The 54431-nt window shown below is 63.2% G+C and carries 45 protein-coding genes; 23 read left to right on the plus strand and 22 right to left on the minus strand.

Annotated features, from left to right (window positions below):
- Nucleotides 1–686: 686 nt before the first annotated feature.
- The 5 genes from J6500_RS26945 (at nucleotide 687) to J6500_RS26965 (ending at nucleotide 6618) form a co-directional block, all read left to right on the plus strand.
- On the plus strand, nucleotides 687–1940 hold the full coding sequence (locus J6500_RS26945) for an ABC transporter substrate-binding protein (protein WP_225715730.1): 1254 nt from the start codon (nucleotides 687–689) through the stop codon (nucleotides 1938–1940).
- A gap of 113 nt (nucleotides 1941–2053) precedes the next feature.
- On the plus strand, nucleotides 2054–2929 hold the full coding sequence (locus J6500_RS26950) for a branched-chain amino acid ABC transporter permease (RefSeq protein WP_225715731.1): 876 nt from the start codon (nucleotides 2054–2056) through the stop codon (nucleotides 2927–2929).
- Between the two features lies 1 nt (nucleotide 2930).
- Nucleotides 2931–3857, plus strand: coding sequence for a branched-chain amino acid ABC transporter permease (locus tag J6500_RS26955; protein ID WP_225715732.1), 927 nt, complete (start codon nucleotides 2931–2933; stop codon nucleotides 3855–3857).
- On the plus strand, nucleotides 3857–5335 hold the full coding sequence (locus J6500_RS26960) for an ATP-binding cassette domain-containing protein (RefSeq protein WP_225715733.1): 1479 nt from the start codon (nucleotides 3857–3859) through the stop codon (nucleotides 5333–5335). Before J6500_RS26955 ends, J6500_RS26960 begins: the two co-directional genes overlap by 1 nt.
- A gap of 38 nt (nucleotides 5336–5373) precedes the next feature.
- Nucleotides 5374–6618, plus strand: a complete 1245-nt coding sequence (locus J6500_RS26965) for an ABC transporter substrate-binding protein (protein ID WP_225715734.1) — start codon at nucleotides 5374–5376, stop codon at nucleotides 6616–6618.
- 156 nt (nucleotides 6619–6774) lie between these two features.
- Here J6500_RS26965 and J6500_RS26970 read toward each other — a convergent pair whose 3' ends face one another.
- Nucleotides 6775–7989 carry an NAD(P)/FAD-dependent oxidoreductase gene (locus J6500_RS26970; RefSeq protein WP_225715735.1) on the minus strand — a complete coding sequence of 405 codons (1215 nt, stop codon included), beginning with the start codon at nucleotides 7987–7989 and terminating at the stop codon, nucleotides 6775–6777.
- A gap of 276 nt (nucleotides 7990–8265) precedes the next feature.
- Nucleotides 8266–9900, minus strand: a complete 1635-nt coding sequence (locus tag J6500_RS26975) for a thiamine pyrophosphate-requiring protein (protein ID WP_225715736.1) — start codon at nucleotides 9898–9900, stop codon at nucleotides 8266–8268.
- Between the two features lie 319 nt (nucleotides 9901–10219).
- Here J6500_RS26975 and J6500_RS26980 point away from each other — a divergent pair, with 319 nt between their 5' ends.
- Nucleotides 10220–10384 carry a Flp family type IVb pilin gene (locus tag J6500_RS26980; protein WP_211981083.1) on the plus strand — a complete coding sequence of 55 codons (165 nt, stop codon included), beginning with the start codon at nucleotides 10220–10222 and terminating at the stop codon, nucleotides 10382–10384.
- Nucleotides 10385–10387: 3 nt separating this feature from the next.
- On the opposite strand, the gene J6500_RS26985 is transcribed toward J6500_RS26980, so the two are convergent.
- Nucleotides 10388–10612 (minus strand): hypothetical protein, encoded by a 225-nt coding sequence (locus tag J6500_RS26985; protein WP_225715737.1) that lies wholly within the window; start codon nucleotides 10610–10612, stop codon nucleotides 10388–10390.
- A 35-nt stretch (nucleotides 10613–10647) separates the two neighbouring features.
- The gene (ku, locus tag J6500_RS26990; RefSeq protein ID WP_225715738.1) at nucleotides 10648–11625 is read right to left on the minus strand and encodes a non-homologous end joining protein Ku; all 978 of its coding nucleotides are present in this window, start codon (nucleotides 11623–11625) and stop codon (nucleotides 10648–10650) included.
- 1098 nt (nucleotides 11626–12723) lie between these two features.
- On the opposite strand from ku, the gene J6500_RS26995 reads away from it, so the two are divergent.
- Nucleotides 12724–13629, plus strand: a complete 906-nt coding sequence (locus J6500_RS26995) for a right-handed parallel beta-helix repeat-containing protein (protein WP_225715739.1) — start codon at nucleotides 12724–12726, stop codon at nucleotides 13627–13629.
- Nucleotides 13630–13826: 197 nt separating this feature from the next.
- Here the strand turns inward: J6500_RS26995 and rfbB are convergent, their stop codons facing one another.
- Together rfbB and rfbA are read right to left on the minus strand one after the other, a co-directional pair.
- On the minus strand, nucleotides 13827–14918 hold the full coding sequence (rfbB, locus tag J6500_RS27000) for a dTDP-glucose 4,6-dehydratase (RefSeq protein WP_225715740.1): 1092 nt from the start codon (nucleotides 14916–14918) through the stop codon (nucleotides 13827–13829).
- A gap of 5 nt (nucleotides 14919–14923) precedes the next feature.
- Nucleotides 14924–15808, minus strand: coding sequence for a glucose-1-phosphate thymidylyltransferase RfbA (rfbA, locus tag J6500_RS27005; RefSeq protein ID WP_225715741.1), 885 nt, complete (start codon nucleotides 15806–15808; stop codon nucleotides 14924–14926).
- A gap of 231 nt (nucleotides 15809–16039) precedes the next feature.
- Between rfbA and J6500_RS27010 the strand changes: the two genes are divergently transcribed.
- From J6500_RS27010 to J6500_RS27025, 4 genes are all read left to right on the plus strand, one after another.
- Nucleotides 16040–16444 (plus strand): hypothetical protein, encoded by a 405-nt coding sequence (locus J6500_RS27010; RefSeq protein WP_225715742.1) that lies wholly within the window; start codon nucleotides 16040–16042, stop codon nucleotides 16442–16444.
- A 420-nt stretch (nucleotides 16445–16864) separates the two neighbouring features.
- Entirely contained in the window at nucleotides 16865–17137 is a 273-nt protein-coding gene (locus J6500_RS27015; protein WP_225715743.1) for a hypothetical protein, read from the plus strand.
- Nucleotides 17138–17195: 58 nt separating this feature from the next.
- Nucleotides 17196–17597 (plus strand): hypothetical protein, encoded by a 402-nt coding sequence (locus J6500_RS27020; protein WP_225715744.1) that lies wholly within the window; start codon nucleotides 17196–17198, stop codon nucleotides 17595–17597.
- 31 nt (nucleotides 17598–17628) lie between these two features.
- Nucleotides 17629–18648, plus strand: a complete 1020-nt coding sequence (locus J6500_RS27025) for an NAD-dependent epimerase (RefSeq protein WP_249781681.1) — start codon at nucleotides 17629–17631, stop codon at nucleotides 18646–18648.
- Nucleotides 18649–18698: 50 nt separating this feature from the next.
- Here J6500_RS27025 and J6500_RS27030 read toward each other — a convergent pair whose 3' ends face one another.
- Nucleotides 18699–18950 carry a hypothetical protein gene (locus tag J6500_RS27030; protein WP_225715745.1) on the minus strand — a complete coding sequence of 84 codons (252 nt, stop codon included), beginning with the start codon at nucleotides 18948–18950 and terminating at the stop codon, nucleotides 18699–18701.
- 153 nt (nucleotides 18951–19103) lie between these two features.
- Here J6500_RS27030 and J6500_RS27035 point away from each other — a divergent pair, with 153 nt between their 5' ends.
- Nucleotides 19104–19337, plus strand: coding sequence for a hypothetical protein (locus J6500_RS27035; protein ID WP_225715746.1), 234 nt, complete (start codon nucleotides 19104–19106; stop codon nucleotides 19335–19337).
- A 551-nt stretch (nucleotides 19338–19888) separates the two neighbouring features.
- Here the strand turns inward: J6500_RS27035 and J6500_RS27040 are convergent.
- Nucleotides 19889–20623 (minus strand): metallophosphoesterase family protein, encoded by a 735-nt coding sequence (locus tag J6500_RS27040; RefSeq protein ID WP_225715747.1) that lies wholly within the window; start codon nucleotides 20621–20623, stop codon nucleotides 19889–19891.
- 93 nt (nucleotides 20624–20716) lie between these two features.
- Between J6500_RS27040 and J6500_RS27045 the strand changes: the two genes are divergently transcribed.
- The 4 genes from J6500_RS27045 (at nucleotide 20717) to J6500_RS27060 (ending at nucleotide 23209) form a co-directional block, all read left to right on the plus strand.
- Nucleotides 20717–20869, plus strand: a complete 153-nt coding sequence (locus tag J6500_RS27045) for a hypothetical protein (RefSeq protein ID WP_225715748.1) — start codon at nucleotides 20717–20719, stop codon at nucleotides 20867–20869.
- A gap of 220 nt (nucleotides 20870–21089) precedes the next feature.
- Nucleotides 21090–22289: a polysaccharide biosynthesis/export family protein gene (locus J6500_RS27050; RefSeq protein WP_225715749.1), complete on the plus strand. Its 1200-nt coding sequence runs from the start codon at nucleotides 21090–21092 to the stop codon at nucleotides 22287–22289.
- A gap of 53 nt (nucleotides 22290–22342) precedes the next feature.
- On the plus strand, nucleotides 22343–22621 hold the full coding sequence (locus J6500_RS27055) for a hypothetical protein (RefSeq protein WP_225715750.1): 279 nt from the start codon (nucleotides 22343–22345) through the stop codon (nucleotides 22619–22621).
- Nucleotides 22622–22897: 276 nt separating this feature from the next.
- The gene (locus J6500_RS27060; protein ID WP_225715751.1) at nucleotides 22898–23209 is read left to right on the plus strand and encodes a hypothetical protein; all 312 of its coding nucleotides are present in this window, start codon (nucleotides 22898–22900) and stop codon (nucleotides 23207–23209) included.
- Between the two features lie 44 nt (nucleotides 23210–23253).
- Here J6500_RS27060 and J6500_RS27065 read toward each other — a convergent pair whose 3' ends face one another.
- Complete coding sequence (locus J6500_RS27065) at nucleotides 23254–23568, minus strand: hypothetical protein (protein WP_225715752.1); 315 nt, start codon at nucleotides 23566–23568, stop codon at nucleotides 23254–23256.
- 969 nt (nucleotides 23569–24537) lie between these two features.
- Here J6500_RS27065 and J6500_RS27070 point away from each other — a divergent pair.
- A complete protein-coding gene (locus tag J6500_RS27070) occupies nucleotides 24538–25971 on the plus strand; it encodes an undecaprenyl-phosphate glucose phosphotransferase (RefSeq protein WP_225715753.1) in 1434 nt (477 codons plus the stop codon).
- Between the two features lie 586 nt (nucleotides 25972–26557).
- On the opposite strand, the gene J6500_RS27075 is transcribed toward J6500_RS27070, so the two are convergent.
- The 3 genes from J6500_RS27075 to J6500_RS27085 are packed head-to-tail and all read right to left on the minus strand — an operon-like array spanning nucleotide 26558 to nucleotide 30028.
- Complete coding sequence (locus J6500_RS27075) at nucleotides 26558–28819, minus strand: GNVR domain-containing protein (protein ID WP_225715754.1); 2262 nt, start codon at nucleotides 28817–28819, stop codon at nucleotides 26558–26560.
- Nucleotides 28820–28847: 28 nt separating this feature from the next.
- Nucleotides 28848–29636: a hypothetical protein gene (locus tag J6500_RS27080; RefSeq protein ID WP_225715755.1), complete on the minus strand. Its 789-nt coding sequence runs from the start codon at nucleotides 29634–29636 to the stop codon at nucleotides 28848–28850.
- Complete coding sequence (locus tag J6500_RS27085) at nucleotides 29636–30028, minus strand: hypothetical protein (RefSeq protein ID WP_225715756.1); 393 nt, start codon at nucleotides 30026–30028, stop codon at nucleotides 29636–29638. Before J6500_RS27085 ends, J6500_RS27080 begins: the two co-directional genes overlap by 1 nt.
- A gap of 108 nt (nucleotides 30029–30136) precedes the next feature.
- Between J6500_RS27085 and J6500_RS27090 the strand changes: the two genes are divergently transcribed.
- From J6500_RS27090 to J6500_RS27105, 4 genes are read left to right on the plus strand one after another with little or no spacing between them, the layout of a single operon-like run.
- On the plus strand, nucleotides 30137–31363 hold the full coding sequence (locus J6500_RS27090) for an acyltransferase family protein (RefSeq protein ID WP_225715757.1): 1227 nt from the start codon (nucleotides 30137–30139) through the stop codon (nucleotides 31361–31363).
- On the plus strand, nucleotides 31360–32706 hold the full coding sequence (locus J6500_RS27095; protein WP_225715758.1) for a hypothetical protein: 1347 nt from the start codon (nucleotides 31360–31362) through the stop codon (nucleotides 32704–32706). Before J6500_RS27090 ends, J6500_RS27095 begins: the two co-directional genes overlap by 4 nt.
- 24 nt (nucleotides 32707–32730) lie before the next feature.
- Entirely contained in the window at nucleotides 32731–33837 is a 1107-nt protein-coding gene (locus tag J6500_RS27100; RefSeq protein WP_225715759.1) for an acyltransferase family protein, read from the plus strand.
- Nucleotides 33834–34928 (plus strand): acyltransferase family protein, encoded by a 1095-nt coding sequence (locus J6500_RS27105; protein WP_225715760.1) that lies wholly within the window; start codon nucleotides 33834–33836, stop codon nucleotides 34926–34928. The genes J6500_RS27100 and J6500_RS27105 overlap by 4 nt, the downstream gene beginning before the upstream one ends.
- Nucleotides 34929–34946: 18 nt before the next feature.
- On the opposite strand, the gene J6500_RS27110 is transcribed toward J6500_RS27105, so the two are convergent.
- The 3 genes from J6500_RS27110 to J6500_RS27120 all read right to left on the minus strand — a co-directional run bounded on the left by J6500_RS27110 (nucleotide 34947) and on the right by J6500_RS27120 (nucleotide 38904).
- Entirely contained in the window at nucleotides 34947–36083 is a 1137-nt protein-coding gene (locus J6500_RS27110; protein ID WP_225715761.1) for a glycosyltransferase family 4 protein, read from the minus strand.
- A gap of 84 nt (nucleotides 36084–36167) precedes the next feature.
- Nucleotides 36168–37643 carry a lipopolysaccharide biosynthesis protein gene (locus tag J6500_RS27115; RefSeq protein WP_225715762.1) on the minus strand — a complete coding sequence of 492 codons (1476 nt, stop codon included), beginning with the start codon at nucleotides 37641–37643 and terminating at the stop codon, nucleotides 36168–36170.
- A gap of 310 nt (nucleotides 37644–37953) precedes the next feature.
- On the minus strand, nucleotides 37954–38904 hold the full coding sequence (locus J6500_RS27120; protein ID WP_225715772.1) for a polysaccharide pyruvyl transferase family protein: 951 nt from the start codon (nucleotides 38902–38904) through the stop codon (nucleotides 37954–37956).
- A gap of 17 nt (nucleotides 38905–38921) precedes the next feature.
- Between J6500_RS27120 and J6500_RS27125 the strand changes: the two genes are divergently transcribed.
- Complete coding sequence (locus J6500_RS27125; RefSeq protein WP_225715763.1) at nucleotides 38922–40394, plus strand: lipopolysaccharide biosynthesis protein; 1473 nt, start codon at nucleotides 38922–38924, stop codon at nucleotides 40392–40394.
- On the opposite strand, the gene J6500_RS27130 is transcribed toward J6500_RS27125, so the two are convergent.
- The 7 genes from J6500_RS27130 to J6500_RS27160 form a co-directional block, all read right to left on the minus strand.
- Nucleotides 40391–41533: an acyltransferase family protein gene (locus J6500_RS27130; protein WP_225715764.1), complete on the minus strand. Its 1143-nt coding sequence runs from the start codon at nucleotides 41531–41533 to the stop codon at nucleotides 40391–40393. The two genes, J6500_RS27125 and J6500_RS27130, sit on opposite strands and share 4 nt — an antisense overlap.
- 282 nt (nucleotides 41534–41815) lie before the next feature.
- Entirely contained in the window at nucleotides 41816–46228 is a 4413-nt protein-coding gene (locus J6500_RS27135; protein ID WP_225715765.1) for an RHS repeat domain-containing protein, read from the minus strand.
- Between the two features lie 600 nt (nucleotides 46229–46828).
- Nucleotides 46829–48226: a polysaccharide biosynthesis protein gene (locus J6500_RS27140; protein ID WP_225715766.1), complete on the minus strand. Its 1398-nt coding sequence runs from the start codon at nucleotides 48224–48226 to the stop codon at nucleotides 46829–46831.
- Nucleotides 48227–48277: 51 nt separating this feature from the next.
- Nucleotides 48278–49516, minus strand: coding sequence for a glycosyltransferase family 4 protein (locus tag J6500_RS27145; protein ID WP_225715767.1), 1239 nt, complete (start codon nucleotides 49514–49516; stop codon nucleotides 48278–48280).
- An 87-nt stretch (nucleotides 49517–49603) separates the two neighbouring features.
- Nucleotides 49604–50953: a hypothetical protein gene (locus J6500_RS27150; RefSeq protein ID WP_225715768.1), complete on the minus strand. Its 1350-nt coding sequence runs from the start codon at nucleotides 50951–50953 to the stop codon at nucleotides 49604–49606.
- A gap of 107 nt (nucleotides 50954–51060) precedes the next feature.
- Nucleotides 51061–52227 carry a glycosyltransferase gene (locus tag J6500_RS27155; protein WP_225715769.1) on the minus strand — a complete coding sequence of 389 codons (1167 nt, stop codon included), beginning with the start codon at nucleotides 52225–52227 and terminating at the stop codon, nucleotides 51061–51063.
- A 321-nt stretch (nucleotides 52228–52548) separates the two neighbouring features.
- Entirely contained in the window at nucleotides 52549–53664 is a 1116-nt protein-coding gene (locus J6500_RS27160; protein ID WP_225715770.1) for a glycosyltransferase family 4 protein, read from the minus strand.
- Between the two features lie 482 nt (nucleotides 53665–54146).
- On the opposite strand from J6500_RS27160, the gene J6500_RS27165 reads away from it, so the two are divergent.
- A partial coding sequence (locus J6500_RS27165) for a sugar phosphate nucleotidyltransferase (protein WP_249781398.1) occupies nucleotides 54147–54431 on the plus strand: 285 nt, incomplete at its 3' end.

The following is a 54431-nucleotide window of genomic DNA, read 5'->3' on the forward strand; positions in this document are numbered from 1 at the left end:
CGAACAGAGGGCGCAGGGAAAGCCGGGTGCCGATCGCACCCATGGGCCCCGAGCAATGGGTAGAAAGCTCGGGGGTAGGACCACAGGTGTAACCGGAAACAACCCGGCTTTCCCTGCGCGATGGGTTACGGCTTATACGTGCTTACCCCGGCGAGACTGGGCTTTGTTGTCACCGCCCTCGCAAGACGCAATTGCATCGAGCGAGAGGACACCTGCCACCAGGGCGTCCGGCCTGCACGATTTCGCCGTCCGCCTCGCGTGCTGTCGTCACTGACACGCGCGGCGTCCACCGCATCTCGACCCGACGCTAATGACGATGCGCAGCGCCCCTCGATCGGGTGAGACGGGCAAACCATACACCGAGTTGCTGTTCCGAAAAAGCGAAATATTTTTGCATCGGGGTATTGACCGGTTTGGGTGAGTTGCCCGTCGGGCAGTCACACAGACATCACTCGCGTCATTCCGGGGCGTGCCAAGGGGGCCGCGCGATATGTCCGGTGCTGCCTACTCCTTGATCAATCCGTGAGCGCCGACCCACTACTTTAGTTGTCATCAACGCATGGCGATCTGCGCGCAGTTTCACTTGCTGCGCATGTTGTCGCAGCTATAGTCGCGCCCCAACAGAGGCCCCAATGGGCCCAAGGAGAGAGCCCGAAGCGGCCGAAGAAAAAGAGGAGCGAAACAGAATGAGAAAAACATCCCGACGAACGTTTCATGCGTTGCAACAACTGGCGGGAGTAGCCGCACTGGGCCTCGTGGCCGCAGCTCCGAGTGGTGCGCTGGCCGCGGATACACTCAAGATCGGCGTCATCGCCGAAGCGCAGGCGATCGCCGGCGCGTCGATCCCGCAGGCGGCGCAGCTTGCGGCCGACGAGATCAACGCCAAGGGCGGCATCGACGGCCGCAAGATCGAGATCGTCACCTACGACAACCACTCCTCCTCGGCGGACTCGGTGCGCGCGTTCCAGCGCGCGGTGAATGAGGACAAGGTCAACGCCGTCATCTCGAGCTACATCAGCGAGGTGGTGCTGGCGTTGGAGCCGTGGGCCTCGCGGCTGAAGACGCCGTTCGTGACGCCGGGCGCCGCCTCCAACGAGATCAGCAAGAGCGTTCACGCCGACTACGAGAAGAACAAGTACACCTTCCACGGCTACCTGACCTCGGCTGCGCTGGCGCTGTCGGTGTGCGATTCCGCCAAGGATCTCCTGGTCGATCAGAAGCACATGAAGACTGCGGTCATCATGAGCGAGGACGCCGCCTGGACCAAGCCGCTCGACGTCGGCTACGAGGAATGCCTGCCGAAGATTGGGCTCAAGGTCGTCGACCACATCCGCTTCTCGCCCGACACCACCGATTTCACGCCGATCTTCAACAAGATCGAGACGGCCAAGCCCGACGTCATCATCACCGGCATCTCGCATGTCGGCGTGCAACCGACGGTGCAGTGGAAGAACCAGCAGGTGCCGATCCCGATGTTCGGCATCTCCTCGCAGGCCACCAACGAGACCTTCGGCAAGGATACCAACGACGCCGCCGAGGGCGTGCTGTATCAGGGCGTGTCGGGGCCGAACGTCGCGGTGACGCCGAAGTCGGTGCCGTTCGCGGAGGCCTTCAAGAAGCGCTTCGGCAACTATCCGTCCTATGCCGGTTACACCGCCTATGACGAGGTCTACTACATCGCCGACGCGGTGAAGCGGGCCGGCTCGGTCGAGGCCGACAAGATGGTCGCGGCGCTGGAGCAGACCGATTGGGAAGGCACCATCGGGCGCGTCCAGTTCTACGGCAAGGACGATCCGTTCACCCACTCGATCAAGTACGGCAAGGGTCTGATCACCGGGCTGATGCTGCAGTGGCAGGGCGGCAAGCAGGTCGCGGTCTGGCCCAAGGAGGTCGCCAGGAGCGAGCTCAAGTTCCCGAGCTTCGTCAAGGCGACGAACTGATCGGTGACCAACGTGCTCCCGGTATTCGCCGGGAGCATTCGTCTGCAGCCCCGCGTGCGCCACAACCACGCGTTCTCCAAAAACAGGCAGCCCTGCTGCCGCGGCAATCCGAGATGCTTGCGTTACAAATCCTGATCGATGGCTTCGCCATCAGTGCCCTCTATGCCCTCGGCGCCACCGGCTTCACCTTGATCTTCGGTGTCTCCGGCGTGCTCAATCTCTCCCACGGTGCCATCATGGTGGCGGCGGCGGTCGCGGCCTGGGCCGCGGCCAGCGTGCTGCACCTCGACACCTATACCGGCGCGCTGGTGGGCGTCGGCGTCGCGCTGGTGGTGGCGTTCGCGACCTATTTCGCGGTGGTCAAGCCGATCCAGAATTCCCGGCGCATCCCCAATGAGGAGAAGGAGATCTTCGTCCTTACCGGCACGCTGTTGTGGGGGATCATGATCCAGGAGCTGATCGCCTATTTCTTCACCAACAACGCCAAGACGGTGCTGCCGATCATCGAGGGCGTGGTCACGATTTTCGGCGTGCGCACGCCGCGCAACGAGATCTTCACCGCCATCGTCTGCTGCCTCGTGATCGGCCTGCTGTGGCTGCTGGTGAACCGCACCCGGACCGGCAAGGCGGTGCTGGCAGCTTCGATGAACCCGCGCGGCGTCACGCTGCTCGGGCTCGAGCTCACCCAGATCTACATCGTGGTGTGGGCGATCTACGGCATCCTGGCCGGCATCGCCGGCGTGCTGCTCGGCATGTTCCTCGGCGTCAGCTCCTACAGCGTCGGGCCGCTGACTGCGAGCGCGTTCTCGATCGTGGTGCTCGGGGGCCTCGGCAGCGTGTCCGGCTCGCTGATCGCAGCGTTCGTCGTCGGCTATCTCGAGACGCTGACGGCCTATCTGATCTCGCCGGCCTACCGCACCATTCCGGCGCTGCTGCTGCTTGTGTTCGTGATGTACATCCGGCCCCAGGGCCTCTTGGGGAGGCGCTGAGATGGCCAATTTCTTTACCTCGCGCCTGTTCTTTATCTCGGCGGCATGCGTCGTGATCGCCGCGACGCTGCCGCTCTACGTCTCCGGCTACGTGCTCGGGCTGCTCACCGTCGCGTTCTATTTCGGCGTGTTCGCGATGGCCTGGGACCTGCTGTTCGGCTTTGCCGGCGAGGTCAATTTCGGGCCGACCTTCCTGATCGGCACCGGTGCCTACACGGCCGGCATCCTCAACAACCAATTCGGCTGGTCGGTCTATCTGTGCATCCTGCTCGGCGCGCTGGCCTCGGTGGTCGCCGGCTTCGTGCTGGCGCTGCCGGCGCTGCGGGTGAGGGGACCTTATTTCGGCCTGACCACCTTGGTCGCGGTGCTGATGCTGCAGAACTTCATCGTGGTGTTCGCCGATCTCACCGGCGGCGAGATCGGGCTGACCATTCCCGACGTCATCACCATCAATGCCGGCGCCAACTACTGGATCGCGCTCGGATTCATGACAACAAGCGCGGCGATCCTCTATGGCCTGTCGCAATCGCCGGTCGGCCTGGTGCTGCAGGCGAGCGGGCAGGACCCGGTGCAGGCCGGCGCGCTCGGCTTCAATATCGTCAAGCACAAGCTCGCCGCCTTCATCGTCAGCGCGTTCTTCTCCGGGCTGTCGGGCGCGCTGCTGGTGTTCTACTTCGGCACCGCCTCGGTCGGCACCGTCGTCGACGTCGCGGTCGGGGTCAACGTGATCGTCTCCGCGGTGCTCGGCGGAAGGCGCACCGTGCTGGGAGCTGCGCTGGGCGCGATCTTCCTGATCGTCGCCGGCGAGTTCCTGCGGCCGACCGGCGAGCTTGCCACCTTCATCGTCTCGGCGGTGGCGCTGCTCGTCGTCCTGTTCTTCCCCGGCGGTTTCCTCGGAGCGGCCCTGTCACGCGAGGCGCGCTCCTGATGGATCAGACTGTGACCACTGCAACCCTCAGCGTCCGCGGACTCACCAAGAGATTTGGCGGCCTCACGGCCGTGAAGAATCTCTCCTTCGAGCTGCATCCCGGCGAGATCCTCGGCCTGATCGGGCCGAACGGCTCCGGCAAGTCGACCGCGATGAAGAGCGTGATGGGCATCGAGCGCCCGACCGCGGGCGAGGTGCTGTTCGAGGGCGAGAACGTCGCCGGCCTGCCCGCGCACAAGATCGCGCGCAAGGGCTTTGGCATGGTGTTCCAGCACTCGCGGCCGCTGAACCGGCAGACCGTGCTGGAGAACATCATGGTCGCGCTCCTGCCCGACAGCCTGTTCATGCTGTTCCCCGACAAGGCGCTGACCGAGCGCGCCAAATGGATCGCCGAGCGCGTCGGCCTCGGCGCCGTCATGGATCGCCGCCCGCCGACATTGCCGTTCGCCGATCTGCGCCGGCTCGAACTGGCGAAGGCGATCGCGCGCGATCCAAAGGTGGTGCTGGTCGACGAGCCCTTCGCCGGCCTGACCAGCGCCGAGGTCGGCACGTTCTCCGCATTGATCCGCAGTTTTCGCGACGAGGGGCGCGCGGTGATGCTGGTCGATCACAACGTCAAGAGCGTCGCGGCGCTGGTCGACCGCGTGCTCGCGATGTATCTCGGCGAGGAGATCACGACCGGGCGCGCCGAGGACGTGATGAAGAACGAGACGGTGCGGCGGGTCTATCTCGGCGGCGCGATCGAGACCCATGCGCGGCCCGAGACCTCGTTCAAGGACAAGGTGCCGCTGCTGCAGGTCGAGAATGTCAGCGTGCACTACGGCAAGGCGCAGGCGCTGGAGAACGTCTCGATCCACGTCCATGAGGGCGAGTTCGTCTCCATCGTCGGGCTGAACGGCGCCGGCAAGACCACGCTGTTCAACACCATCTCGGGCTTCCTGCCGTACACCGGCGAGATCATCCGCGGCGGCGAGAAGCTGCGCGGCACGGGTCCGGCGAAGATCGCGCGCTCTGGCCTCGTGCAGTGCCCGGAATCCCGCGAGCTGTTCGGCGAGATGACGGTGCGCGAAAATCTCGACCTCGGCGGCCAGCATCTCGATGACGGCGCCCGGGCAAAACAGCTCGCCTGGCTGTTCGAGCTGTTCCCGATCCTGAAGGAGCGGCAAGGCCAGATGGCGCAGACGCTGTCCGGCGGCGAGCAGCAGATGCTGGCGATCGGCCGCGCGCTGATGATGCAGCCGCAGATCCTGATCCTCGACGAGCCGACGCTGGGACTTGCGCCTGTCATCCTCGAGCTGCTGTCGAAGGCGCTGGAGAAGCTGCGCCAGACCACCAGGATCACGGTGCTGCTCGGCGAGCAGAATGTGACCTTCGCGCTGCCGCATGCCGACCGCGTCTACGTGCTGGAGCATGCCAGGATCGTCTGGGAGGGCGATCCCGGCCGGTTCGCCGCGGAGGCCGGCAAGGACTTTCTCTGACGTTGGAAGATCAACAACAAAGCAAAACAAGGGAGATCATGATGTCACGCTATGCAACCGCCACCCGCGCGAGCCTTTTGGCTTCGGCGCTCGCACTGTGCCTCGCGGCGCCGGCCTATGCGCAGTCGAAGGATCCGATCAAGATCGGCGTGATCGCCGAGGTGCAGTCGATCGCCGGCGCGGCGACGCCGGGCGGCGCGCAGATCGCGGCCGACGAGATCAACGCCAAGGGCGGCGTGATGGGCCGCAAGATCGAGATCGTCACCTACGACAACAAGTCGTCGTCGGCGGACTCGGTGCGCGCGTTCCAGCGCGCGGTCAGCGAGGACAAGGTCTCTGCTGTGATCGCGAGCTATATCAGCGAGGTGGTGCTGGCGCTGGAGCCGTGGGCCTCGCGGCTGAAGATGCCCTTGATCACGCCGGGCGCCGCGTCGAACGAGATCACCAAGGCGGTGCACAACGACTATGAGAAGAACAAGTACACGTTCCACGGCTATCTGACCTCGGCCGCACAGGCGCAGCTGGTTTGCGATGCCGCCAAGGAGCTGCTTGCCGACAAGCTGAAGTTCAAGTCGGCGGCGATCATGAGCGAGGATGCGGCCTGGACCAAGCCGCTCGATGTCGGCTACGAGGCCTGCTTGCCGAAAGCCGGGCTGAAGGTGGTCGAGCACATCCGCTTCTCGCCTGATACGACCGACTTCACGCCGATCTTCAACAAGATCGAGGCCGCCAAGCCCGACGTGATCGTCACCGGGATCTCGCATGTCGGCGTGCAGCCGACCGTGCAGTGGAAGAACCAGCAGGTGCCGATCCCGATGTTTGGCATCAGCGCGCAGGCGCTGAGCCCGTCGTTCTGGGGCGACACCAACGGCGCGGCCGAAGGCGTGCCCTCGCTTGCGGTGGCGACCCCCGATGTCGCGGTGACCTCCAAGACAAAACCGTTCGCGGCCGCCTTCAAGGCCAAGTTCGGCACCCCGCCGGCCTATACCGGCTACACCGCCTATGACGAGGTCTACATCATCGCGGAGGCGATCCAGCGCGCCGGCTCGACCGAGCCGGACAAGATGGTGGCCGAGCTCGAGAAGACCGACTTCGAGGGCACCATCGGCAAGATCCAGTTCTACGGCAAGAACGACGAGTTCACCCACGGCATCAAGTCCGGCCCGGGCGCGGTGACCGGCCTCGTGTTCCAGTGGCAGAACGGCAAGCAGATCACGGTCTGGCCGAAGGCGATCGCCGAGGGTGACATGAAGTTTCCGAACTTCGTGAAGCTGTCGCAGTAAGGCAAGACCCTCACCACCGTCATTGCGAGGAGCGAAGCGACGAAGCAATCTATCTTTGCCCGAGTCGAGAGATGGATTGCTTCGCTTCGCTCGCAATGACGGCTGAGGGATTGCGCGACCACTGACTGCGCGATTGTCGGATGCTGCGAGGAATTATTACTTCTTCGTCGGTGGCGCCGCCTGGATCGTCGGGGCTGCCGCCGCGAGCAGCGCGGCGCGGTCGCCGTCGCGCGGCGGATAGATGCGCTGCCGGTTGATGATCTGCTTGGTCGCCTTCGCCGCCGCTCCGGTGGTGTGCACCTCGCGGTCCCAGCCGGTGGTGTAGAGAGCGCCCCAGGGGCCGAGATCGAGCACCGTGACGTACCAGTCGATGTCGAGCGGCAGCATTGCTGCGCCGTGGAGGTCCGCCATGACATTGTGGCCGGCGAAGCGCCCCATTGGCCGCGCGAACTGGCAGGACATCACGGTCGGATGGGTGCCGTCGATCAGGCAGGCCGCGACATCGCCTGCGGCGAACATGTCGACGAGCCCCTCGGCGCGCATGAAGTGATCGACCGCGAGACGGCCGAGCTTGTCGCGCTGAACCGGCAGGGCCGCGGCGAGGGGACTGGCGCGCATCCCGGCGCACCAGACCACGGTCTTGGTCGGAATGATATCGCCCGTATCGAGCGTGATGCTGCTGGCATCGACGGCGCTTACCCTGACGCCGAGCCGGGTCTCGACGCCGAGCGCCGAGAGCGCCTCGTTGATGACGGGACGTCCGTGCGCGCCGAAGGTGGCGCCGACGACAGGATTGTGATCGATCAGGATGACGCGGCGGTCACCGGTGATGCCGGCGCGCGCGAGCTTGTCCGGCATCTCGGTCGCGACCTCGATGCCGGTGAAGCCGGCGCCGACCACGACCACTGTCGTGCGCGCCGGCGATGGCGGCTGCTTGCCGAGCGCCGCGAGATGCCTGTCGAGCTCGATCGCGGCCGCATAGGTATCGACATCGAAGCCATGGATGGCAAGGCCCGGAATGGCCGGACGGACCAGCTCGCTGCCGGTCGTCAGCACCAGGCGGTCGTAGGCGAGTGCTTGCTTGCCGGCGCCGGTGCTCACCGTGACCTGTCGCGCGGCCGTATCGACTGCCTCGATCTCGGCCGCCATGTGTTTCACGCCGACGGGATCGAGCAGGCCGGCCAGCGGCAGCGCGACGTCGCTGAGATCGGTCTCGTAATTGCGCACCCGGATGTTGTGATAGGCGTTGCGATCGACCACGAGGATCTCGGTGTCCGCGGCGCGGACGCCGACCTCCTCGCGCTTGCGCGCGGCGGCGAGGGCGGCCCACAGCCCAGCAAAGCCGGCCCCCAGCACCAGTACGCGCGGCATCGCTCCCTCCGAGGTTCGATCAGAGGGAGATTGCCTGCGCAGGTGTGGTCAAATCAAGCGGCGTGAACAAGCCGGGCTACGGGAGCCTTCTTACCTCGCCCCGCTTTCGGGGAAAGGTCGGATGGCATCGTAAGATGCGATCGGGGTGAGGGGGACTCACCGCGAGTCCGTCGCTCACCATTATCGCGGAGACAGCCCCTCACCCCAACCCCTAAGAGCGAGCTTCGCTCGTCTCGGCCCCGCAAGAGCGGGGCGAGGGGGCGGTCCCGATGAACCTCACGTCCCCGGCCTGGAAACCTCGGTCTCCTTGCTGGTGATGAACTCCAGCAGCACGGGTACGCCTTCCTTGGTCTTCTGGATGCCGCGTTTGATGGCGGGGATGATGTCCTCCGGCTTGGTCACCCGCTCGCCGTAGCCGCCGAAGGCACGGGCCATCGCGGCGTAGTCGCCGGAGATGTCGGTGGAGCGGTATTTCTCCGTCGAGATCGGCATCACCTTCAATTCGATCGCCATCGAGAAATTGTTGAGCAGGATCGACATGATCGGAATGCGCTCGCGCACCGCGGTCTCGAAATCCATGCCGGTGAAGCCGATCGCGGCGTCGCCCCAGACATTGATGCAGAGCTTGTCAGGCTTTGCCAGCTTGGCACCCATCGCAAGCCCGAGGCCATAGCCGAGCTGCGTGGTCTTGCCCCAGCCGATATAGGATAGCGGCTCGACCGATTTCCAGAACGGCGAGAGCTGATCGCGCGGACTGCCGGCGTCGTGGGTGATGATGGTGTTGTGGATGTCGACGGTGTGCTGCAGGTCCCACAGCACGCGGTAGGGATTGAGCGGCGCGTCATTGTGCGTCAGCTTCGGCATCCATTTCGCCAGCCACTCCTTGTGCGAGGCCGCGATCTCCTCGGCGACTGCGGCCGCATTGCGGTCAGAGGTCACGGTCTTGCCGATCTCCTCGAGCAGGGCGTCGAGGACGAGGCCGGCGTCGCCGACCAGGCCGATCTTGGCCTCGACATCCTTGTTGATGTGGTTCGGGTCGAGCGTCGAATGGATGATGGTCTTGCCCTTCGGCATCGCGATGCCGAACGAGGTCTCGGTGAAGGAGCAGCCGATGCCGAAGATCACGTCGGCTTCGCCGAGGAACTTCGGCACCGCGCGCGGCACCGCGAGGCCGCCGGAGCCGAGCGACAGCGGATGGGTCTCGGGAAATGACGACTTGCCGCCGAGGCTTGTGGTGACGGGAATCGCGAGCCGCTCGGCCAGGCGCTTGAGCTGCGGCCAGGCCTTTGCGTAGTGCACACCCTGGCCGGCATAGATCACCGGGCGCTTTGCATTGACGAGGAGCGCAGCGGCTTCCTTGATGTGGACGGGATCGGCGCCGTAGCGGGTGCGCAGCACCGGCGTATAGTTCAGCGGCTCCGGCACCTCCTCGTTCCACATGTCGGCGGGGATCTCGACGATCACGGGCCCGCCGCGGCCGTTCTTCAGTTTGGTGAACGCCCGGCGGAAGATGTTGCCGACTTCGGCGGCGATGTTAATCGGCTCGGATGACTTCGAAAACGCCTTCATCGCCTGGCTGGAATTGAAGTTCGGGTCGATGTTGGCGAGCCGGCGCGCATAGCCCATCGGCAGCACCAGGACAGGCACGGACTCTCCGTAGCACTGAGCGACGCCGCCCATCGCGTTCTCGGCGCCGGGGCCGTGCTGCATGCAGAACGCGCCGATCTTCTCGCCCGAGGTGACGCGAGAGATCGCGTCCGCCATGTGCACTCCGATGCGCTCCTGGCGCACCATGACCGGACGGATGTCGGCGGCGGCGGCATATTCGATCAGGTGATTGACCGGATAGCCCGTGAGGATCTCGATGCCCTCGCGCTTCATGATTTCCGCGATTGCGGTGCCGAGCTTCATGGGTCACTCCCTTCGAATGTGGCCGGTTCATTCCGGCCTCTTGTGGTGCCTGTCCGATAAAGGAACAGGATTTTGCGCAGCCGGTAAAGCGGGCCCCCGGGCCGGATCGCGTAGTCCTGATATGCGTTTACGGGGAATGTTGCCCGGTACCCTTGCCGGGTGGGCAACGACGCAGGCAGAACTAGCAGTGAAATTCCATACAACCCTTAAGCGATCGTTCATCCTCCCTATCAATGCAGCGTCAACCAATGTAACGTAGTTTTGCTGGCATATTTCTACGGCGCGGGAGAATATCCGCGGGCGTCGACAGGAGCTTTCTATGCGATCCTTGCTGGCAAGATTTTTCTCCGATGAAGCCGGGGCGACCGCCATCGAATACGCCATTATCGGAGCCGGAATCAGCATCGTCATCGTCGCCGCCGCCAACGGCATCGGCACCAGCCTGAGCACGCGCTTCGCAGCGGTCTCTACGTCGCTGAAGTAAGCCTCAGGTCTCCCCGTTCAGCGCGCGGAGCATTGCGATCCGCGCGAATATCAGCCAGCCACCGCCGCGTTCCGCGGCATTGAGGAGATGCTCGACGGCGGTCTGCCAGCGCGTCTCCTGCTGGGCATCCTCCGGCAGTTTCATGATGTAGTCGGCGGCCTGTTGCAGCGTCACCAGGCTGCCGCGGCCGAGCGCAATCGGATCATCGAAGGGCGTCGACCAGGGCATCGATCGCGATCATCCGGCAGCGGCGATCGTCCGGATCAGCCTGCCTTCTTTCGCGCGGCTGCGCCTTGCGCGCGCGCCGGCCTTTCGGCCTTCTTCGGCTCGGGCTTAGCGGCTTCCTTGGGCTCGCGCTTGCCGCTGCCCGAGATCGGCAGCAGCATCTCGCGCTGGCCGTCGACGCGCTTCTTCGGTTTCTTGCCTTTCGCCGCCTTGGCTTCGGCTTTGGCCGGCGCGGCCTGCTTCTCGCTGGCGAGGCTCTTCTTCAGCGCGTCCATCAGGTTGATGACGTTGCCGCTGGTTTTCGCGGCGGGCTTGGCCACCTTGATGCCGTTGCGCTTCTGGTTGATCAGGTCGATCAGCGCCTGCTCGTAGCGATCCTCGAAATCCTCCGGCTCGAACTCGGCCGACTTCTGCTCGACGATATGCTTGGCGAGATCCAGCATGTCCTTGGTGATCTTCACATCCTGGATGTCCTCGAAATATTCCTTCTCGTTGCGCACCTCATAGGGATAGCGCAGCAACGTGCCCATCAGCCCGTTGTCGAGCGGCTCGAGCGCGATGATGTGCTCGCGGTTGGTCAGCACCACGCGGCCGATCGCGACCTTGTTCATGCTGCGGATGGTCTCGCGGATGACAGCGAAGGCGTCATGGCCGACCTTGCCGTCGGGCACGAGATAATAGGGACGGATCAGATAGCGGCTGTCGATTTCCGACCGCGGCACGAATTCGTCGATCTCGATGGTGCGGGTGGATTCCAGCGCAATGTCGTCGAGTTCTTCCTTGGTGACCTCGATATAGGTGTCGGTGTCGACCTTGTAGCCCTTCATGATGTCGTCGGACGACACCTCCTCGCCGGTCTCGGCGTCGACCTTGGCGTATTTGATGCGGTGGCCGGTCTTGCGGTTGATCTGGTTGAACGAGACCTTCTCAGTGTCCGAGGTCGCCGGGTACAGGGCGACGGGGCAGGTCACGAGCGAAAGGCGCAAGAAGCCTTTCCAGTTGGCGCGGGGGGCCATGGGAAACTCCGATTACGCAACCGACGGAATGGTCAAGGATAACACCGGGAACCCCGGTTTGAAACAACACGGCCCGCTGAATCTGGCAACGGCGTTAACCGTGGCTTCGGCCTGCGCCGGTTCGACGCGCCAAGGTTATCCCCCAAGGCCGCGGGAGATGCCGGAACATCGCTCAGGATCGTGCGTTGGCTGATTGAGGGGAGCGGGCAATCGCCCGGGATTACAGGCACTTAAGCAGAGAGGGTCCTCATGGCAACGGAACGACACGGCCAGATTACCGAAACGCCGACCGAAGCCCGCCAGGCCGAGCCAGGGCCCTCGGTCCTCGCACTTCTGACGGCCTCGACGAGCCTCGCCGTCCTGATCCTTGGAGTGGTCTGGTTCGCATTTTTCAGGGTGTAGATTTGCGATGCAAGACCGGGTCTCAATGACTGGACGCGATCTGTAAGGCCGTAATATCAAGGACGCAGGTCTGCCTGAGCGCGGACGTTATCGCCGTGGCGTGAATTGACGTCCTGCGCGAAGTCGCCGACGACACCGATCAGCATCCCGTCGATCGTTGCCGATTCAGGCTGGCGCGCGCGCCCAGTTCGATGATCGGGCGCATGGCGATGTTAGTTTCGCGATTGACATAAGCGACAGCGGTTGACATTTTTGTTGGCGATTAGCCACGCGAATTGAGTGATCACGACGTCACACTCTTCAATCGCCCACCTGAATTGCCGCGCTAGCCTCACGACACGATAGCCCGTTCATACGCACAATTAGTGTGCTCGATGTGCAAGTGGAACTTGCCCCGCCTGGCTTCGCCTTTGCCGCGCCTGCCATTCCAGCAGGGCGCGCGGCAATCAGGGCGTCAGAGAAAACCTCGACGAGCAGGCTCGACGGCGTGCGTCACCCTGGGTTCCGCGATTCCGATCCGCGCAGTTGGGCTTCCATGGCGGCGGAAGTTCCTCTCAGCCTCCTGCGCGCCGTCGGCACGCTTCGCTACGTGCACCACGCCCATGATTGTCAGCGACGATCGGCGGCCGGCGCCAGATCGCCGATCGCCGGACACTTACGATTTTCTCTCCGAGTTTTTTGACAGGAGTCCAAACCATGGATCGTTTACTTAACCTGATTGCGATTGTTCTCGCCGCAATGCTGCTGACAGTTCAATGGGCGCCGGAAGCAAACGCGCAGTCCCTCTATACATATGTGTCGAGCTCGGGCAACGACGCCAACACCTGCTACACCCCGAGCACGGCTTGCGCGACCCTGCCGAGAGCCATAGCCCAGAACTTTGGTGGCGGCGTCGTACAGTGTGTGGACGCGGCAAATTTCAACATCATCGCCAATCATGTCAACGTCGTCATCGATAGGTCGATCACGATCAACTGCGTGGCGGGAGGTGCCATCAGCGCAGCTTCCTTCATCATCAATGCGCCATCCCAAATCGTAAGGCTTCGCAACATCGGTATCACCGGCTTTTCCGGCTATACTTTCGGCAGCACGATCGAAATAGTTGCCGCGAGTCAGGTCTATCTTGAAAACATCACAAGTGCCGGGAACCCTTCCGGTCAACCTGGGATCTACGACCATCGCGCCGGTCCGGCTCTCCTGCATGTCCGCAATAGCAGTATCGTCCACAGTGAGGGCGCCGGCATAGTCGTGGCGCCGGCCAGTGGATCGATCGGGGTTGTGCTCGACAACGTCGCGTCGTCCTACAACAAGTACGGCCTTGCGGTCGGTCGCGGAGGGCGCGTCATGATCACGAACTCGACGTTCACCGGCAACACCGTGGGCGGCATCCAAACCGACCCCGGCGCGATCGTCGACATCGACACGTCCGTGGTTTCGTTCAACCCGACGGGCGTCCTGGCGGGCGGATCGGTCACCTTGTCCAATTCCGGAATCAACTCCAACACCACCGCAATCTCGGGCGCCACGAAAAGCTTCGGCAACAACCGGCTGGTCGCGAATTCGGTCATCGGTACCGCGCCGACAATCGTCAGCGGTCAATGAGAAGGGACTGGCTTTGGCCGGCAGTGCGCGCCGCCAAAGCCAAAGCCTTTCCTGACGCCTTGCTGGTGGATCGGAACCTGGCGGCCGGCCAGCTTTCAGCCGGCTTTAAAGCGCGATGAGATCAGGCTGATCGTCATCGCGCTTTAGCTTTTGTTTGAGCATGATCTTTTCGGAAAACCGCTTCGCACCTTTCCGGATCATGCTTTGGGAGCACGCCCCAGTCCAAGCCGTTCTGCTTCATAACCGGCGGTTCGGATCGATTGCCACCACGGCGCATTGGCGAGATACCAGCGGACGGTCTTCTCCAGCCCGCTGTCGAAATTCTCCATCGCGGTCCAGCCAAGCTCGCGTTCGAGCTTGGAGGCGTCGATTGCATAGCGGCGATCGTGGCCGGGGCGGTCGGTCACGAACGAGATCAACCGCCGCCGGCCGCCGCGATTGGACGGTTGCAGGCGGTCAAGCAGCGCGCAGAGGGTCTCGACCACGTCGAGATTGGTGCGCTCGTTGCGGCCGCCGACGTTATAGGTCTGGCCGATCCGCCCCTGGGTCAGAATCATGTACAGCGCACGCGCATGGTCTTCGACATAGAGCCAGTCGCGAATGTTCTGGCCGTCGCCATAGACCGGCAGCGGCTCCTCGGCCAGCGCCTTGATGATCATGTGCGGAATCAGCTTCTCGGGAAACTGATAGGGGCCGTAATTGTTGGAGCAGTTCGAGATCAGGCAGGGCAGTTCATAGGTTTCGCACCAGGCGCGAACCAGATGATCCGATGCCGCCTTGCTGGCGGAATAGGGCGAGTTCGGCGCGTAGGGGCTGGTTTCCGTGAACGCGCCGTCCGGGCCGAGCGAGCCGAACACCTCGTCGGTCGAGACATGCAGCAGGCGGAACGCGCTCCGTTCCGCGGCGGACAGCGTGCGCCAGTGGCGCAGCGCCTCCTGCAGCAGCATGAAGGTGCCGTTGATGTTGGTGCTGATGAAGTCCTGGGGGCCGTCGATCGAGCGGTCGACATGGCTTTCGGCGGCAAGGTGAATCACACCCTGCGGCCGGTATTGCGCGAACAGCGCGCGCAGCGCCTCGCCGTCGCAGATATCCGTCTTGCTCAGCCTGTAGCGTTCCGATTGTGCCGCTGCTTGCGGAATCGAATGCAGGTTAGACGCGTAGGTCAGCTTGTCGATGTTGACGATCGAGACGTCGGTCGTGTCGAGCAAGTGCCGGATGACGGCGGACCCGATGAAACCGGCGCCTCCCGTTACGAAGATCGTTGATCGGCTCTGGCTGATGCCCAGCATGGTGGCTAGCGCTGCGACTTCGCGAAACTGTGATAGACCGAGAGCAGGTATTCACCGTAGCTGCTCTTTGCCGTGCGCTGCGCCAGCGCGTGGAACTGGTCGAGGCCGATGTAGCCCATCCGCAGCGCGATTTCCTCGATGCAGGCGATCCGCAGGCCCTGCCGCTGCTCCAGGATTTGGACGAAGTGGCTGGCCTCGACCAGCGACGAATGCGTGCCGGTATCGAGCCAGGCGAAGCCGCGGTGGAGCATCTCGACCGAGAGCTCGCCGCGCTCCAGGTAGATGCGGTTGATGTCGGTGATCTCGAGTTCGCCGCGGGCGGAAGGCCTGATCGAGGCCGCGATGTCGAGGATCGTGTTGTCGTAGAAATAGAGCCCGGTCACCGCGACGTCGGATTTCGGCTCCGCCGGCTTTTCCTCGATGGAGACCGGCCGGCCCCGTGCATCGAGCTCGACCACGCCATAGCTCTGCGGCGAGGAGACCGTGTAGCCGAAGATCGTCGCGCCCTTGGCGCGGTCGCCGGCCTTCTTCAGCTTGTCGCCCAGTCCGTGGCCGTAGAAGATATTGTCGCCGAGGATCAGCGAGACGCTGTCATCGCCAACGAAATCGCGCCCGACGATGAAGGCGTCGGCGAGGCCGCGCGGCTGCGCCTGCACCGCGTAGGAGAAGTTGAGGCCGAACTCGCTGCCTTCGCCGAGCAACCGGCGGAACAGATGCTGATCGTCCGGCGTGGTGATGATCAGGATGTCCTTGATGCCCGCGAGCATCAGCGTCGACAGGGGATAATAGATCATCGGCTTGTCGAAGACCGGCAGCAGCTGCTTCGAGACCACCGTCGTCACGGGATAGAGCCGTGACCCGGTTCCGCCTGCCAGAATTATCCCCTTCATTGCACCTCTCGCCCGCGAAATTGGGGGTTGCCCCGGCTAGCTGTAGCACAGATTTGCGCCGTGGAATGCGGGCCGCAGCCGGATTTACCCGTCCTTGCATGGACTTGCCGGAGGCGTTCGAGCGGGCCAAGCGACGGTCGGCGCCCTCTGTCCGCGGCGCCCGCGGTGCTGTTCTGTGATGGTCGCCCGGTCTGCGCCGGGCATTCTCGTCGATGCAAAGCATTCTGGCGTGTGGACGCGCTGCCGTCTCCGCGAGATGGTCGCCGCCTCCTGCCGCGCAAGCCCGAACGCTGTGTCCTCAGCGCGATGATCAGTCCCGGAAAATTTGTAGGTCTCGCAAGCGAGTTTCGCGGCGACAGAGCGGAGATCGATTCACAAATGCGGGATGCAATCGACGACGGCCAGGTTCGGCGCAATTGCGTCACGAGACCATCGAATTTGGTTGGTACGGAATCCGAATCCATTCAGTCGAGCATGGAAATGGAAACTCAGCCGGAAAAGATGTCGCTGCTCCTGCGCTTCAAGGAACGCAGCGTATCCGGCGTGTTCGTCGCGCTGACCGTGGCTGCGATGATAGGATGGATCTATCTCCTGAGCTCGATGTTCGTGCGATTCATTCTCTGGTATTTCTCGTAGAACGCGCATGGTTCGCATTGATCACTTTTGCAGCGTTCGGTTGCACAAAAAATTCAGGCGATGACCATTCTTTCGGCGCGCTGAATCATGATGTGGTCACAAGTTCGAATTCTAACTTCGTCAGATGCGATTGCCGAACTTTCACCACTGCCTGGATGACTGCAATGGCTACTGCTCTCTTGATTCTTGTGGCGATGTTTGCCGCGGGCTACCTCGCCGGATATGCAACGCGGGCCTGGCGCTCGCAGAGGCGCCGCGCGCAACACCTCTCGCATTGGCCGTATCATTCGCCGGATGCCTCGAAGGGGGTACCCAAGAGTGCCTTTGGCCATCCGCGCCGCGCGTTCTAGACTGGCGTGCAACCTCGTTGCATGCTCGAAGTTCAGGCCGCCTTGTGGATCGCCCGAGAGTTGTGACGCTATGACTGATCCGACCAATAATTCACCCCGGCGCTACGTCGTAGACGGCAATGGTCGCCGGGTTCTGTTCGGCCTGACGGCGGAGGAGACCTCCGAGTTCGAGCGGCTCGAAGCCAGTCTGGCGCTTTACGGCGAGGGCGCCGGCGCCGACCTGCCGGTCTCCGGCCCCGAACGGCGGTGGCTCGAACTGTACGGCAAGCATGATGTCGCATGGCTGAGGTGGGTGGCCGATCGTCGGGCCGGCCGGGAGATGAATTTACCAGTCTTTAACTAAGACCGGGCGACTTTGGGATGTCTGCGACTGACGAAGACCGGGATCGGATTCGCCCAAGATGTTTCAGCTGTTCTTGCAGTCCCGCGCGCAAAACCTCGTCAAGTCCAGGCTTGGCGGCGAGGGGTTCAAGGCACGCTCCCCGGAACGCGACGCCGAGACCGACCGCCAGCGGGTCGCCTCGATCGTGGCCGCGATCGACGGTGCCCTAGAGGCGGCGGAAAGCGAGCAGGCCGGCCTCAGCCGCCGGGTCGAGGACGTGCTGGCCCGCGCGGCGGTGACGTTGGGCAACGGCACCGACGAATATCTCGAGCGTGAGGCGCTCGACAACTATCACCAGGACCTCTTCGACAAGGAGATCCTGAACGGCCAGCGCCGCCTCAAGGAACTGGCGAACGAAATCGCCCATTTCAAGTTCATGAAGGCCGCGGTCCTGAGCCGGTTTCCCGATTTCAAGCCTTGAACCGGCGCCGGCGCCCGACTACCACACGTGTATGGCGATACAGGGCAATCTGCTGGTCACAGGATGTGCCGGCTTCATCGGCTATCACCTGGCCGAGCATCTGCTGCGGGTAGGACAGGCCGTCGTCGGCATCGACAACCTCAATGACTATTATGACCCGGCGCTCAAGCGCGCGCGGCTCGACCGCCTGACGCGGAATCCTGCCTTCAACTTCCAAAAGGTCGACCTCGCCGACCGGGCCGGGATGGAGCAACTGTTCGAGCGCCACTGCTTTGAGATCGTGGTCCACCTCGCCGCGCAGGCCGGCGTGCGCTACTCGCTGCACAATCCGCGCGCCTACGCCGATTCCAACCTGGAAGGCTTCCTCAACGTGCTCGAAGGCTGCCGGCACACCGCGTGCAAGCACCTATTGTTCGCGTCTTCGTCGTCGGTCTACGGCGCCAACACCAAGATGCCGTTCTCGGTGCACGACAACGTCGATCATCCGGTCAGCCTCTACGCGGCGACCAAGAAGGCCAACGAGCTGCTGGCGCATTCCTACAGCCATCTCTACCGGCTGCCGGCCACCGGGGTCCGCCTCTTCACGGTGTACGGGCCGTGGTACCGGCCGGACATGGCGCTGTATCTGTTCGCCGATGCCATCAGCAAGGGCCAACCGATCAGCCTGTTCAACAACGGCAACATGCGGCGCGACTTCACCTATGTCGACGACGTGGTCGAGGCGATCGTCCGGCTGATCGGCCATGTGCCGCAGGGCGATCCCGCCTGGTCCGGCGACCATCCGGATCCCGGCTCGAGCAGGGCGCCGTGGCGCATCTACAATGTCGGCAACAACAAGCCGGAAGAGCTGATGCACGTGGTCGAGCTGCTCGAGCAGGGACTCGGCCGGAAGGCCGAGAAGACGTTGCTGCCCATGCAGCCCGGCGACGTGCTCGAAACGTTCGCTGACGTCACCGACCTCGCGCGCGAGATCGGCTTCAGGCCGCAGACCCGGATCGAGGACGGCATCGCGAAGTTCGTCGCGTGGTACCGCGACTATCACAAAGTTTAGAGCGCGATGATCTTTCGGAAAACCGCTTCGCACATTTCCGGACCATCGCTCTAGCGCTGCTTCTTGATCCCGACCTCGCGCTGCAGCTGGGGCGTCATGCCCATCGCACCTTCGCGGCTCCGGCTGGTGCCCGTCGATGTTCCCGATGTCGCCGGCGTCGCACGCCCCGCCGAGGTGGTGCCTGACCCGCTGCCCGCCGTCGCGCCGCTGCGCGTGACAGGCGATGTGCCCTGGGCCTGCGCACCGACCGGCGCCAGCAGCAGCAGAGCAATCGTCGCGGCAACAATTCGTTGTTTGGTCATGCGCATATCCACCTGAGAGATCCCTGTGAGAGCTGTCGTTTCGAATTTGCCAATCGCATATGTCCTTGGCACGACGTCGGTGGGGTATAGTGATGTCCGACGGTGAGAAGTGGGAGAGCCGTGATGATGGCAAAATTCGGGTTGAGCTGTGCGATGGCCGCTCTGCTTTGGTGTTCCGCGGGCACGGCGGCGCATGCCGTGACGGCCGAGGTCGCGCGCGCATGCAATGCGCAGGTCGCGAAGGCGTTTCCGCCGCGCCAGGTCGGAAATCCCGCCGCCGGGAGCGCCAAGGGAAACGCCAAGGCGCAGCGCGAGTTCTTTGCACAATGTGTCGCCAGGGACGGCAAGATGGATGGCGATCCTGCTCCAGGCGACGAAAAGAAGTAGCCTGCTGCGCACCGGTGCGACATCAGGAAAAAATTTCGCCGGGAACCGGCAGGCCTTCGGGACGTTCTCCGTCGCGGAGACGTATGACCTATGACGAGACGGCTGGCCTTGATCGTGTTTGTCTTGTTGAGTGCATCGGGTGCACACGCGCAAGGCGTCAACGATCCCTCGACTCCGAACCGCCCCGCAGTGACTTCGAACCCGTCGCAACCGGCGCGCCCCAACGCGACACGGAACGTGCCGCAGCGGTTCGATCCCTCGCCATCGCGGCCCTTTCGCGCCACGCCCTATCATGGAAATAGAACCCGCGGCAGCGGCAGTCCGGCCCGGCGGTACTGACACCCGTTCTCAAGACGAGTGAGATGGTCTTGCTTCGCGGGACGCGAGCGTTGCTCGCACTTGTGCAAACAGGGAACGCGTCGGGCGCGAAAGCATGATCCGGAAAAGTGCGAAGCGGTTTTCCCTCGCGACAAACGCGAAGCGTTTGCGCGGAGATCATGCTCAAATAAAGAGCTCAAGCGCGATGACGATTCAACAAACCTCATCGCGCTTTAGATCGCCAGCATGCTGGCGCCCTGGATGGTCAGCAAGGTCAGATTGCCCGTCGCGTAGGCACCGGTGTCGATGTTGATGCGGTTCGGCCGGATATCCGGTGCCTTGACCGGCGTATGGCCATGCACGATGTATTTGCCGAACCGTTCGTTCGACTCCAGGAATTCATCCCTGATCCAGAGCAGATCCTGCTCGCGTTGCTGGTCGAGCGGAACGCCGGGACGCACGCCCGCGTGGACAAAGAAGAAGTCGCCGCATGTGAATGACGACGGCAGGTTCTCCATGAAGGTCAGGTGCTCCTCCGGCACGGAGTCTTTCAGCTTTTCGGTCAATTCGACCTGTTCCTCGGCGGTCGGCGTCAGCGTCGGCGTCACGCCATAGGATGCCATCGTCAGCAAGCCACCATATTTGCCCCAGTCGTTGAGCTTTGCCGGATCCTTGAGGACGTCGAGCATGAAGACCTCATGGTTGCCCTTGAGGCAGACCGTCTCATGCGTCCACATCCGGTGGATCAAGAGCTCCAGCACCGCGCGCGAATCCGGGCCGCGATCGACATAGTCACCCAGGAAGACGTGGATGGCGCGCCGCGGCCGCGAGCGGCGCAGATCGGCATCGATCACGGTCAGGAGGGACTGAAGCAGATCGGCGCGGCCATGGACATCTCCAATGGCGTAAATCCGGACACCGTCGGGAAGGCGGGGTTTGACGTGATGAGAGCGCTTGGTGAGCCCCATTCAGATTCGATCAGTGGCCGCTTGGCAGGTGAGGGAATCCAAGACGTATGCCTCAATTGCGCCGACGAGCGCAAGCTGCATTGGAACTCGTGGTTGTCAGTCATTCAACGAAACGTGGTGCTGATCGCGCAAGCAACCTGCTGCCGAATTCACCAGTCAATGCTGCAATCACGACAGCTGGAAGACAATTTCGGCAGCATTGCGATGATGCTGATCACGGTCCGCATGATGATCGCACTGCCTTGAAAGCATAGCGCAACGATGCGCGCAGATGAGCCGCGCACATTCGCCATCAACGCGCCATCGAATAGTCAGAATAGGTTGCTCGCAAAGGTATTGTCGTTGCGTCAGCGCAACACCGGCGCACTTTAAGCCGTGTTCCATGTCCCCAAGCGGAGCGGATGTCTTGTCGCAGTCTCCGCGAGTCCGTACGAGTTGCGCACTGGGTTAGCGTAGGGTTTGCTGCATGCGTCACTTTGCAAGCAAGGAAGTTGTAAAGTCGGCGTTGTTGCTCGCCGCGTTGGCTCTGGGTGGATGTTCCACCAATCCAGGCTCCGGTCCGCTCACCGATGACGTGCTGAGCAAGCAGACCGGGAACGGGCCGCAATACGAGTTGATCCCGATCAACGCAGCGACCGTGAACATTCTGCATACGCATGAGCCCAAGGGGCTCGCGGGCGTATTCACCGACGCGCGGCCGCCGGCCAACATCGTGTTCGGCGTCGGCGACGTCGTCAGTGTCACGATCTTCGAAGCGGCCGCGGGCGGCCTGTTCATTCCGGCGGAAGCCGGCGTTCGCCCCGGCAACTTTGTCACCATTCCTGACCAGACCGTCGACAATGACGGCAACATCTCGGTGCCGTATGCCGGCCAGATCAAGGCGGCGGGACGGACGGCGGTCCAGATCCAGCGTGCGATCACCGACAAGATCAAGAACCGCGCCATCGAACCGCAGGCCGTGGTCGCAATGTCGTCACAGCGCACGCAGCTGATCAGCGTGCTTGGCGAGGTCAATTCGCCGACGCGTTATCCGGCGAGCTTCGCCGGCGCCAAGGACAGGGTGCTTGACGCGATCACGCGCGCCGGCGGCATCAAGGGTCAGGGCTTCGAGAGCTGGGTCATGCTGGAGCGCGGCGGCAAGCGCGCGACCGTGCCGTTCGAGAATCTCGTGATGGCGCCAGAGAACAACATCTATGTGCGGCCTGACGACAGCATCTACGTCTACCGCGAGCAGCAGAAGTTCATGGCGTTCGGTGCCAGCGGCGCGAGCGGCGAGTTCAACTTCGACGCCTGGCGCATCAATCTGAGCGAGGCGGTCGGCAAGGCCGGCGGTCTGCTCGACCAGCAGGCCGATCCGGGCGCGATCTTCCTCTATCGCCGCGAGCCGCGCGATGTCGCCAGCCAGCTCGGCATCGACGTCAGCAAATACACGACCGAGACGATTCCGGTGATCTTCGCGGTGAACTTGCGCGATCCGGGCGGCTTCTTCCTGGCCACCAAGGTCATGATGAAGAACCAGGACATCCTCTATGTCTCGAACTCGCGCAACTACGAGATCCAGAAGTTCCTGACCTATCTGCGGGTGGTCATGGCGACCGGCAGCGACGCGGTGAACCTCGCGAATGACGCGCTGATCTTCCGCAACAATGTTAAGCTGGCGCCATAGCATTGGGCCGAACCGCGAATGAAGGTGCCGTTGGGCGCAAGGGAGCATTAGGGATGTTGAGGACATTTGGACGCGCGGGGCTATTGGCCGTCGCTGTCTCACTGTCGGCAGCAGCGGGCGCGAAGGCGGCGATGCCGGTGCCGGCGACGGCGGCACCGACCGGCGGAAGCCAGCTCACGCCCGTGACCTTCTGGGCGCAGCCCTATCCCTACCGCTTCGTGCCGCAGCGCCGCTGCCCCCGCGTGCGGGTCGAGACGCCGTATGGCTGGTACTGGGACCGCGTTTGCGCGCCGGTCGCGAACGAGGGGCCGGTGCTGCGCCGTGCCTATTGAGGCGGCGGACACGCTGGTCCGAGCAAGGGCTCGTTAGGCCAAAGGAGTATCTCGCCGGCGGCCGGTTTCTGGGCCGCCGTCAGATTCGGGCTGACTTGGTCCAGGAAATGCAGGGAGCAGGCTTGAGTTCCGGGTTTGGGCTCAGGGCGCTGCAAGCGGGCCGCGACCTCGGGCCTGGCTTCAATTTCCTGCACCCGTAGTCGGAGGGGGTATCGCTTTTTGTGACGGTGCGGTTAAACTGACCCTGTTGTTTTATCAACTTTCAGGGCCGCCGCCGTGCGCACCATTCTGATCCTTCTGGCGATCTGGCTGCTGCTCAACGTCTTGTTTGTGCTCATCGTGATGCCGCCGCTGCGCCCGCGAAAGTCGGGTGGAAACCCGTCGGACGGCACGCTCGCACCTGCGCCGATCGACAAGGGCAGCTACGCCTATGAGGCGGAAGAACAGCCTTCGCTCCGCCACATCATTGTTTCGGTCGCAATGGGAACGTTTTTCGTCCTGGTGCCGCCGCTGCTCGAGGCGCTTTCGGCGCTCAAGCGGCTGTTCGGCAAGGATTCCGGAAAGAGTTCCTCGCAGAACGGCGGTTGATAGCGACTGCGCCTTGAACCGGCTCGCTCGAGCGCGCTGGTCGTTCAGGTCGAATTACGTGGGGCGGCGACGCGCTGCCACCGGGAGTTGTCCGCGCCGGTCTCCGCATCCCGTTCCTTCCGGCCCCTATCCTGAAAGATGAAGGCGGCGAACAGGCTCGTCAGCACGTAACCGAGCTGCATCGGCACCGCGAGCGCGATGATCGAGAGCAGCGTCCGCCCGGCGGCTTCGTCTGCCATCAGGGATATCGTTGCCAGTACCAGCGAGCCGACAATCAGGATGGGGAAAAGAACGATAAAGCGAAATCGAACTCCCAAGACCATGCCGACCAGCAGGGTGCCCAAAGCCAATATTGTCACACGCAACACTCCACAAATTTGCCTCAGTTCGTAATCGGCGCGAACTAAGATTCGTTTAAGTGGCTCGGCCAAACTTTACCGAGAGCAGAAGGGCTTAGATTAACCTCTGGACAAGCTGGAGCGTTCCGCGTGCCGACGAGAAACGTGTGCGATGGATGTCGTCATGCAGCGCCTGCGTGCCGTGCCCCGCTGCACGCCTGCCGGGTCGCAACGCGAGCCTAACTGTCCGACACGCGGGAGTTGAAACCGGCTTGCGAGGCGGGCGGGGAGCTGGCGAGAATTCGTCAGAGTTCTCCTGGAACTGGGCGTCGAGAGAGCGGGAACCGCGCACATATTCGCGTGCCGCCGCCACTGCCGACAGTCCGACTCGGTTTGAGACTGCGCACCGAACGTCATTGCGCCGCAGTTCCCGATGCGGGCGCGCGTGCAATTGTGGTCATGGCAGTCATGCAATATTCAGCCGCGAGACCCGACGCAGGTTGCAAACATGCAGAATGCTACCGCGCGTTCTAGCGCCGTTTCAGCGGGCACATCGCGGCTGCAATATTGGGCAGTCGACGGCCCGTGCAACAAGGCCACACTGACATGCATGGGGTCCGCAAGCGCCGTGCTGACGAAGCGGCGAATTCGTTGGCGATTGTGAATGTCAACGGGCAAGATATGCCGTCGCTGCGCGCTTGCGTGGAAGTTTCATCGCCACATCGGTGAACGCAACTTGTGCATTGTTTTGCCAAATTATGACCGGCACGTTCACGATGCGAGGCGTGCACACATCGTCGCGAGAAATGCGAACGCCGACGTAACGTTGCGTTGCAGAAATTGATGTTGGCTATTTGGGTGCGGCGCCACAATCTCGCTGCGATCAGCTAACATTCTCCCGCGCGAAAACTGCAAATCGTCGTCAATCAAATCGTCTTTGAATTGTTCAAGGTCGCGCAATTCAAGGAATGTGACTCGCAGAGGCTTCGAATGGCTGTTGCAGCATACGGTTCTTCCAGCGCGCATTCGGTATCTTCTGTACGCGGCGCCGCACTACAAAGACCCATCCAGCTCTTTGTCATCGTCGCCGACTTTCTCCTGATCCTGCTCAGCTACGCCGCCGCGTCCGAGGCCTATCGCGCCGTGGCGACAACCACCTTCGATCAGGATTCCTCGGACGGAGCCGCGCTGATCGTCGGCACGGTGTTCGTCGCGATCGCCTACTTCCAGGGCGTCTATGACAACCATCGCCTGCTGCACCTTGGCTGGCAGCTTCGCAAGGCTGTCGTCATCTGGCTGCTATCGCTGACCATCCTGGCTGTTGAAGCCTTTCTCCTGAAGTCGACGGCGAGCCTGTCGCGCGGCACCATCCTGTTCTTCACCGCGATCGGCGGCGTCGGATTGGTCGGGGTTCGCTTCGCGTGGCAGTTTGCCCTCGGCCTCAGCTTCGCGCGCGGACGGCTGGTCGACCGCAAGGTGATGCTGCTCAGCTTCAAGCCGCTCGACTTCACCTCGAACCGCTTCAAGGACCTGCGCAAGAACGGCTTCGACGTGGTACGTCATTTCGTCGTGGGCGGCGATGCCGACGCGGCCGTGTGGGAGCGCGAGATTCGCGACGTCATCCGCCAGGCCCGGGCCGCCGATGTCGATGAGTATCTGCTCGCCGTCGATTGGGACGAGTTGCCGTTGCTGCAGAAGCTCGGACCTTATCTGCGCGTGATCCCGCAGCCGGTGCGCCTGTTGCCCGATTATCCGATTGCCGACCTGGTCTCGCGGCCGTTCGTGCCGGTCAGCGGAACGGTGGCGATCGAGATCCAGCGGCCGCCGCTCACGGTGTTCGAACGATTCCAGAAGCGCTGCCTCGATATCGGCGTCGCCTCGTTTGCCATCATCATGCTGGCGCCGCTGCTGATCACGGCCGCGATCCTGATCAAGCTGGATACGCCCGGAAGCGTGATTTTCCGCCAGTTCCGGCGCGGCTTCAACGGCAAGCCGTTCGAGATCTGGAAATTTCGCAGCATGACCGTCGCCGAGAACGGCGAGTCGGTCACGCAGGCGAAAAAGGGCGATGCGCGCGTGACCCGGGTCGGCCGTTTCCTGCGCCGCACCAGCATCGACGAGCTGCCGCAGCTCTGGAACGTGTTGCGCGGAGACATGTCGCTGGTCGGACCGCGCCCGCATGCGCTCGCGCACGACAACTACTACGACGAGATCATCAGCAATTACGTCTATCGCCATCACATGAAGCCCGGCCTGACCGGATGGGCGCAGGTCAACGGCTTCCGCGGCGAGACCGCGACGATCGACCTGATGGAAAAGCGCGTCGAATACGACGTCTGGTACGTCAGCAACTGGAGCATCTGGTTCGACGTCAAGATCTTGATGCGCACCGCCGTCGCGCTGATGTATCAGGAAGCGTACTGATCCTGCATCGCCGGCGCGGCGTCCTTCTCCAACATCAAGCGAGCATCGAAGCCTTCGATGCTCGCTTTCGCATGGGCCTCAGTGCGCAGCGCGTGGCCTGACTTGGCGGAGTATCGCCTGGGTGCCTGCGAGCGGGCTGCCCAAGACGGTTCAGTGCACGCGAAGGCGATGAAGCGGCACGCCGTCATCACCAACCTGCACAGCGGCCGGCGGGCAGTTGCCGCTGCTGGATCGTGCTGAGTGGGCGGAGCGCAGTCAGCTTCAGTCTCCCAAACAGTCTCGGCCCGAAAGACGCCGCGATCCGGCGGTGCAAGGAACTGGGCGGCAGGGGCTAAAAGCTGATCGTGCTTCCGAGTTAAGAGTTACGCTGCCTTGCGCGGCAAACGCGAGCGCTTGTGCGGGGATTGCCGGCATGCTGCCGCTTGTAGCAATCGCGTCGCGAGCCGGGACGGCGAGGGAATTTGGACGGGGTGAGAAGTCGGGCTGGGCGTTCGGATGAATTGCGCCTTTCATGCAGGCAAAAATAAACCCCGGGACGACGCACGTCCCGGGGGCCTGTCCAAGTGGAGGCTCATCAGCCGGGGGCCTACGCGCCCTCGACGTAGTAGCTGTTGTAGTGCGAGCCCTTGTAGGCCTCGATGCGCTTCAGCATGTTCGGATCGGCGCGGTTCAGCACGGCGCCCAGGAGCTTCTTCTGGATCGCTTCCGAGCCCGAGACCGACTCCTGCAGCGCGCTGCGGGTGGTCTTGCCCCATTCGATCACATAGACCATGGCGTCGACGAGATGGCTCATCGCCTTGGAGTCGGCGACCGGCATCACCGGCGCAAGGTCGATGATGATGTATTCGTAGTTCTGCCGCACCACCGACAGCAGGTCGGCCATCGCCTTGGACGCCATGATGTCGGCCGAGTTGACCATGCGGGTCAGATAGATCGACGGCAGGAAGTCGAGGCCGGTCTCCTTGCTGCGCTGGATCTGATAGCCGAACGAATGCGGGTCCTGCAGCGCCTCGACGAGGCCGGTCTTGGCGTTGGGGGCGAGCTCGCGGGTCAGCGAGCGGGTGTGAAGGTCGCCGTCGATCAGCAGCGTGCGATGCCCCGTCAGCGCGGTGAGGTGGCCGAAATTGGCGGCCACCGTCGTCTTGCCTTCCTTCGGCAGCGACGAGACGATGCCGATCACCTTCACCTCGCGCGTCAGGCGGGCGACGTCGATCGACACCTTGATGTTGCGCAGGGTCTCGGCAAAGCGCGAGAATGGCCGGTCGACGACGTAGCGGGACAATTCGCCGCCCGCGATCTGCATATCCTTGTCCGGCGGCGCCCGGTCGGACGGCAGCAGCGCACGCGCTTTCTGGCCGAGGCTCGGCCGGCGGATGTCCGGCAGCACGCCGAGGCATTTCACGCCGATCTCGTCCTCGACCTCGCCCGGGGTCCGCATCACGTCGCTGAGCAGCTCGCGGGCGAAGGCCGCGCCGAAGCCGAGACAGAGCCCGCCCACGATGCCGCCGGCGAGCGCCAGCATCGTCTTCGGCGAGCTCTTCTGGTAGGGCTTGACCGCGGTCGAGATGATGCGCGCCTCGCTGATCGGGAAGCTCTGGTTCTGCGTCGCGTTCTGCAGCTTCTCGAGGAAGTTGTTGTACAGGTTCCGGTAGGTGTCGGCCGCGCTTTCGAGGTCGCGCAGCTTGACCTGGGCCTGGCCGGTGTTGTCGGCCTGGGTGACCAGGTTCTTGACGTTCTGGTCCAGCGACGCCTCGCGGCTCTTGGCGATCTCGTAATCGCTGCGATAGGCGTCGGCGATGCGGTGAACCTCGTCGGCGATCGCCTTCTTCAGCTCTTCCATCTTGTTGGCGAGGTTGATCGAGGCCTGGTGGGTCTTGCCGTATTTGTTCGACCAGTCGGCATATTGGGCGGCCATGTCGAGATATTGGGCGCGCAGCCGGGTGATCACCGTGTTGCTGAGGGCATCGGTGACGGTGGGCTGCACCAGGTCCTTATCCTGGACGGCCTCGATGCGATCGAGGCGGGCCTTGGCCTCGGCGGTCGCCGCGCGGGCCTGGACCAGCTGGGTGTTGAGGTCCGAGAGCTGCTGCTCGGACATCAGGCCGCGGCTGGTGCCGACGATGTTGTTCTGGGCCTTGAAGGTCTGCACCGCCTTGTCGCTGGCCGTCGCTTGCTGCCGCAATTCCTCGCTGCGCTGCTGGAGCCACTCGGTGGCGCGCTTGGTGGACTCGTATTTCGCTTCGAGCGCGCCCACCACATAGGCATTCGCGATCGCGTTGACGATCCGCATCGCCTTATCAGGATCGACCGATTTATAACTGAGCGACAGCACGTAGGTGGCCAGGACGCGCTCGGTTCTGAGGTTCTTCTGCACGACGACGACCGCCCCGTGCTCGATGCGGTCTTTCGACGGCGGATCGCCGGAGCTGAACAGCGCCATCACCTTGCCGGTGATGAGGCCGATCAAGCCCGGCTTGGAACCGTTGAATTCGGGATCCTCGGTCAGCTTCAGGCGGCGGACCACCGACAGGATCAGGTCGTCGGAGTTGATGATCTCGACCTGGCTGTCGACAAACCCGGTGTCGATGAGGGCGGTGGCGGTGCCGCTGTCCTTGTCGAGCACCTGGGCCTGCCGGGTGTCGATCAGGATGCGGGTGTTCGCCGTATACATCGGCTTTGCGACAGCCAGATAGACGACGACCAGCGTCATCACGACTCCCAGGACGGACGCGATCAGGGGCCATTGCCGGCGCAGCACGTCGAGCACGCGCTCGGCGCTCAGGACGGCTCCGCCGATCTCGATGGCGAATCGGTGATTGGGATGAAAGTGCTCTCTCGGCTGATACATTTGTGAGCTTCGCTGCTTTCGGTGGCGGCTACTTGATCGGAATCGGCTTGAACGGGTCGGCGATCTCGGTCTTCCACTGACCCGACAGCAGACCGTCTCCGGCGGGAGCCTTCTTGCCGTTGTCAGGCAGTTTGGCGGTCGAGGATTGATCCTCGCCGGCGGCGTAGTATCCCTTGATCACGGCGGAATCCTCGATTCGCTGCGTGAAGCTCGCGATCTTCTGCGCCGCGCTGGGCTTTCTGATCGTGCAGCGCATTTCAGCGATGCGAAGCGCCGCGCCGATTGCCTCTCGTTCCTCGGCGGTTGCTTCGCTGACCAGTGTTCGCACCGGCGCCATCAAGTCGGGATTGGTGACGAGATAGGCGGCAAGCTGGCTCTTCAGCTTGTCCTTGTTGCCGTGCATGCTTTCCAGCAGGACGATGGGCGATTTGGAGAAAGTGTCGAGGTCGATCTTCTTGGCCCGGTCGGAGAAGTCGACACACTGCGCGCGGCTCGGGCTGAACGCGAATACGGACAGGGCCGTGCAGATCAGGAGCAGCGCGAGCCGCCGGTCCACCGCGGCAAATCTCAAGCATCGCATCATCGGCTTACCGTGCATGCAGGTTCCCGAAAGTTGGTGGTGGGTTATCGCGACCTTGAACGGTAACTGTGTCATTTTTTGTGCGGCGCAAAAGCGTATCGTAAAATCTTGTAAACAGACTCGTGCATGTCGCGCGAGCAGCACGACCACGCAGCACGATCTTGCAAATGCATCGCCGCGGGAAGAAGCAACCTGCCGCCTCGATCGGCGCAGGAGTGCGATGACGAGCGTCATCATCAATGTACAACCGACGATGGCAATCCGATGGGGGCACGTGACGCCATCGTGACAATGGTGCCGATGTCCGCAATGTCGCCTCGATAGATTCCAATTGTCGCCAGATATTTGATCATCGCGACAAACATGTGTGCAACGTTCGCGCCACCTGCGTTCTCGCAGCTGCAGACAGCGCTGCTGTGTCTTCCTGTCGCAGCATTGCCGCAATCATGCAAACGATCGGTCTCAATCCTGCCGAGACGAAGTTCGACGATGGAAAGCGAGATGATCTTGCTCTCCTGATCGGCAATGTGCCGCCGCTTTTTCAAGCGTGTCGTCCAATTTCCGATCACGCGGCGTTCGTCTCCGAGAATTCGTGAAGCATCATCACCAAACAAATGGCGGAGCGTCATCAAATTGCCGCTTCCCGCGATGCATCACTGACGTGCCGCGCTGCGATCTTGAGGGAAGCCATTCATTCAAGATTGTGGCAATACCAGCGAAACGGTCGGGAAGTTGTGATGCAGCAGGTTCATCGAGAAAAGGCTCATGTCCTGCCGCTCGACAGCATCCGGGGCATCGCCGCGATCTCCGTGGTGATCCATCATCTGATTCTGATGCCGACCTTCTTGGCGGCGTTCCCGCACAACGCGTGGATCAACTGGTCGTTCTTCCGCAGCGCCTGGCTGCTGGTCGACCTGTTCTTCGTGCTCAGCGGCATCGTGATGTCGCTGAGTTATGTGCGGGGGGAATTCGGCCAGTTCTCGCTGCGCGAATTCATGGTGCGGCGGCTGGCGCGGGTTTATCCGCTGCATATCGTCATGCTGTTCGCAAGCCTGCTGTTCCGGCTGCTGCGCATCGGCCTCGTGATGGCCGGCGTCGTGGTGGCGGTGCCCGCGGCGTTCGAGGTCAACAACGCCTATTCGTTCGTGCTCAATCTGTTCCTGCTGCATTCGATGGGCCCGATCGATTACCTGAGCTGGAATGCGCCGAGCTGGAGCATCAGCGTCGAGTTCTACACCTATCTGGCGTTCGGCCTCGTGGTGCTGTTCGCCCAGCGCTTCAAGTCGCTGCGCTACTTCTATCTCGGCGCGCTGCTGCTGGCGGCCGGAAGCTGGCTCGTGATCGTGTTCGTGCTGCAGAAGAAGAGCCTCGGGCTGCAGACCGACTTCGGCATTCTGCGCTGCTTCACCAGCTTCTTCCTCGGCGTCCTTACGGTGCGGGTGGTCGAGCGCCTGCCGCGGCGGATCGGTCCGGCCATGCAGGGCGCCCTGCAGCTTGCCGCCATGATCGCAAGCGTCGCCGTGGTGTCGCTGGTCGAAGCCTATCCGGCGATCAGCTTCGCCGCGCCGCTGACCTTCGCGATCTTCCTCGGCTCGCTGCTGGCATTCCCCGATGCCGTGCTGGTGCCGCGCATGCTGGTGGCCAGGCCGCTGGTCTGGCTCGGGCGCCGCTCCTATTCCGTGTATATGGTGCACGCGCTGGTGGTGCTGTTCGCGGAATATTTCGTCCGCGCCGTCGGACCGCGGATCATCCATGCGCTGGATTCGATCTGCGCCGGGTTGCCGGCGACGCTGAACCTCGTGGCGTCGCTCGCCGCGGTGCTGATCGTCTCGCACTTCACCTATCTCTATGTCGAAATCCCCGGCGGCAAATATATGAGGGATGTGCTCGGCAGCCGCCGCGGCAAGTTCGCAACGCCGCCGGCTCCTTCGGGGGCGGCCGTCGAATTGAGGCGAGGCCCGTGACAGACATCGCAATCCAGCGCCGGCCGTCCGAGCCGTTCAGCATCAATCTCGAAGCGATCGCGCTCTCGGTCTATCTGATCCGCGACGCGTTCGGCGGCGTGATGCGTTACTACACCAGCATCATGCATCTGGACGTGCTGTGGTATGTGCCCGACGGCGTTGCGATGCTGTGCCTGATCCAGTTCATCTCGCATTGTATCATCCGCAACCGCAGCGTGCTGGCGGTGCTGGTGCTGATCCAGATCATGCTGTCGGTGGTGCTCGGCTACATCATGCTCGGCACAACCACGGCGGCGGTGTCGTCGTTCAAGATGATGCTTCCGGTGTTCGTCGGCTTCCTGTTTTGCGACTCCAACCTCGGCACCTATAAGAAGCTGCTATCGGTCATTGCCATCACCTTCTATCTGTCGGTCGTCGGCGTGGTGCTGACCAAATTCTTCGTGATGCCTTGGGTCGGCTTCAAATACGAATCGTTCGGCGCAACGCGGGAGGCCGGCCGGCTGTGGTGGGCCTACGGCGGCGACGACCAGCGCCTGATGGGCTTTGCCGCCGATAACACCATGGCGGCATTCTTCATCCTGGTGTCGTTCACGGTGACCTCGATCCGCAAGAGCACCGGATGGTGTCTGCTGTTCGGAAGTATCGCGATCTACGCGATCAAGCTGACCACCAGCAAAACCACCATGATCGTTTTGGTGCTCTATCTGGTGCTGCTTGTCCTGGTGCGGATGCTGCCCGAGCGGCAGCGCTTCCCGGCGATCCGCAAGATCGCGCTGTGGTCGTTCGTCTCGATCCTGGTTCCGTTCTTCCTGATCCTGGCGCTGGCCGGCACCACCCCGGTTCCGCACTCCACGATGTTCAGCATCCTGGACCGCATCAACAACAGCTGGCAGCTGCCGTTCGTCTATATGAGCCAGCTGATGCCGATCGGCATCTTCACCGGATGCGGCGCTGGCTGCTTCAATTATCCGCAGAAGCTGTTCTCGCCGCTGGCCTCGTTCTGGGTGCCGGTCGACAATTTCTACATCGGAACCTACCTGATGTTCGGGCTGCCGTTCGTCGCCTTCATGGTGATGGTGATCCGGGCGAGCTTCGCGGTCACCGACGTCTACAAGCTGTCGCTGATCTTCGTCTCCAACCTCTTCACCATCACGGTGCTCAATTACGGGCCGGCGACCGGCCTCTTGATCATCGCGCTCGGCTTCAGCGAGGTGTTCTCGCGGCGCGTCGCGACATCGACTGCGACGACCAGGCCGCGCTCACGGATGCGGCCGGTCCAGGCGCTCGGGCCGCAGGGCGGCCTCAACGATTTCGGCGGCGAACTGCCGCGGCCGGCACGGTAGCAGCAAACAGGACGGGACGAGGCGATGCATAAACGGCTTGCATTCATCGATACGCTGCGCGGCATCGCCGTGATGGCGGTGCTGCTGCAGCACGCGCTCGAGGTGATCGTGCAAAATCACCCGACCGGCGACTATTACTGGGCATTCCATGACGCGATCGGCTACTACATCAATTTCGGCCGCTTCGGCGTCGTACTGTTCTTCTTCGTCAGCGGCTTCGTGATCCCGTTCAGCTTCCCTGACAGCGCGACGCCGGTCCGCGATTTCACCATCAGCCGGTTCTTCCGCCTCTATCCGGCGTACTGGACCTCGATCGTGATCGGGCTGCTCACGATGTTCCTGCTCGACGGCAAGACCTATTCGCTGCCGCAGATCCTCACCAACGTCACGATGTTCCAGACCTTCGTGAACGTTCCGAACCTCTGGATCATCTACTGGACGCTGGCGATCGAGCTGATCTTCTATATCGGCTGCACCGTGCTGTTCGCGATCGGCCTGCTGAACCGGCACATGACGGCGGTCTATATCGTCGTCGCCGCGTCGCTGGTCTGCACCATCGGTGCGATCGCGATCGAGAACCGGCTGCTGTGGTCGCTGATGGAAGTTGCGCTCAACCTCACCGCGATGTTCCTCGGCAAGGTGATCCGCGACACCGTGATCGGCGGCAAGCTGCGCTGGCAGCACGTCGCGGGCTGCATGCTGCTGTATTGCATCTTCGCCATCACGCTGTCCTACAAGCGGTTCGGCGGCGTCTATCACGAGAACTTCTTCTACAGCTATTCGATCGGATCGGCTTATGTCAGCGCCGGGCTGCTGTTCCTGCTGTTCGCGACCTTCGGCGAGCGGATGGCCTGGCGCAGCATGGCGTTCGTCGGGGTGATCAGCTACTCGGTCTATCTGATGTCGCCGTTCGTGATCGTCTGGGTGCATCACGGCATGAATATCGGCGACGGGCCGCTCGGCTGGGCGCTGTTCGTCGGCGTGATCGTGGCGGCCTCGCTGCTCGCGAGCTGGGTGACCTATACCTATGTCGAGAAGCCGTGCATCAGCTTCGGGCACCGGTTCCGCTCGCAGCGCAAGCGGCCCGCGGCGCTCGAGCCTGTTCTCAGCGGTCCCGGACCCGCCGAATGACGCCGGTGGCGGTCCAGCACGGCACCAAGGACGACGGCGGCTTCGTGCCGTCGGTGCAGGGGCTGCGCGCCATTGCGGCGCTCAGCGTGCTGATGGACCACTTCTACGACATGCCGAAGGGCGGCGTGTACGACATCCCGAACCCCGGCTTCCTGCCGCCGCTCTGGCTGTGGGTGCAGTCGGTGATCAATGTCGGCGGGCACGGCGTCGAGCTGTTCTTCATGATCAGCGGCTTTTTGATTCCGGCGAGTCTCGTGCGCCACGGCTCGCTGCCGAAATTCTTCTTCGATCGCGTGCTGCGCATCATGCCGGTGTTCGTCGTGCTGCATCTGGCGCTGTTCGTGGTCGGGCCGATCGTCGGCTACAAGTTCTTCCGCGGCATCGATCCCGGCAGCTATGTCGGGATCTTCCTGGCCAATCTGTTCTTCCTGCAGGATGCGCTGGGGCTGCCGATCGCCCAGCAGAACGCCTGGACGCTGACCTATGAGTGGGCGTTCTATATCTGGTTCGCGCTGGTGTTCGCCGTCGTGCGCGGCGGCAGCTGGCTGCTGGCGGTGCCCCTGGTCGTGCTCGGGCTCGCCTGCGTGCTGCATTGGCCGATCACCGCGTTCTTCTGTATCGGCATGCTGTTCAGCGCCATCGACTTCCGCATCAGCATACCGGGGCGGACCGGGCTCACCGTCGGACTGGCCTGCGGCGCCGTGCTCTACGCCAGCCTGACGCTGTTCCATCCGTTTGTCGGCCTGCTGCCGGGCTTCCTGCTGTTCGCGATGGTGCTGGGACGCGGCTCGGGCCTTGCCGATGCGCTCAGCACGCCGGCGCTGCAATATGTCGGCAAGATCAGCTACAGCCTCTATCTCGTGCATCCCTTCGTGCTGTTTCCGCTCCAGGTCACCGGGCTGAAACTGGTGGCGATGGGCGTCGACCGCTGGCTGTTGTGGGGGGGCTTCATCGTGCTGGGCTCGATCATGGCGCTGGCCGCGAGCGCGATCAGCTATGAGCTGATCGAGGTCCGGCTGCGCCGGCTGCTGGACCAGGCGTTCCGCGGCCTGCTGTTTCCTCCGCTCGGCAAGGTCGAGCAGTCGGTCTGACCGCAAGCGGCGCGGTGGTCAGGCCGCGACGCCGGCGAGGCCCCGGTAGGTCGAGAACAATTCGTCTGCGATGCGATCCCAGTTCAGCGCGACGGTCGCGGTCTGCCGCGCGCCGTCGCCCAGGGTCGCGGCAAGCGATTGCGAGGTGAGGACGCGCTCCAGCGCGTCTGCCAGCGCGGCGGCGTCGCCGGGCGGCACCAACAGGCCGTTGACGCCGTCAGTGACCACGTCGGGAATGCCGCCGGTCGCGCTCGCCACCACCGGCCGCTGATTGCCGAACGCCGATGCCAGCACGCCGCTCTGTGTCGCATCCTTGTAGGGCAGGGCGACGACCGCGGCGGATTGGAACATCGTGCTGGTGTCGGCGGGCGAGATATAGGCGTTGATCGCCTCGATCGTGGGCATCGCGCCCATCCGCGCGCCGAGCCGCGTCATCTCCGGCCCGCGGCCTGCGACCACGGCCTGATGCGGCACGCCGCGCTTGGCGAGCATGTCGATCGCGTCGAGGAAGACGTCGAGCCCCTTGTAGGCCCACATTCGGCCGAAGAACAGGATGCGGCCGGCGATCGGCGCAATCGGCGCGGCATTGGCCGGCGGCACCATCAGCACACCGTGCATCGACGAGGTGACGCCGCCCTTGAAGTCCGGCGACGCCCTGCGGAAGTCGGCGATGCAGCTCGCGCCGTGCAGCGTGACATGCGCCGCGGCGGAGCGCATCCGGCCGCGCAGCCGTTCCTCCCTCTGATTGGTGCCCGAGCCGCCCTCGGAATGCGGGATGGCGTCGTGGACGGTGAGAACCTGCGGGATGCTCGAGATGCGCAGCAGGTCCATCAGGGCGGCGGTGTAGTATTCCGGGCATTCGTGGCAATGCACGATATCGGGCCGAAATGCGATCACGTCGCGGAACGAGTTCGGCAGGCCGATCGCGCCGGCGCCGCGCAGGCTGAGGTCGCGGATCCTCGTGTCGAATGGCGTCGGCGCCGGGATCGCGGACAGTTCCCATTGCTGGTTGGCGTCCTTGCGATTGAGCACCAGGCGGACATCGCAGTGGCGCGCCAGGCCGGCGGCGAGCCGATACGAATACTCCGAGAAATGCGGCGCATAGATTGCGACACGAAGACGACGCTTTTGATAGATGGCCTTGGTTCCGTGCACCGGATTGCTCTCGTGTCGCGGTGAATGACTGCCCGCAAAGATAGCGATGAACACGGCTGAATTCAGGCCCGCGCGCCGATCCCATCATCGGCTGCTGAAACTTGGCACGTAGCGCCTGATCTCGTCGCGGCTGACCGGAAACAGCGCGACGATCAGGAACGAGACCGCATAGGACATGCAGAAGCATGCCGCGAGATTGGGCACGGCGTCGATCGATTGCATCAAGAGCCAGCGATGCAAGAGGAGGGCCGCCGCGACCGATGCGATGGCGCCGACCAGATGCGGTCCGATCACCTTGATGACATCGCGGTGACGGATCGGGCCGTCGCGTCCGACCAGCCACCACAGCATCGGCGTGCGCAGGCATTCGCTGAGCGAGTACGCACTTGCCACGCCGACCGGGCCGAAGTGCAGTCCGCAGGCGAAGGCGAGCATCGAGGTGAGGGCGCTGAACATGCCCCAGCGCATATATTCGCGGGTACGGCCCTGACTCAGGAACAGCCAGTTGGCCGGACTGTTGGTGGTCTGCAAGAGTCCCGCCACGCTGAGGCCGACGAAGATCGGCGTGACGTCCCGCCACTGGGCGCCGAGCAGGATCTCGACCAGCGTGTCGGCCGAGGCGATCATGAATGCAACGCCTGGTAGCACGACGAGAAAGGCCGGCAGCACGGCGCGACGGAAGGAGTCGCGGTAGCGCTCCGGCTCCTTCAACAGGCTCGACAGTGTCGGCAGCATGATCCGGATCATCGGATTGGTGACCTGCTGCAGCGGAAACAGCAGCAGGCGGTAGGCGCGATTGTAGGCGCCGAGCGGCGCGGCGCCCCACACCTTGCCGATCAAGACGCCGTCGGTGTTGCGCGAGAGGAATTCGGCGAGGTTGAAGCCGGTGACGCCGAGGCCGAAATTCAGCATGTCGCGGGCGCCGGTGATCGAGCTAGGTTTCGACGGCAGCCATCCCGAGCTGAGCCAGGCGCCGCCCGCCAGCACCACGCCCGAGGCGAGGCTGCCGGCGAGGATCGCCCAGTAGCTGTGGCAGAAGAACGCCATCACGATCGACGTCAGCAGCCCGCTCAGCGCGGCAGCCGATTCCAGGCCGGCCAGCGTCCAGAATCGCATCTGCCGGGTCAGCAGCGACAGATGCTGGACGTCGGCGCCGCTCAGCAGCAGCGTCAGGCTCATGCCCGATGTCAGCGCGGCGAGATCCGGATCGCCGTAGAACATCGCGACCAGCGGCGACAGCATCACCTGGGTGACCGCGAGCAGCGCCCCGACCGAGAGGTTGACCCAGAACAGCGAACTCAGCTCGTCTTGCGTCAGCTCGTCCTTCTGCACCGTTGCGTGGCCGAGGCCGAGATCCTGAAACAGCACGGCGAACGCCAGCACCGGCGAGGCCATCGCGTAGGTGCCGAAGTCGGAGGGCGTCAGCAGCCGCGACAGCAACACGACGGAGCCGGCCTGCGTCGCGACGCGCACGATCTGGGTGGCGACGCCGGCGAGCGCGCCGCGCCGCATGTTGCGCGACTGCTCGTCCTCGGAGAAACGCATGTTGAGTTCGGTCAAGACAGGCTTCTCCCGACGGTGGAGCTGGAGTCTTCAGGCGCTACTGGAGAGGCAAACGATCAATGCAACAACGAAGTATCGCGCGCCAGAAAAGCGCTGCGCTGCCGGTCAGGAGTCGTAAGTGCAGAGCGCAACGAATTCGCACCTCGCTCTGTGTCGGGCGCTACGCAAAGCGGCGCGCGACATCGGCAGCGGCGCCGACTATCCGTTCGTGCGTGTCTTTTGAATGGCGCAGATCAATCGCTCGCGCGGAAAATTTTCGGCGCGAGTGCGATAACAGGATGGTGGACTTCGAGTTGTAAGCCCGGTGTCAGCTTCTGCTCCAGAGATCGACAGGGAATGCGTCGATCAATGGCTGATGACTAAACTTCGGGCGAGCTGCGCCGCCCATCTCCTTGCCTTGTTCGATGCTGGTCGCGAACTCGACATCGAAGCGTCCGGTGCCCTCATAGTAGTCGCGATACTTGAACTCGGCTTCGGCGTTACTCAACCTGACGTAGCGCGCGGGGATGCCATAGGCCTCGGCGACGATGATGCCGTGCAGCGAGCTCGCCAGCACGAACTCCGCCTCGAGGATGGCCTCGATCCGACGATTCCACGAGCCGAGCGGCGTGATGATGTTGGCTGCATCGGGATCGAACAGGCGGATGTCGTGCAAATTGGGCACGAACGCCCACGGCACCTTCGCGCGCGGCTGGAAGCGGCCGGGAAACAGATGCGGCAACAGCAATGCGGGGTCGCCGAACACCTCGGGCACCGATTGTCCGCGGCGCTGCAGGATCTCCCTTGTGCGCGGGCCGCGCACCGCGCGGACGTCGAGATGCGTCACCGACGGGTGCAGGTCCTTCTGGCCTTCGCGGCCGTTCAGTCCCGAGCCCCAGATGACGTCGCCGTTGCGCGCATAATGCAGGATCGACCCGATCGCGAGCATGCGCGCGCTGCGCGAAGTTTCATCGGCGCGGGTGTAGCCGAACTGTCGCAAACACTGGTCGACGACCACCGCGGACAAGAAATCGCCGAAGTTTACGGTTCCGTCGTCCGGCTCCCAGAAGAACAGTTCGACGTGCGGATATGGAAGCGGATACGCATAGTCATAGCCGAGCTTCCTGATCAATTTTCGGAAGTCGTGTCGAAAGTTCATGCAGCGTTGTGTCCCAGATGGTAGGGTACCGATAGTGTCATTCCTGCGTCGAGGCAAGGCGACTGTTGGTCGTATCGGGGCGTTCTGGTGGAGTTGGTGTGGCAGCCCGTGTCTGAACATATCCGGCAAGTTTGACCTTGAACCAACAGATTCCTATCAAGCCGCGCTCGATCGTGTCGGGCGTCATCTGGTCGACGATCGACTCCGCGGTCGCGCAGGCGCTGACGCTCGCCATCTACGTCATCATGGCGCGGCTGCTGTCGCCGCAGATCCTCGGCATCGTGGCGAGCGGCGCGCTGGCGCTGGACTTCTGCCGCGCCGTGCTGATCGAGAGCATCGCGGTCGCGGTGCAGGCGCGCGCGCAGCCCAAGGACGAGGACTACAACGCCTCGTTCTGGCTGATCGCGGGATTCTCGCTGCTTGCCGCCGCCCTGCTGTTCGCCTCCAGCAATGCGCTTGAGCGCTATTCGGGCCTGCATGACCTGTCTCTCGTCCTGAAGGGGTTCTGCATCGTGGTCGCGGTGCAGGGCCTGTCGCGCACGCACGAAGCATGGTTGACGCGCAACCAGCAGTTTCGTTCGCTGGCGATGCGCTCGATGCTCTCGATCTCGATCGGTGGCGCAGTCGGCATCGGTCTTGCCAGCCAGGGCTATGGCGTGCTGGCGCTGGTCGGACAGCTGGTGACGACATCGCTGACCTCGCTGGTCAGCCTGTGGTCGCTGACGCCGTGGCGTCCGGGTTTCCGGTTCAGCCGGCACACCGCCTATGAGCTGCTGCGCTATGCACGCTATGTGGCGCTCACCGGCGTCACGAACTTTGCCAATGCCAATTCGGACCTGATCTTCGTCACCTGGTACACCGGCGCCGCGGGCGCCGGCTTCTACAGCCTCGCCAAGCGGCTGGTGAATGCCGTCAGCACGGTGATCGGCAATGCGCTCAACCGGGTGTTTTTTGCGACCGTCGCCGGCCTGCAGCACGACCGCAGCGCGTCGGCGGCGACGCTGCTCGATTTCGTGATGTATACCTCGCTGCTGACGGCGCCGATCTTTGTCGGGATTGCTGCGCTGTCGCCGGACCTCATCCTCGCCTTCTTCGGCGCCAAATGGCAGGAATCGGCGCCGCTGCTGTCGATCATGTCGGTGACGGGATTTCTCACCACCATCGGGCTCTACAATCACTCGGTGATCCTGGCGTTCGGCAAGCCGCACTGGCAGACCTGGCTGACCCTCATCTACGCGGTCTCCAACATCGCGATCTTCATCGTCGCCGCGCCGTTCGGGCTGGTCGCAATCGCGGTGGGCTATGTGGTGCGCGCACTGTTGCTGTATCCCTTGTCCGCCGGCGCCTCGATCCGCATTCTCGCGCTTCCGGTGAAGCGATATGCTGCGGCGCTGCTGCCGGCCTTCACGGGCTCCGCGGTGATGGCGGCCGCGGTGGTGACCGCGTCCTACGCGCTGCCGCCGGCGTCGCCCTGGCTGCGGCTTGCGGTGCTCACCGTCCTCGGCGCCGTCGTCTATCTCGCCGTCGTCCTTCTGGTGGCGCGTCCCGCGGTGAAGCAGGTGTGGCATCAGATCATGAGCCGTATCCGACGCTCCGCCCGAGCCGACTAACCGGCGCTCGCCGTCTGTCCGCGCTCGCCGAGCTCGAGCACCTCGCCGCTGGCGGGGCGGAGTGTCGCTGCCGGCTTGTCGGCCGCCGGAGCGAGACGGTTGAGCAGCTTGCGTGCCGGGTTCTCGACAAAAGTGTAGGTGACGTCGGCCGCAATCGTCAGCACGACGCAACAGCCCAGCGCGAACAGTGCAAATGCACCCGGCTGCAGGCCGAGATAATTCCAGGCCGGCTTGAACAGCAGGATCAGCAGCAATTCGTGCAGCATATAAATCGCATAAGACGTGTTGCCCAGGCGGCCGAGCCAGGCCGATCCGGGAAACCGCTTGAACGCGCTTTCGCCGACCGCAGTGCATAGGATCGCGAGCGAGAACAGAATGATCGCAAGATCGGGCTTGGCGAAGACGTTGAGGATCACGACCGAGAGTCCGAACAGCGCGATGCCCGCGATCGCGACCGGCTTCTTGCGGTAGGGGCCGGACAGCTTGAACAGGATCGCGAGCAGGATGCCGTTCAGGAAGCTCGGCAGCGCGCGCAGCATGCCATAGTCGAAATTCGCGCCGTACATCTGCGAGCGCTCGGCCCAGATCGGCAGGAAACCGTGCGCAAGGATGCCATAGCTCGCCGCGACGATGATCGCGAGCACGATCGGACGCACCGACGTGGCCAGCGCCATCATCAGCGGGAACAGAAGGTAGCAGAACAGCTCGGCGCTGATCGACCAGGATGGCGAGTTGAAGCTCAAATGGTCGGTGACGCCCCAGGCCTGCACCAGGAACAGGTTGTAGAGGAAGTCGGTGAGGCCGGAATGCGCGGTCGGGCCCGCGATCCCGATGAAGGCGAGGCCCGCGAAGGCCAGCAGCGTCAACAGATGCAGCGGATAGATCCGCGCGATGCGCCGGACCAGGAAGCGGGCATAGGAGCGGATGCCGGTCGATGTCGACGGATAGGAGTAGGAGATCACGAAGCCGGACAGGATGAAGAACATGTCGACGAACAGGCCGTAGGACCCGTTCCAGGCCGGCGAAATGCCCTTGTCGATGTTCTTCAGATGAAAGATGAAGACGCCGAGCGCGGCGACGAAGCGGTAGAAATCGAGAACGACGAATCGTCTTGGCTCAGTGGCTTCCATGTCGGGCATCAAGTCTCGTGCGGCGGATGTTTTTCTTTAGAGACCGATTGTGACACAAGTTCGCGGCTCTGGATCGCGCGGCGCAAATCAAGGTGATGCCGCGCCGGAACTGCGAACCGGTCCGTTCGCATCACGCTACGGTTCAAATCGCGCGGAATAAAGATTGTTTATCGCGCATCCGCGCCTCGCCATGAGGCAGGCGCCCAATAATTGATCGGATGACCGGAACGAGGCCTTGCCCGTTCCGGTCATCCGTATTGTTGATGCAGTCTCGCCAACAATCCGCCGTCTTCAGACGAAGAGGAAGTCGTGGCTGGTCAGGCTGGCGACGTTGATGTTCTTCAGCAGGATCGAATCGTCGGCCGAGATTGTCACCATCGCATCAGTGCCGGCCTGCGTGATTTGCAGATGGCTGTAATCCGTGACCAGCGCCTTGGAGATCTCGATGATGTCATGGGTCGAGGCATCGCCGGCCTGGAAGTTGAAGACCTGGTCGTGGCCGCGATCGAACAGAACCGTGGTCGATGCTGGCGTCGCCGAGAACACGTCATTGCCGCTGCCGCCCTGCAGGGTGACGCCTGACGCCACCGCGGTGACGTTGTGGACGCCGCTCGTATTGTAATCGTCGAAGAATTGCAGCTGATTCGACGAATTGTAGTTCTCGTGCTGGGTCAGACCCTGCTGCCCGTTGAAGTTGAACAGGAACACGTCCCGCGTGCCGTCGGCGTTGTTGGCGACTTCCTGGGTCTTGTTACCGACGCTGTCGTAGTAGTCGGTCAGCTTGCTGCCGTCGCTGTTGATGACCTGCTGGTAGTCCAGCGTGCCGTCGGCGTGGGTCCGGTCAATCTCCGTCAGGTTGCCGGCCGCATCGAGATGCTGATGCTGTGTCGTGTAGGTCTGGCCGGTGATGTTGTAGCGGTAGTTGTCCTGGCTGCCGTCGGCATTGTGGATGTAGGCGGCCGTCGCAATGCCGTTGGTGTAGGAGGTGGTCGAATTGTAGCCGTCGGCCTTCTGCACCACCTCGCTGGTGATGACGCCCGACGTGTCGTACCAGTCCGTGGTCTTGGTGCCGTCGGGGGTCTGCACCAGCTTGAAGGCGAGGCTGTCATCGGCATGAGTACGCACGATGCTGGTCAGGAACCCGGTCGTGTCGTAGCTGTCGTGCTCGTTGGCGTAGGTCTGACCGGCAATGTTGGAGAGATAGACGTCGCGCGAACCGTCGGCATGGTAGTCGGTCTCGGTGGTCTTGACGCCGGCCGCATTGTAGTTGGTCACGACGCTGCTGCCGTCGGGATTGACGACCTGGGTGTAGTCCAGACTGCCGTCGGCGTGATGGCGGTCGACCTCGGTGACCTTGCCGGTCGGATCGATGTGCTGGTGCTGGCTGGTGTAGGTCTGCCCGGTGATGTGGTAGGAATAGTTGTCCTGGCTCATGTCGGCGTTGGTGACGTACACATTCATGATCTCGCCGCCGCTATATTGCGTGGTCGAGGTGTAGCCGTTGGACTTCTGCACCGTCTCGCTGGTGAGATTGCCCGTGGCGTCATACCAGTCGGTGGTCTTGTTGCCGTCGCTGGTCTGCACCAGCTTGAAGGCGAGGCTGCCGTCGGCATGGCTGCGCACCAGCGTGGTCAGGAAACCGGTCGCATCATAGGTGTCGTGCTCGGTCGTATAGTTCTGACCGGTGATGTTGTAGGTGTAGACGTCCTTTGACTTGTCGGCGTGATAGTCGGTCTGCGTCATCTTCACGCCGCTCGCATTGTAGGTCGCGATCGTGCTGCTGCCGTCTGGATTGATGACCTGGGTATAGTCCAGCGAGCCGTCGGCGTGGGTGCGGGTCAACGCCGTCACCTTGCCCGACGCATCGATGTGCTGGTGCTGCGTGGTGTAGCTCTGGCCGGTGATGTTGTAGGACCAGTTGTCCTGGCTGCCGTCGGCGTTGTGGATGTAGGCCGCGGTCTTCACGCCGTTGCTGTAGGTCGTCGTCGAGTTGTGGCCATCGGCCATCTGCACCACCTCGCTGGTCAGATTGCCTGACGCATCGTACCAGTCGGTGGTCTTGCTGCCGTCCTTGGTCTGGATCAGCTTGAAGGCGAGGCTGCCGTCGGCATGCCGGCGCACCAGCGTGGTGAGGAAGCCGCTCGCATCGTAGATGTCGTGCTCGGTCGTGTAGGTCTGGCCGGTGATGTTGTAGGTCCAGACGTCCCGCGAGCCGTCGGCGTGGCGGTCGGTCTCCGACATCTTGACGCCGCTGGCATTGTAATAGGCCACTGCGCTGCTGCCGTCGCTGTTGTAGACCTGCGTCGAGTCGAGCGAGCCGTCGGCGTGGGTGCGGGTCACTGCGGTGACCTTGCCGGACGGATCGATATGCTGATGCTGCGTGGTATAGCTCTGGCCGGTGACGTTGTAGGACCAATTGTCCTGGCTGCCATCGGCGTTGTGGATATAGGCCGCGGTCTTCACACCGTTGCTGTACGTCGTCGTTGAGTTGTAGCCATTGGCCATCTGCACCACTTCGCTGGTGATGACGCCCTTGGCGTCGTACCAGTCGCTGGTCTTGGTGCCGTCCTTGGTCTGCACCAGCTTGAAGGCGAGGCTGCCGTCGGCGTGCCGGCGCGCGATCGTGGTGAGGAAGCCGGTCGAGTCGTAGATATCGTGCTCGGTCGTGTAGTTCTGGCCGGTGATGTTGTAGGTCCAGACGTCCTTGCTCTTGTCGGCGTGGTAGTCGGTCTCGACCTGCTTGACGCCCGCGGCGTTGTAGGTGGTGATGACGCTGCTGCCGTCGCTGTTGTAGACCTGCGTGGAGTCGAGCGAGCCGTCGGCGTGAGTGCGGGTCACCGAAGTGATTTTGCCGGTCGCGTCGACGTGCTGAACCTGCGTGGTGTAGCTCTGGCCGGTGACGTTATAGGTGGTGTTGTCTTGGCTGCCGTCGGCGTTCTTGACATAGGCCTGGGTCTTCACGCCGTTGCTGTAAAGCGTGGTCGAGTAGTAGCCGTTCGGCTTCTGCACCACCTCCTTAGTGACGACGCCCGCCGTATTGTAGCTGTCGGTGGTGCGGGTGCCGTCGGTGGCGACGTGGATGAAACTGGACTTCACGCCGTTGGTATAGCTGATCGCATCCGAGGAGCCGTCGGTATACGTGATGTTGGTCGTCATCGGCTGGCCGTGGCTGTCCAGGCCGGTGTTCGACGTCGACGTCAGCTTTCCGGTCGAATCGTAGCTGCGGGTCTGGGTCCAGTTGGTGGACTCATTGGTCACCGAGAACGAGTAGCCGCCCTGGATCGCCGCCAAGGCCTTGCCGTAGTGCGAGATGATGTAGTTCATCGTCGATGTCGAAGCGACGGGCAGCACATGCGTGTCCGTCAGCGTGATCGACTGCAGCGCGCTCGCATCATTGAGCTCGGAGAGCTGCGGCACGATCTCGGCGGCGGTGCCGCTGACAGCGGTCGGGTTGGGCGGCGACGTCGGCGTGGTGTCAGGTGCGTCGATCTCGATGATGATCGGATGATCGCTGACCGGAATCGTGAGGGTGCTGACGTCGGTATAGGTCGCGATCGGCGTGGTTCCGCCCATCGTATCGTAGACGTTGACGGAATGATGCACGCCGCCGAGATTGACGGTGACAGTCTGCGTCGGATTCGAGATTTCTGTGTCGGTCGCATCGTTCCACAGCCGCGGCTCGGCCCAGACAACCAGGTCATAGGTGCCGTTGCTCTTGCCGAGCACCATGCTGTTCCCGGTCGAGGGCATACCAGTCAGCGAATAGTTCAGCGGGTCGGTCGGCTGATGGCCGCCGGTGCCATCGTCAGCCAGGATGGTCGTCAGATTGTGGATCGCGGTCGCCGCGAGCTTCGGCGTTCCATCGGAGTTGAATAGGCCATAATTGTTTTCGGGGTTGGTGTCGCTCGCGGCCGAGTTGCGGTCGAACAGCTCGTAGAGATAGGTCGAGGAGACGCCGGCCTTGTAGGCATCGACCAGTGTGTTGAGGATCGACTTTGCCTGCACGGTCTGGTCGACGCCGAGATAGGTCGTGTTTTCCTGCGTGGTGTAGCCGGTCTCGGTGATGACCACGGGCTTGCCGGCCGCGGCCGACTTGACCGCCGCCAGTGTTGCGGCCAGCGAGTCTTCCGGGTTGGTGCCGGTGCTGACATAGGCGTGGGCGTTGGTGTAGTCGGTCGAGCCCGACATGTCGCCGAGCTGCTTGTAGCCCTGCGGGTCGTTGTAGGCGAGCGAGAGATTGTAGACGGGAATGCTGGCGAGGCTGCTGTCGGCCTTGACCGCCGCGTAGAGCGCGCTCTGGAACTGCGCGGCGGCGCTGAGGCTCGAACTGCCATTATATGAGAACGGCTGATGATTGGCCTCGTTCAACCCTTCGATCGCGGTGATGCTGCCGGGATTCTCCGCAAGGAACTTCTCCAGCGATGCCAGGTATTTCTGCAGCCCCGCGCTGCCCGAGGACGGAAGCGCCGACGACACGATGAAATCGAACGTATAGCCCGCTTCCGCGAGGCCTTCCACGACGGGCGCCGCTGCGGGACTTGTGGCCATCGCATCGCGCAGATGCGTGACGCCGAGATATTTGAGGTCGTCGGTCATCATCGCGAGATTGTTGTAGCCACCCCACGCGAATCCGGCGTGCGTGTTCACGCCGATGGAGTTGATGAAGCCGCTAGCGGAGAGGACGGTCTGGTCGGATGTCGACATTGCATGCTCGATTTTGGAGGCGAACGGAATTGTCCGCTGGCTTAGTGGTGAAGCGTCTACTTTGGGTATGAATTTCAGATAAAAATCGAAGCAGACGAGATCGGGCCCGGAAGTTCCGTCGAGGAACTTTGCTGCCGCCGCCATTGCGCGATGCGCGCATTCATCACGAAGCACGATGGCGTGACGAAGGCGCTTTCGAGAATTCTTGCGCTGAGGATCGCGATTGCCGAAAATCTGCGCAGGCGGCTTACGAATTCACTCGCATAACAGCTACGCTTGCTGCTGTTTTATCTGTTCTTCACGACAGGCGAGTGATCGCGTCGCGCGTTCGACGTTCGAATTGATCTATCATCTCGCGCGCGCCGCGAATGTGCTTCCGCAATTCTACGGATAGACGAAACGCCAATGCGGCGACGAAAAATTTTTATGCGCGGATTGTCGCATCGAGCAGTGGAGGTCGACGCGATTCTCTCGTTCGGAAGAGTAGTGTACGTCAGTACAATCTTTGATTGAAGTGCGGTTATGGTTCCGTCTGACAGGAATTCTTAACCAGCGCGCACGGTCACGTGCACAACACGGTCGCGTGCACAAGCCATTGCCTTACGTCCGATTGCGACGGGCCAGCATCAGGAAGTCGCCGCGCCAGGCGACGATCGCCGTCAGCAGTCCGGCGACGGCGATCTTGCCCGTAAGCCAGTATGCCGGCAGCGACGGCAGGGCGGCGAGCGAGGCGATCAGGGCCCCGGCGACGGCAGCCTCGGTCGCCAGCCGCCAGCGCAGCAGGGCGCGGAACCTGATGATCGGGCCGAGCGCGAAGAGCAGGGTGAACGCGGTCGCAATCGCCGCACAGGCAACCGAAGCGACCGGCGACAGGCCGATCCGGCTTGCGATCGCCGTGCTCATCACGACGAGCGTGAGCTGTCCCGCGGCGACGGCGACAAGCCGGACCGCCAGCTTCTCCAGATGCGGAACGACGGCCGCGGTGGCTTGCAGGTGGGTGTGCAGGAAACAAAACAACGCCACGACCGGCGCTGTCGCCTGGAACCCGGCCTGGCTGGCCAGCGGCAACAGGAGGCGACCCGCGTCCGGCATGAATCCGATCAGTCCGCCGAGCAGCACGAGCGTCGTGCAGACCATGAAGTCGAACATCCGGCCGGTGGTCTGCCGCGCCTTGAGCTCGCCGCCATGTTCGAAGTCGCGGACCACATCCGGATAGCTGACGGTGTGGATCGCCGCATTGAGCACCCAGAACGGACGTTGCAGCAGATCGAGCGCGACCGAGAAGCCGGCGCCGGCGTCAGTCGCGCCGAGCCTGCCGATCACGATGAAGCGAAGCATCACCGGGACCGACAGATGCACCACGGAGGCGCCGGCCGCGAGCATGCCGTAGCGGCAGAACTCGGCCCAATGCGACAGCATGATCCGCAACGATACGATCTGCAGCGGCGTGCGATGGGCGATCATGCCGACGAGGAGGCCGATGGCATGGCCGGCGGCGACGCCGAGCAGCGTCGCCTGCGCGCTGCCGCCGACCAGCGCGCCGGTGACGGCTCCGCCCAGCACGGCGCTCGCCCGCAGCGCCATCAGGAAGGAGGCCGTGCCGAGGCCGTCCGACAGGCGGATCGCCAGGAAGTAGAGATCGGTGACGCCCTGCAGCACCGCGATGGCCAGCCCGATCACGACGACCTCGCGCGCGAGCGAGCTGAACAATGAGGCGCCGCCGCCGACGGCAACCAGTGCCACCGCGCTCAAGCCCCCAGCGGCGAACAGCGATGCGCGTAGTCGTGCGGCTTCAGCTTCCTTCGCCGCCGCCAGGAAGCGCAGCCCGGCGAGTTGCAGCCATTCGAACATGAAGACGCAGAGCAGCTGGCTCGATGCCAGCGCCAGCGAGAAGTTGGTGTAATCGGCGGCCGGCAGCAGATGGCTGCCCGCGAAGATCAGGACGATCGCGAGCAGGCTCTGGTAGACGTAGCCGGCAATGGCGAAGAGGCGGATCATGTCGGCCCTGAAGGTGCTTCGCCGCAGCTTCCGGCGGCCGGTCGAGCGATCTCAGCCGGCGCGCAGCGACATCGCGGATTCGGGCATCGCCGATCCTGCCTCGCACAGGCGGTCGTACAGTTTCCTGTATTCGGTGACGACGTCGGCAAACGTCCACACATTGGTCGCGTTGATCAGCCGCTCGCTGATCTCGACGATTTTTTGCGGATCGGCCGCGATGGCGCGCATGCTGGTCGCCAGCGATTCCGGATCGGGATCGGTCAGCCAGCCGGTGACGCCGTGCTCGATTGCTTCCGGCATGCCGCCGAACGGTGTTCCGAGCAGCGGCCGGCCGGCGGCCTTGGCGTCGGCGACGACAAGCGGTCCCGGATCGTGCCAGATCGACGGTGCGACCACCACATCGACCGCGCGGTAGAAATCGTCGGGGGCGACGAAGCCCATGAACTCAACGCGCGCATCCGGCGCCAGCGCCCTGAGGCGCCGCTGCTCCGGCTCGCTGACGCGGCCGGCGATCAAGGTGCGGAAATTCTCGCGCGGCAGCATGGCGAGCGCGCGCATCAGATTCTCGATGCCCTTCTCCTCGGTCAGCCGGCCGATGAAGCCGAACGTGAGCTCGCCGGTGCAGACCGGGCGCGGGTGCGGCGTGGTCGGCGGTGCCGTCGAGGCGTTGTGGATCACGGTGCGGATCCGGGTGTCGGCGAACAGGCCGAGGTCGGTGTGGATCGAGAGCACGCGCTGGCTGACGCCGACCACGGCGCTGAGCCAGTGCGTGGCGCGGCGGCGATGATAGGTGAGCAGCTCGCAGGTCGGGCAGGTGTGCTCGCAGACCCGGCCGTCGGTGAACCGCGAGCAGCGCGGGCAAGTCAGGTAGTAATCGTGGATGGTGTGGATGACCGGAACGCCGAGCTGGGCGGCGACGCGCCAGATCGCGGTGGTCAGGCCGGACAGGTTGTTGGAGTGCAGGATGTCGGGCTTGAAGGTGCGGATGCGCTCGGCGACCATCGGCGCGAAGATCTGCCAATCCTCGACGCTGTGCCACAGGCTGCGCAGCGCGACATTGCGCTGCTCCGTGAACGGCAGGTAGACGTTGTGCACCGGTGCCGAGTAGACGTCGATGCCGTTGCAACGCTCAGGCTCCTGATTTGGCCCCGACGCGGCGCGGATCACCTCGACCTCGTCGCCATGGTCTCTCAGATCTTCGGCGAAGCGGCGGGCAAAGACTTCGGCGCCGCCGACCAGCTTCGGCGCTTTCGGTGTCGGGTAGAGCGAGGACGTCAAAAGAATCTTCATTGTCAATCTCTCTCGAGAATGCGTCCCGGCCAGCGCATTGCACGCCACCGGTCCAAGGTACGGACTCAGGCACTTTGCATCGACCAGCTACCGGGCTGGCCGCAATTCCAGGTCGGGTAGCGCACCGCCGACCGCGGTAATCAAAAGAGGCGTGCTCGAAACCGGCATCCAGCCGCCCGATGCGGGCTCGGCGGATGCTTCGCAGGGCGTCTCAAAGGTCGCGTTCGGGACATCGCCCTTCAGGCGGACCTCGTAGTGACGGCTTTGATCCTGGGTCCAGACCGCGACCCTATCGCCGTCGGCACTCGCGGCCTTGACGGCAACGACGTCGTTCCCAAGCTTCTTGGCTTCGGCCTTGACGCTGGAGCGAACGAAGGCCCAGGCGCCGCGTACCGCGCAGGCCGCAGGCTTAGGGCTGTTGTCGAAGTGATACAGACCGAAATTGTCCTCCAGCTCCGCCGGATTCTTGCCGCTGTCCTTGAGCTCGTAGATCGAGATGCCCTTCAGCCAGGACGCGGCCGTCGAGGCCCACAGGATCAACTGCGCCAGATTGTCGGCCTGCACCTGCTCGCTGACGCCGCATTTGGCTGAAGCCGTGGTCCAGCCGGCCTCGGTGACATAGATCGGAAAATCCGGCTTGCCGCTTGCCTGCGTCACCAATTGGCGAAACGCCTGCAGCCGTTCGATGATCTCCGCGGCCGTGCGCCGGGTCGGCGCCATGCAGAAATTGTAGAGATGGATCGAGATGCCGTCGGCATATTGCAGGACGCCGCTGCGGAGCATCTGCTGCGTCCAGGCGAAGCCCGGATCGTCGGCAATCGCGCCGACGACGAACTGCGCGTTCGGCGCAACGCGCTTCACCGCAGGCTGCGTCACCTTGGCCAGCGCGAGGTAGTTGTCAACCGAGAAACCGGCGGGATCCTTCTTCGCCGCGCCGTTCCACTCGTTCCAGAGCTCGAATACCGGCTGCTGCTGCGCCACCGATTGCGCGGCGGCCGCCGCGTAGTCGGCGAACCGCTTGCGCGCCTCGTCGGTGGTCGGCGGCATCGAGTTCGGAACGAGATGATGGCCGAATGCGAGGATCAGGAACGGACGCCCGACGCCCGACTTGATCTGTTGCTGGAGCCGGCCGAGCTGCGGCGTGAAGCCCATCCGCCGTCCCGGCAGCTCGAAATCCGACCACGGAAAATCGTCACGGAATGCGGTGAGGCCGAGCTGTCTGATCTGGTCGACGTTGACCGAGGGTACATAGCCGCGCGTGCTGACGGGGCCGCCCAGCCCCTGATGCGTGCCGACACCGAGGATGAAGCGCTGCTCCAGCGGCTGCTGCGGCTCGGCGCTTGCCGGCTGCGCGGCAACGCCGAGCGCGACGGCTATCGCCGCCAGTCGGCAGCCCGCGCCGCACGTCCGGAACGAGCTCGAGATTTTCGCGGTCATGTGCATATCGGCCAGCAAGCTTCGCCTAATCCTCTCAGTGCTTCGCAGCACGGCACCGCGTCGGCGTGACTTCCGTCCCGGTCGCCGCAAATGCTCGCGCGCCGCAGTTACAAAGTGTTGGACAGATTGGATTGCAGTGCGGTCTGCTGTTTAGACCGCGCGGGATCGCCCTGCAGGACCTCGATGTAGACCTGGCGCAGGCTGCGATGCGTCTTCTCGATGTCGTAGAGCTGCTTGAAACGATCGTAACCGCGCCGCCCGAGCACGCCCAGATCCGTCTCGAGCAGCCGCTTGAAGCCCGCGGCGAGCTGGGTGGCGGAGACCGGCTCGCAGAGCACGCCGGTCACGCCATCCTCGATGATCTCGGGCAGGGCGCCGATGCGGAAGGCGAGGATCGGCTTGGCCGCGCGCATCGCCTCCAGCGCGACGAGGCCAAATCCCTCCCATCGCGACGGGATGACGACGATATCGGCGGCATCGAGCTGCGCCTCGATTTGCTGCCGGTCGAGCCAGCCGAGCAGGGAGACGTTGGGCGGGACTTTCGATCGGTCGAACTTGCCGACCACCGCCGCCCCGACGATGCGGACATCCAGCACATCTTCGAGCGATCGCGCGGCGTCGAGCAGGAGATCGTAGCCCTTCTGCCGGTCGAGGCGGCCGATGAACAGCACCTTGGTCTTCTTGGTCGGCCAGTTCGCCGCGATCGTGCGCGGCTCCGGACGATTGCGCGAGATGCCGTTGTGCACGAGGCTCAGGCGATCGGCCGCAATGCCGGCGCGGACCGCCTCGGTGTGTTCGTCGCCGGAGATGCAGATGATTCGATCGGACGTGCGGGCCAGCGCGTTCTCGGCGAATTTCGCCACCCGATGGCTCAGTCGGCTGGTCTCACGCGAGAACGCCCAGCCATGCGGGCAATAGATCACGCGCGGACGGCGCGACCGCGCGGCCAGCGCCGGGCGCAGCACGAGTCCGGCGAAGGACGAATGCAGATGGACGATGTCCGGCTGCATGACATCGATTGCGTGCAGGGCCGCGCGCAGCATCTGAAACAGTCCCGTCACGCTGCGGCCGGAGCGGTCGAACGTGGTGATGTCGGCATCTTCGATGGCGACGAGGTCGGCGCGGTGATCGGACGGTACCACATAATGCACGTTGCTGGCACCAAAGCTCGCGCGCTGCTGTGGATGAAGCTCGTTCAGGTAGCTCGCGATGCCGCCCCGGATCGTTTCGGCGACGTGCAGAACCTTGATCGGTGGTGTGGTGAGACCTGACACGGTTGATCCTTCGCTAAGCCGAGCTCGATAAAGCTAAAGTGCATTTAGATGCGAAGCAATATTGTGGCCGCGATGTGATGTTCTTGGGCCATCATCTTTTGCCGCATCAATCACGACGGCTTCGTGAAAATGAGGCACATCAGCGCCGACTGTGACCGTTCGATGAGCGTATTGTGATGAAGGTGCGCGCAGGATGGTTATTGCGCGCCGCGATCTGCGGAACTCGTCGTTGCGTTCAATTTGGACGAATTCAATTGCAGATTGTTCGTGGTAATCGAATCATGCGCGCTGCCGCCTCGCGGCGACGCGGGCGCATGCCGCCTAGCTGCTACCTGCATGCACCGCTTTTGCGGGCGTTGGCGCCGACAGGAACTGCATCAAGGCTTCCGCGGACTTTTGCCACGAAAACGCCGCGATGCGTGCGCGCTGTCTGTTCCGCTCTTCGTCGCCGATCGCGCCGGCTGCCAGTCTTTCGAGCATGCGCTGGCGCAACTCGCCGACGTTGGTGGCATCAAAATAGGCAGCCGCATCGCCGCAGGTTTCGCGCACCGCGTCGGCGGTGGAGGCGATCACCGGACATCCGAACAGCATCGCTTCCAGCGGCGGCACGCCGAATCCCTCATAGAGACTCGGGAACACGAAGGCCAGGGCACGCGCATAAAGTGCGGCGATCTCGTTGTCGCTCAACCGGCCCGCGAGGATCACGCCCGGATCCGCCACGGTTGCCTTGCCCTGAAACACCTTGCTGTTGTCGCCGCCGACCACGACCAGCGGCACGTCGGGACGATTCAGCGTCCGCGCCGCCTCGATTGCCAAGGAAATATTTTTGTTCTTGGTCATGGAACCGACGCAAAGAAAATAGCGCTGAGGCGCGAGACCAAGTCGGTCGAGAATCGCGAAATCCGGCTTTGTGACGGCAAAGTGTTCGGCGCTGTTGGAGAATACAGGAATTTTCGCAACCGGTAGATTGAGCACGGCCGCCAGTTCACGGCGTGAGAAGTCGGACACCGTGGCGATGGTCGCGCGGCGGGCAAGCAGCCGATCGAGGCTGCGATGCACCGCCAGATAGCGCCAGCCGAAAAAGTCGGGCCGCCGAAACACCTGCGCGTCGTGAATGACCACGAGATGATTGGAATGCAGCACCGGTCCGGAATTCGCGAGGCTGATCAAGCGTCCGCCGGCGGCAGCGCGCGGAAGATCGACCTGATCCCAGGCGTGACCATTCAACTTGCCGATATTGCGAATCCTTATGGCATTCAGTGCGAGCTGCTCGCTGGCATCGAGCGGGGCAAGAACCGTCCATTCCGCGCCCTGAAGCGGCGCTGGCGCCGCTCCCGATGCCAGAAGCTGGTCCGCCGCCTTGACGATTTCCGCGGCATAGCGCTGCACGCCTGTCAGCTTTTGCGAGAGAAAGCGGCCGTTGATGAAAATCTTCAAGTCGTTGCCTCTTCGGATCGGTGCGTTGGGAAGCACATCGGGCCGGTGCGATCAATCGCCGTTTGCGTTGGCATGCAATTTCGATACACAGCCCTTGCGCGAAATTTGATCATCGGGTTGATCGATTCACAGTTTCACCAAATTGTTGTCGTGACCACGTGCGCAAACGCGTCTTTGGTTCGTGCCGCGCATGGCATCAAGCGCGCCCGAATGCTCGCTAGCGTGATCATGTTCGATGATCGCTGCACGGATCGGGCCATGGTGTTCACGCGCAGAGAGCAACCTTTGAGGCACAGAAATATGACGCGTGGAGAATGCCGTGCACTCGTCCTTGTTCGGTCACTTTCACAGGGATGAAGTGGTCGGCGTTTAAGACGTGCGCCGGCGGAACACGAGGTCGGTGGCTTGGTATCTCTCCTTGCATCACCTTGGCATCGTTCTTGCTCATCAGATCATGATTCACGACAGAACTTGAGGCATCGATGAACCGACGAATTATCCCCCTGATCATGTGCGGCGGCGCGGGCACCCGGCTGTGGCCGGCCTCGCGCGAGGTGCATCCGAAGCAGTTCCTGTCGCTGTTCGGGGCGCGCTCGACCTTCCAGGAGACGCTGCTGCGGGTGTCGGACGCGGCAACGTTCGAGCGGGCGATCGTGATCACCAACGAGGCCTACCGCTTCATGGTGCTGGAGCAGCTCGCCGAGATCGGGCTCGAGGCCGACGTGCTGCTGGAGCCGATGCGGCGCGATTCGGGACCGGCGATCGCC

Source organism: Bradyrhizobium semiaridum (genome assembly GCF_020329505.1).
Lineage (GTDB): Bacteria > Pseudomonadota > Alphaproteobacteria > Rhizobiales > Xanthobacteraceae > Bradyrhizobium > Bradyrhizobium semiaridum.

Excerpts from the sequence above, each read along its gene's own strand:
- J6500_RS26945 (WP_225715730.1), top strand. The coding sequence starts at position 687 with ATGAGAAAAACATCCCGACGAACGTTTCATGCGTTGCAACAACTGGCG.
- J6500_RS26950 (WP_225715731.1), top strand. The coding sequence starts at position 2,054 with ATGCTTGCGTTACAAATCCTGATCGATGGCTTCGCCATCAGTGCCCTC.
- J6500_RS26955 (WP_225715732.1), top strand. The coding sequence starts at position 2,931 with ATGGCCAATTTCTTTACCTCGCGCCTGTTCTTTATCTCGGCGGCATGC.
- J6500_RS26960 (WP_225715733.1), top strand. The coding sequence starts at position 3,857 with ATGGATCAGACTGTGACCACTGCAACCCTCAGCGTCCGCGGACTCACC.
- J6500_RS26965 (WP_225715734.1), top strand. The coding sequence starts at position 5,374 with ATGATGTCACGCTATGCAACCGCCACCCGCGCGAGCCTTTTGGCTTCG.
- J6500_RS26970 (WP_225715735.1), bottom strand. The coding sequence starts at position 7,989 with ATGCCGCGCGTACTGGTGCTGGGGGCCGGCTTTGCTGGGCTGTGGGCC.
- J6500_RS26975 (WP_225715736.1), bottom strand. The coding sequence starts at position 9,900 with ATGAAGCTCGGCACCGCAATCGCGGAAATCATGAAGCGCGAGGGCATC.
- J6500_RS26980 (WP_211981083.1), top strand. The coding sequence starts at position 10,220 with ATGCGATCCTTGCTGGCAAGATTTTTCTCCGATGAAGCCGGGGCGACC.
- J6500_RS26985 (WP_225715737.1), bottom strand. The coding sequence starts at position 10,612 with ATGCCCTGGTCGACGCCCTTCGATGATCCGATTGCGCTCGGCCGCGGC.
- ku (WP_225715738.1), bottom strand. The coding sequence starts at position 11,625 with ATGGCCCCCCGCGCCAACTGGAAAGGCTTCTTGCGCCTTTCGCTCGTG.
- J6500_RS26995 (WP_225715739.1), top strand. The coding sequence starts at position 12,724 with ATGGATCGTTTACTTAACCTGATTGCGATTGTTCTCGCCGCAATGCTG.
- rfbB (WP_225715740.1), bottom strand. The coding sequence starts at position 14,918 with ATGCTGGGCATCAGCCAGAGCCGATCAACGATCTTCGTAACGGGAGGC.
- rfbA (WP_225715741.1), bottom strand. The coding sequence starts at position 15,808 with ATGAAGGGGATAATTCTGGCAGGCGGAACCGGGTCACGGCTCTATCCC.
- J6500_RS27015 (WP_225715743.1), top strand. The coding sequence starts at position 16,865 with ATGACTGATCCGACCAATAATTCACCCCGGCGCTACGTCGTAGACGGC.
- J6500_RS27020 (WP_225715744.1), top strand. The coding sequence starts at position 17,196 with ATGTTTCAGCTGTTCTTGCAGTCCCGCGCGCAAAACCTCGTCAAGTCC.
- J6500_RS27025 (WP_249781681.1), top strand. The coding sequence starts at position 17,629 with ATGGCGATACAGGGCAATCTGCTGGTCACAGGATGTGCCGGCTTCATC.
- J6500_RS27030 (WP_225715745.1), bottom strand. The coding sequence starts at position 18,950 with ATGACCAAACAACGAATTGTTGCCGCGACGATTGCTCTGCTGCTGCTG.
- J6500_RS27035 (WP_225715746.1), top strand. The coding sequence starts at position 19,104 with ATGGCCGCTCTGCTTTGGTGTTCCGCGGGCACGGCGGCGCATGCCGTG.
- J6500_RS27040 (WP_225715747.1), bottom strand. The coding sequence starts at position 20,623 with ATGGGGCTCACCAAGCGCTCTCATCACGTCAAACCCCGCCTTCCCGAC.
- J6500_RS27050 (WP_225715749.1), top strand. The coding sequence starts at position 21,090 with ATGCGTCACTTTGCAAGCAAGGAAGTTGTAAAGTCGGCGTTGTTGCTC.
- J6500_RS27055 (WP_225715750.1), top strand. The coding sequence starts at position 22,343 with ATGTTGAGGACATTTGGACGCGCGGGGCTATTGGCCGTCGCTGTCTCA.
- J6500_RS27070 (WP_225715753.1), top strand. The coding sequence starts at position 24,538 with ATGGCTGTTGCAGCATACGGTTCTTCCAGCGCGCATTCGGTATCTTCT.
- J6500_RS27075 (WP_225715754.1), bottom strand. The coding sequence starts at position 28,819 with ATGTATCAGCCGAGAGAGCACTTTCATCCCAATCACCGATTCGCCATC.
- J6500_RS27080 (WP_225715755.1), bottom strand. The coding sequence starts at position 29,636 with ATGATGACGCTCGTCATCGCACTCCTGCGCCGATCGAGGCGGCAGGTT.
- J6500_RS27085 (WP_225715756.1), bottom strand. The coding sequence starts at position 30,028 with ATGACGCTCCGCCATTTGTTTGGTGATGATGCTTCACGAATTCTCGGA.
- J6500_RS27090 (WP_225715757.1), top strand. The coding sequence starts at position 30,137 with ATGCAGCAGGTTCATCGAGAAAAGGCTCATGTCCTGCCGCTCGACAGC.
- J6500_RS27100 (WP_225715759.1), top strand. The coding sequence starts at position 32,731 with ATGCATAAACGGCTTGCATTCATCGATACGCTGCGCGGCATCGCCGTG.
- J6500_RS27105 (WP_225715760.1), top strand. The coding sequence starts at position 33,834 with ATGACGCCGGTGGCGGTCCAGCACGGCACCAAGGACGACGGCGGCTTC.
- J6500_RS27120 (WP_225715772.1), bottom strand. The coding sequence starts at position 38,904 with ATGTTCAGACACGGGCTGCCACACCAACTCCACCAGAACGCCCCGATA.
- J6500_RS27130 (WP_225715764.1), bottom strand. The coding sequence starts at position 41,533 with ATGCCCGACATGGAAGCCACTGAGCCAAGACGATTCGTCGTTCTCGAT.
- J6500_RS27135 (WP_225715765.1), bottom strand. The coding sequence starts at position 46,228 with ATGTCGACATCCGACCAGACCGTCCTCTCCGCTAGCGGCTTCATCAAC.
- J6500_RS27140 (WP_225715766.1), bottom strand. The coding sequence starts at position 48,226 with ATGATCCGCCTCTTCGCCATTGCCGGCTACGTCTACCAGAGCCTGCTC.
- J6500_RS27145 (WP_225715767.1), bottom strand. The coding sequence starts at position 49,516 with ATGAAGATTCTTTTGACGTCCTCGCTCTACCCGACACCGAAAGCGCCG.
- J6500_RS27150 (WP_225715768.1), bottom strand. The coding sequence starts at position 50,953 with ATGACCGCGAAAATCTCGAGCTCGTTCCGGACGTGCGGCGCGGGCTGC.